The 57,671-nt window shown below is 66.7% G+C and carries 47 protein-coding genes and 2 tRNA genes (1 of these 49 running past the window's edge); 13 read left to right on the top strand and 36 right to left on the bottom strand.

Annotation, left to right across the window (positions count from 1 at the left end; all coding sequences use genetic code 11):
* Window positions 1-852 carry the end of a phosphomethylpyrimidine synthase ThiC gene (gene thiC / locus J2X98_RS18840; protein ID WP_307311221.1) on the top strand. Its footprint begins 975 nt before the window's first position, so the window shows 852 of its 1,827 coding nt (coding positions 976-1,827); the start codon falls outside the window, past its left edge; the stop codon is at window positions 850-852.
* Here thiC and J2X98_RS18835 read toward each other — a convergent pair.
* Complete coding sequence (locus J2X98_RS18835) at window positions 849-1,583, bottom strand: alpha/beta hydrolase (RefSeq protein WP_307311218.1); 735 nt, start codon at window positions 1,581-1,583, stop codon at window positions 849-851. The genes thiC and J2X98_RS18835 overlap by 4 nt on opposite strands.
* Before the next feature lie 103 nt (window positions 1,584-1,686).
* Window positions 1,687-3,267, bottom strand: a complete 1,581-nt coding sequence (gene ffh, locus J2X98_RS18830) for a signal recognition particle protein (RefSeq protein ID WP_141941909.1) — start codon at window positions 3,265-3,267, stop codon at window positions 1,687-1,689.
* An 84-nt stretch (window positions 3,268-3,351) separates the two neighbouring features.
* Between ffh and J2X98_RS18825 the strand changes: the two genes are divergently transcribed.
* Window positions 3,352-4,755, top strand: coding sequence for a glucose-6-phosphate dehydrogenase (locus J2X98_RS18825; protein ID WP_307311216.1), 1,404 nt, complete (start codon window positions 3,352-3,354; stop codon window positions 4,753-4,755).
* Between the two features lie 79 nt (window positions 4,756-4,834).
* Here J2X98_RS18825 and J2X98_RS18820 read toward each other — a convergent pair whose 3' ends face one another.
* Complete coding sequence (locus J2X98_RS18820) at window positions 4,835-5,173, bottom strand: P-II family nitrogen regulator (protein WP_043453189.1); 339 nt, start codon at window positions 5,171-5,173, stop codon at window positions 4,835-4,837.
* Window positions 5,170-6,525 (bottom strand): ammonium transporter, encoded by a 1,356-nt coding sequence (locus tag J2X98_RS18815; protein ID WP_307311213.1) that lies wholly within the window; start codon window positions 6,523-6,525, stop codon window positions 5,170-5,172. Before J2X98_RS18815 ends, J2X98_RS18820 begins: the two co-directional genes overlap by 4 nt.
* Window positions 6,526-6,749: 224 nt before the next feature.
* On the opposite strand from J2X98_RS18815, the gene J2X98_RS18810 reads away from it, so the two are divergent.
* The gene (locus J2X98_RS18810; protein ID WP_307311210.1) at window positions 6,750-7,991 is read left to right on the top strand and encodes an MFS transporter; all 1,242 of its coding nucleotides are present in this window, start codon (window positions 6,750-6,752) and stop codon (window positions 7,989-7,991) included.
* Window positions 7,992-8,000: 9 nt separating this feature from the next.
* Here the strand turns inward: J2X98_RS18810 and ftsY are convergent, their stop codons facing one another.
* Both ftsY and smc read right to left on the bottom strand, forming a co-directional pair.
* Window positions 8,001-9,203: a signal recognition particle-docking protein FtsY gene (ftsY, locus tag J2X98_RS18805; protein WP_141941921.1), complete on the bottom strand. Its 1,203-nt coding sequence runs from the start codon at window positions 9,201-9,203 to the stop codon at window positions 8,001-8,003.
* Between the two features lie 118 nt (window positions 9,204-9,321).
* On the bottom strand, window positions 9,322-12,909 hold the full coding sequence (smc, locus tag J2X98_RS18800; protein WP_307311206.1) for a chromosome segregation protein SMC: 3,588 nt from the start codon (window positions 12,907-12,909) through the stop codon (window positions 9,322-9,324).
* A 228-nt stretch (window positions 12,910-13,137) separates the two neighbouring features.
* Between smc and J2X98_RS18795 the strand changes: the two genes are divergently transcribed.
* Genes J2X98_RS18795 through J2X98_RS18785 form a run of 3 tightly spaced genes read left to right on the top strand, consistent with a single transcriptional unit; the run spans window position 13,138 to window position 17,794 of the window.
* The gene (locus J2X98_RS18795; RefSeq protein WP_141941925.1) at window positions 13,138-14,160 is read left to right on the top strand and encodes a 3-oxoacyl-ACP synthase III; all 1,023 of its coding nucleotides are present in this window, start codon (window positions 13,138-13,140) and stop codon (window positions 14,158-14,160) included.
* Window positions 14,154-16,826, top strand: a complete 2,673-nt coding sequence (locus tag J2X98_RS18790) for an alpha/beta fold hydrolase (protein ID WP_307311201.1) — start codon at window positions 14,154-14,156, stop codon at window positions 16,824-16,826. The genes J2X98_RS18795 and J2X98_RS18790 overlap by 7 nt, the downstream gene beginning before the upstream one ends.
* Entirely contained in the window at window positions 16,823-17,794 is a 972-nt protein-coding gene (locus J2X98_RS18785; RefSeq protein ID WP_141941930.1) for an NAD-dependent epimerase/dehydratase family protein, read from the top strand. The genes J2X98_RS18790 and J2X98_RS18785 overlap by 4 nt, the downstream gene beginning before the upstream one ends.
* 48 nt (window positions 17,795-17,842) lie before the next feature.
* On the opposite strand, the gene mutM is transcribed toward J2X98_RS18785, so the two are convergent.
* The 5 genes from mutM to coaD all read right to left on the bottom strand — a co-directional run bounded on the left by mutM (window position 17,843) and on the right by coaD (window position 20,955).
* The gene (mutM, locus tag J2X98_RS18780; protein ID WP_141941932.1) at window positions 17,843-18,811 is read right to left on the bottom strand and encodes a bifunctional DNA-formamidopyrimidine glycosylase/DNA-(apurinic or apyrimidinic site) lyase; all 969 of its coding nucleotides are present in this window, start codon (window positions 18,809-18,811) and stop codon (window positions 17,843-17,845) included.
* Between the two features lie 6 nt (window positions 18,812-18,817).
* Complete coding sequence (gene rnc, locus J2X98_RS18775) at window positions 18,818-19,546, bottom strand: ribonuclease III (RefSeq protein WP_141941934.1); 729 nt, start codon at window positions 19,544-19,546, stop codon at window positions 18,818-18,820.
* A gap of 21 nt (window positions 19,547-19,567) precedes the next feature.
* Window positions 19,568-19,771: a 50S ribosomal protein L32 gene (gene rpmF / locus J2X98_RS18770; RefSeq protein ID WP_009356569.1), complete on the bottom strand. Its 204-nt coding sequence runs from the start codon at window positions 19,769-19,771 to the stop codon at window positions 19,568-19,570.
* Window positions 19,772-19,807: 36 nt separating this feature from the next.
* On the bottom strand, window positions 19,808-20,290 hold the full coding sequence (locus J2X98_RS18765) for a YceD family protein (RefSeq protein ID WP_307311194.1): 483 nt from the start codon (window positions 20,288-20,290) through the stop codon (window positions 19,808-19,810).
* 164 nt (window positions 20,291-20,454) lie between these two features.
* Window positions 20,455-20,955 carry a pantetheine-phosphate adenylyltransferase gene (coaD, locus tag J2X98_RS18760; RefSeq protein ID WP_307311190.1) on the bottom strand — a complete coding sequence of 167 codons (501 nt, stop codon included), beginning with the start codon at window positions 20,953-20,955 and terminating at the stop codon, window positions 20,455-20,457.
* Window positions 20,956-20,998: 43 nt separating this feature from the next.
* Here coaD and J2X98_RS18755 point away from each other — a divergent pair, with 43 nt between their 5' ends.
* The gene (locus J2X98_RS18755; RefSeq protein WP_174237518.1) at window positions 20,999-22,228 is read left to right on the top strand and encodes an aminotransferase class I/II-fold pyridoxal phosphate-dependent enzyme; all 1,230 of its coding nucleotides are present in this window, start codon (window positions 20,999-21,001) and stop codon (window positions 22,226-22,228) included.
* Window positions 22,228-23,016: a spermidine synthase gene (locus J2X98_RS18750; RefSeq protein ID WP_174237519.1), complete on the top strand. Its 789-nt coding sequence runs from the start codon at window positions 22,228-22,230 to the stop codon at window positions 23,014-23,016. The genes J2X98_RS18755 and J2X98_RS18750 overlap by 1 nt, the downstream gene beginning before the upstream one ends.
* Here the strand turns inward: J2X98_RS18750 and rsmD are convergent.
* The 4 genes from rsmD to thiL are packed head-to-tail and all read right to left on the bottom strand — an operon-like array spanning window position 22,949 to window position 28,017.
* The gene (gene rsmD / locus J2X98_RS18745) at window positions 22,949-23,656 is read right to left on the bottom strand and encodes a 16S rRNA (guanine(966)-N(2))-methyltransferase RsmD (protein ID WP_307311186.1); all 708 of its coding nucleotides are present in this window, start codon (window positions 23,654-23,656) and stop codon (window positions 22,949-22,951) included. The genes J2X98_RS18750 and rsmD overlap by 68 nt on opposite strands.
* A 42-nt stretch (window positions 23,657-23,698) precedes the next feature.
* The gene (locus tag J2X98_RS18740) at window positions 23,699-25,972 is read right to left on the bottom strand and encodes an ATP-dependent DNA helicase RecG (RefSeq protein WP_307311184.1); all 2,274 of its coding nucleotides are present in this window, start codon (window positions 25,970-25,972) and stop codon (window positions 23,699-23,701) included.
* Window positions 25,962-26,948, bottom strand: a complete 987-nt coding sequence (locus tag J2X98_RS18735) for a DAK2 domain-containing protein (protein ID WP_141946392.1) — start codon at window positions 26,946-26,948, stop codon at window positions 25,962-25,964. Before J2X98_RS18735 ends, J2X98_RS18740 begins: the two co-directional genes overlap by 11 nt.
* Before the next feature lie 22 nt (window positions 26,949-26,970).
* The gene (thiL, locus tag J2X98_RS18730) at window positions 26,971-28,017 is read right to left on the bottom strand and encodes a thiamine-phosphate kinase (protein ID WP_307311179.1); all 1,047 of its coding nucleotides are present in this window, start codon (window positions 28,015-28,017) and stop codon (window positions 26,971-26,973) included.
* A 69-nt stretch (window positions 28,018-28,086) separates the two neighbouring features.
* Between thiL and J2X98_RS18725 the strand changes: the two genes are divergently transcribed.
* Window positions 28,087-28,593, top strand: a complete 507-nt coding sequence (locus tag J2X98_RS18725; RefSeq protein WP_307311176.1) for a DUF3515 domain-containing protein — start codon at window positions 28,087-28,089, stop codon at window positions 28,591-28,593.
* Between the two features lie 47 nt (window positions 28,594-28,640).
* On the opposite strand, the gene J2X98_RS18720 is transcribed toward J2X98_RS18725, so the two are convergent.
* From J2X98_RS18720 to leuC, 6 genes are all read right to left on the bottom strand, one after another.
* Complete coding sequence (locus J2X98_RS18720) at window positions 28,641-29,789, bottom strand: D-alanine--D-alanine ligase family protein (RefSeq protein ID WP_141941943.1); 1,149 nt, start codon at window positions 29,787-29,789, stop codon at window positions 28,641-28,643.
* Window positions 29,790-29,791: 2 nt separating this feature from the next.
* Window positions 29,792-30,841 (bottom strand): NAD(P)H-dependent glycerol-3-phosphate dehydrogenase, encoded by a 1,050-nt coding sequence (locus tag J2X98_RS18715; protein ID WP_141941944.1) that lies wholly within the window; start codon window positions 30,839-30,841, stop codon window positions 29,792-29,794.
* Window positions 30,838-31,608, bottom strand: coding sequence for a lysophospholipid acyltransferase family protein (locus tag J2X98_RS18710; protein ID WP_141941947.1), 771 nt, complete (start codon window positions 31,606-31,608; stop codon window positions 30,838-30,840). The genes J2X98_RS18715 and J2X98_RS18710 overlap by 4 nt, the downstream gene beginning before the upstream one ends.
* A gap of 9 nt (window positions 31,609-31,617) precedes the next feature.
* Complete coding sequence (gene murA, locus J2X98_RS18705) at window positions 31,618-32,943, bottom strand: UDP-N-acetylglucosamine 1-carboxyvinyltransferase (RefSeq protein WP_307311168.1); 1,326 nt, start codon at window positions 32,941-32,943, stop codon at window positions 31,618-31,620.
* Between the two features lie 146 nt (window positions 32,944-33,089).
* Entirely contained in the window at window positions 33,090-33,692 is a 603-nt protein-coding gene (gene leuD / locus J2X98_RS18700) for a 3-isopropylmalate dehydratase small subunit (protein WP_307311165.1), read from the bottom strand.
* Window positions 33,693-33,701: 9 nt separating this feature from the next.
* Window positions 33,702-35,174 carry a 3-isopropylmalate dehydratase large subunit gene (leuC, locus tag J2X98_RS18695; RefSeq protein ID WP_141941952.1) on the bottom strand — a complete coding sequence of 491 codons (1,473 nt, stop codon included), beginning with the start codon at window positions 35,172-35,174 and terminating at the stop codon, window positions 33,702-33,704.
* Window positions 35,175-35,287: 113 nt separating this feature from the next.
* Between leuC and J2X98_RS18690 the strand changes: the two genes are divergently transcribed.
* Both J2X98_RS18690 and J2X98_RS18685 read left to right on the top strand, forming a co-directional pair.
* Entirely contained in the window at window positions 35,288-36,007 is a 720-nt protein-coding gene (locus J2X98_RS18690; protein ID WP_066276894.1) for an IclR family transcriptional regulator, read from the top strand.
* A 77-nt stretch (window positions 36,008-36,084) separates the two neighbouring features.
* Window positions 36,085-36,645 (top strand): DUF1697 domain-containing protein, encoded by a 561-nt coding sequence (locus J2X98_RS18685; protein ID WP_307311159.1) that lies wholly within the window; start codon window positions 36,085-36,087, stop codon window positions 36,643-36,645.
* A gap of 586 nt (window positions 36,646-37,231) precedes the next feature.
* Here J2X98_RS18685 and J2X98_RS18680 read toward each other — a convergent pair.
* Window positions 37,232-37,307: transfer RNA gene (locus tag J2X98_RS18680), tRNA-Glu, on the bottom strand.
* A gap of 128 nt (window positions 37,308-37,435) precedes the next feature.
* Window positions 37,436-37,507, bottom strand: a tRNA-Gln gene (locus J2X98_RS18675).
* 302 nt (window positions 37,508-37,809) lie between these two features.
* Here J2X98_RS18675 and J2X98_RS18670 point away from each other — a divergent pair.
* Window positions 37,810-39,417 (top strand): hypothetical protein, encoded by a 1,608-nt coding sequence (locus J2X98_RS18670; protein WP_307311157.1) that lies wholly within the window; start codon window positions 37,810-37,812, stop codon window positions 39,415-39,417.
* A gap of 71 nt (window positions 39,418-39,488) precedes the next feature.
* On the opposite strand, the gene J2X98_RS18665 is transcribed toward J2X98_RS18670, so the two are convergent.
* From J2X98_RS18665 to J2X98_RS18650, 4 genes are read right to left on the bottom strand one after another with little or no spacing between them, the layout of a single operon-like run.
* Window positions 39,489-40,226 carry an HAD family hydrolase gene (locus J2X98_RS18665; protein WP_307311153.1) on the bottom strand — a complete coding sequence of 246 codons (738 nt, stop codon included), beginning with the start codon at window positions 40,224-40,226 and terminating at the stop codon, window positions 39,489-39,491.
* The gene (gene gltX, locus J2X98_RS18660) at window positions 40,226-41,740 is read right to left on the bottom strand and encodes a glutamate--tRNA ligase (protein ID WP_307311151.1); all 1,515 of its coding nucleotides are present in this window, start codon (window positions 41,738-41,740) and stop codon (window positions 40,226-40,228) included. The genes J2X98_RS18665 and gltX overlap by 1 nt, the downstream gene beginning before the upstream one ends.
* 58 nt (window positions 41,741-41,798) lie before the next feature.
* The gene (locus J2X98_RS18655; RefSeq protein ID WP_141941960.1) at window positions 41,799-42,575 is read right to left on the bottom strand and encodes a fumarylacetoacetate hydrolase family protein; all 777 of its coding nucleotides are present in this window, start codon (window positions 42,573-42,575) and stop codon (window positions 41,799-41,801) included.
* A gap of 5 nt (window positions 42,576-42,580) precedes the next feature.
* Complete coding sequence (locus J2X98_RS18650) at window positions 42,581-43,405, bottom strand: MBL fold metallo-hydrolase (protein WP_307311147.1); 825 nt, start codon at window positions 43,403-43,405, stop codon at window positions 42,581-42,583.
* Between the two features lie 133 nt (window positions 43,406-43,538).
* On the opposite strand from J2X98_RS18650, the gene J2X98_RS18645 reads away from it, so the two are divergent.
* Window positions 43,539-44,132 carry a hypothetical protein gene (locus tag J2X98_RS18645; RefSeq protein ID WP_141941964.1) on the top strand — a complete coding sequence of 198 codons (594 nt, stop codon included), beginning with the start codon at window positions 43,539-43,541 and terminating at the stop codon, window positions 44,130-44,132.
* 81 nt (window positions 44,133-44,213) lie between these two features.
* Here the strand turns inward: J2X98_RS18645 and J2X98_RS18640 are convergent, their stop codons facing one another.
* The 9 genes from J2X98_RS18640 to J2X98_RS18600 form a co-directional block, all read right to left on the bottom strand.
* Window positions 44,214-45,326 carry a branched-chain amino acid aminotransferase gene (locus J2X98_RS18640; RefSeq protein ID WP_307311144.1) on the bottom strand — a complete coding sequence of 371 codons (1,113 nt, stop codon included), beginning with the start codon at window positions 45,324-45,326 and terminating at the stop codon, window positions 44,214-44,216.
* A 112-nt stretch (window positions 45,327-45,438) separates the two neighbouring features.
* A complete protein-coding gene (locus J2X98_RS18635) occupies window positions 45,439-46,491 on the bottom strand; it encodes a 3-isopropylmalate dehydrogenase (RefSeq protein WP_141941967.1) in 1,053 nt (350 codons plus the stop codon).
* Window positions 46,492-46,581: 90 nt separating this feature from the next.
* Window positions 46,582-48,138, bottom strand: a complete 1,557-nt coding sequence (metG, locus tag J2X98_RS18630) for a methionine--tRNA ligase (protein ID WP_307311138.1) — start codon at window positions 48,136-48,138, stop codon at window positions 46,582-46,584.
* Between the two features lie 35 nt (window positions 48,139-48,173).
* Window positions 48,174-48,929 (bottom strand): ABC transporter ATP-binding protein, encoded by a 756-nt coding sequence (locus J2X98_RS18625; protein WP_141160114.1) that lies wholly within the window; start codon window positions 48,927-48,929, stop codon window positions 48,174-48,176.
* A complete protein-coding gene (locus J2X98_RS18620) occupies window positions 48,926-51,724 on the bottom strand; it encodes an ABC transporter permease (RefSeq protein WP_141941972.1) in 2,799 nt (932 codons plus the stop codon). The genes J2X98_RS18625 and J2X98_RS18620 overlap by 4 nt, the downstream gene beginning before the upstream one ends.
* A gap of 217 nt (window positions 51,725-51,941) precedes the next feature.
* Window positions 51,942-53,531, bottom strand: a complete 1,590-nt coding sequence (gene serA / locus J2X98_RS18615; protein WP_141941974.1) for a phosphoglycerate dehydrogenase — start codon at window positions 53,529-53,531, stop codon at window positions 51,942-51,944.
* A 123-nt stretch (window positions 53,532-53,654) separates the two neighbouring features.
* Window positions 53,655-54,680 carry a ketol-acid reductoisomerase gene (gene ilvC, locus J2X98_RS18610; RefSeq protein ID WP_141941976.1) on the bottom strand — a complete coding sequence of 342 codons (1,026 nt, stop codon included), beginning with the start codon at window positions 54,678-54,680 and terminating at the stop codon, window positions 53,655-53,657.
* A gap of 83 nt (window positions 54,681-54,763) precedes the next feature.
* Window positions 54,764-55,276: an acetolactate synthase small subunit gene (gene ilvN, locus J2X98_RS18605; RefSeq protein WP_018768340.1), complete on the bottom strand. Its 513-nt coding sequence runs from the start codon at window positions 55,274-55,276 to the stop codon at window positions 54,764-54,766.
* 2 nt (window positions 55,277-55,278) lie between these two features.
* The gene (locus tag J2X98_RS18600; protein ID WP_141941978.1) at window positions 55,279-57,186 is read right to left on the bottom strand and encodes an acetolactate synthase large subunit; all 1,908 of its coding nucleotides are present in this window, start codon (window positions 57,184-57,186) and stop codon (window positions 55,279-55,281) included.
* Between the last annotated feature and the right edge of the window lie 485 nt (window positions 57,187-57,671).

Raw genomic sequence — 57,671 nt, 5'->3', positions numbered from 1 at the left:
GCGGGCTGGTGCCTGGCCCACCACCAGGAAAACTTCCTGTACACGCACTTCGACGAACTGTGCGAAATCTTCGCCAAGTACGACGTCGCCTTCTCCCTCGGGGACGGCCTGCGCCCCGGTTCCACGGCGGACGCCAACGACGCCGCCCAGTTCGCCGAGCTGGACACGCTTGCCGAGCTCACTCAGCGCGCGTGGGAGTATGACGTACAGGTGATGGTGGAAGGCCCCGGCCACGTTCCCTTCCACCTGGTACGGGAAAACGTGGAGCGCCAGCAGGAGCTGTGCAAGGGTGCGCCCTTCTACACCCTGGGCCCGCTGGTGACCGACGTCGCCCCCGGCTACGACCACATCACCTCGGCAATCGGCGCCACCGAGATCGCCCGTTACGGCACCGCGATGCTCTGCTACGTCACCCCCAAGGAACACCTGGGCCTGCCCAACAAGGACGACGTCAAGACAGGCGTCATCACCTATAAGATCGCCGCCCACGCCGCAGACCTCGCCAAGGGGCACCCGGGGGCGCACGAACGTGATGATGCCCTGTCCAAGGCGCGGTTCGAATTCCGGTGGCGTGACCAGTTCGCCCTGTCTCTGGATCCGGTGACGGCGGAGGCCTTCCACGACGAAACCCTTCCCGCAGAACCCGCCAAGACCGCGCATTTCTGCTCCATGTGCGGGCCGAAGTTCTGCTCCATGCGGATCAGCCAGGACATCCGGGACGAATACGGGTCGGCCGACTCGCAGGCCGCCCTGGCGGAAATGGCCTCCGGCATGCGGGAGAAGAGCCAGGAATTCCTGGCGGCCGGCGGCAAGGTGTACCTGCCGGAGCTGCGGGTTCCCGCGGACAGCTAGGACGCCCGGGCCGGCTGGCTCCGGCTGACCTGGCTGATGAACTGCCGGATGGTCCGGTCCCCATCCGGGGAGTCATGGGGCCGGTGCCCTCCCGCGGCAACGCGGTGCAGGGCGCCGGTCTCCCGCAGGTAACCGGCAATTTCCTCGTACAACGGCTCCCAGCCACCGGTCAGGACGAGGGTGGGCACGCCGGGAACAATGTGCAGCGGGGCCTCCCAGGACGGCGCCTGGAGCCGAAGCCTGCGGGCGGAGCGTTTTTCCTCAGCGGTGGCTGGCTGCTGGAGGTCGGTGGCGTAGATCCGGCGGACGAATTCGCGCTGGAAGTCGTCATCGCTGAGCTGGTGGCGGACGTCGAAGAGGGGCTGCATCAGGCTGATGTGCGCTGACGTGGCCGGCAGTTCCGCAGTCAGCGACAGGCAGGCCGGCTCAACCAGCGTCAACGAGAAGACCAGGTCCGGACGTTCCACCGCGGCCATCATGGCCGGGATCGCGCCCTGGGAGTGTGCCACCACATGTCCCCCGGCGGCACCGCGGCCATCGTCGGCCAGCGACCCCAGGACGATGGCGGTATCTGCGGCAAAGGAGGACTCCAGGGGCTCCGCGACGGCGTCATAGCCATGCCGCCGGAGGAACAGGGCGTCGTAGGCCAATGCCATGCCGTGCTGGCGGGGCCATGCGGCGGCGCCAAAGGCTCCGGCGCCGTGCACGAACACTACCCTCTGCTTGAACATGTCCCAACCCTATTCCACGGTGCCGACATCCCAACGAAGAAGCGCCAGGTGTCGTCTTGAACGGTCAAGACGGCATCTGGCGCTTCCTGATTACGCGAAACTGCTACTTGCCCAGGAACTTGTCGAAGCCCTTGGGCAGGTTCAGCTGGGAGGGATCGAAATCGCCGCCCTGCCCGAAGGCGGCGCCGGTGGGCATCGCCTTGGCAGCGTTGGCCCGGCGCGCTTCTGCCTCCTTGCGCTCCTGGGCCGCCTTGGCGGGGTTGCCTGACTTGGCCTTCTTCTTGGGCGCGTTCTTGGCGTTCTTCCGGGACCCGCCGCCGGCACCGGGCAGCCCGGGCATACCCGGCATCCCCGGCATTCCGCCCTGGGCCATCTTCTTCATCATCTTCTGGGCCTGGGCGAAGCGCTCCAGCAGGCCGTTGACCTCGGAGACGTGGACGCCGGAGCCGCGGGCGATCCGGGCGCGGCGTGAGCCATTGATGATCTTGGGCGCCAGCCGCTCATGCGGCGTCATGGACCGGACGATCGCTTCGACGCGGTCGATCTCGCGCTCATCGAACTGCTCCAACTGCTGCCGGATGTTCTGCGCACCGGGCATCATCATGAGCATTTTCTTCATGGAGCCCATGTTGCGGATCTGCTGCATCTGGGCGAGGAAGTCCTCGAGGGTGAAGTCTTCCTGGTCGGCGAACTTCTTCGCCATCCGGGCAGCTTCATCCTTGTCCCAGGCCTTTTCGGCCTGTTCGATGAGCGTGAGGATGTCGCCCATGTCCAGGATGCGCGAGGCCATCCGGTCCGGGTGGAAGAGTTCAAAGTCGTCCAGGCCTTCGCCGGTGGATGCGAACATGACCGGCTTGCCGGTGACCGACGCAACGGAAAGTGCGGCACCGCCGCGCGCGTCGCCGTCGAGCTTGGAGAGCACGATGCCTGTGAAGTTCACGCCTTCATCAAAGGCGAGCGCCGTGTTGACGGCGTCCTGGCCGATCATGGAGTCGATCACGAAGAGGACTTCGTTGGGGACGATGGCCCGGCGGATCTGGCGGGCCTGTTCCATCATGTCGGCGTCCACGCCCAGGCGGCCGGCGGTATCGACGATGACGACGTCGTGCAGCTTCTGGCGTGCTTCCTCGACGCCGGCGCGGGCGACGGCGACAGGGTCACCCGCGGGCTGGTCCAGCTCCTGGGAGGTGGCTCCCGGGTGCGGTGCGAAGACCGGAACGTTGGCGCGCTGGCCCACAACCTGCAGCTGCGTGACGGCATTGGGGCGCTGGAGGTCGCAGGCAACCAGCATGGGGCTGTGGCCCTGGGCCTTCAACCACTTGGACAGTTTGCCGGCAAGGGTGGTCTTGCCCGCACCCTGGAGGCCGGCCAGCATGATGATGGTGGGACCGTTCTTGGCCAGCCGGATCCGCCGCGTTTCGCCGCCGAGGATCTCCTGGAGTTCCTCGTTGACGATCTTGACGATCTGCTGGCTGGGGTTCAGCGCTGCAGAAACCTCGGCCCCCAGCGCACGTTCGCGGACCCGCCCGGTGAATTCGCGCACCACCGGAACGGCGACGTCGGCGTCCAGAAGGGCACGGCGGATCTCGCGGACGGTGGCATCAACGTCGGCCTCCGTGAGGCGGCCCTTGCCGCGGAGATTCTTGAAGGTTGCTGTCAACCGGTCAGAGAGTGAATTGAACACGCGCCGTGAACTTCTTTCAGGAGATGATCGGGACTCGACTATCTAGGGTACCAAGTCAGGCAGGTCAGGTGGCATGCTGGCAAAATGACGAGCCAAACAACTGTGAAGACGCTGCTCATCCTCGGCGCATCGGGCGACCTCACCGGCAGGCTCCTGCTGCCGGGCCTGGCGCGGCTTGTTGCTGCCGGACGGGCGGAGGGCCTCAGCCTTGTGGGGGCCGGGTCGGATCCCTGGACTCCCGAGCAATGGCGGGAGCGGGTGGAATCGTCCTTTGCCGTGGCGGCGGACACTGCCGACGCAGCAGGGAGAGACGCACTTGCGCTGCTGGAAAAGGAGACGGTCTACCACCAGGTGGACGTCACGGCCGCGGGCGCCCTGGCGGCATTGCTGAAGACCCTGGAAGGCCCGGTGGCGGTGTATTTTGCACTTCCGCCACGGATCAGCCAGCGTGCCTGCGAAACCCTGCAGCCCCAGGAAGTCCCGGAGGGCACCCGCCTGGTCATGGAGAAGCCGTTTGGTTCCAGCGAGGAGTCGGCGCGCTCACTTAACGCGACGCTGGCCCGGTTGGTCCCGGAGGACCACATCCACCGCGTGGACCACTTCCTGGGCAAGGCCACGGTCCTGAACATCCTGGGCCTGCGGTTCGCCAACAACTTCCTCGAGCCGGTGTGGAACAGGCAGCACGTGGAGAAGGTTGAAATCTTCTTTGACGAGGACCTCGCCCTGGAAGGACGCGCCCGCTACTACGACAACGCCGGCGCTCTTCGCGACATGATCCAAAGCCACCTCCTGCAGGTCATGGCAATCATGGCCATTGAACCGCCGGCCACCATCGGCGAGCGCGACCTCCGCGACGCGGTCTCCACGGTCCTTCGCGCCAGCAGTGTGAAGGCGCCGTTTACCCGCTCGACACGCAGGGCGCGCTACACGGCCGGCACGACGGCGGGCAAGGACGTGCCCGACTACGCCAAGGAGGAGGGCGTGGACGCCGGCAGGGAAACCGAAACCCTTGCCGAAATCCAGGTGGTCATTGACAACTGGCGCTGGCGGGGCGTGCCCTTCATCCTGCGCTCCGGCAAGGCTTTGGGCGACAAGCGCAAGGAAGCGGTGGTCACCTTCCTTCCGGTGCCCCACCTGCCCAAAGGCTTCACGGGCGTGGACTCCCCCAACAAGCTGCGGATCGGTTTTGGCCCGGACACGCTGGAGTTCGACGTCGACGTCAACGGGCCCGGGAACATCTTCAGCCTGGGCCGGGTCACCCTGGAAGCGGAACTCAGCGCCTCCGACCTCCTGCCCTACGGCGAAGTGCTGGAAGGCGTGCTGACAGGCGATCCCCTGCTGTCCGTCCGGAGCGACACGGCGGAGGACTGCTGGCGGATCGTCGAGCCGGTACTGAAGGCATGGGAGGACGGCGAGGTGCCCCTTGAGGAGTACGACGCCGGCTCGGCGGGTCCGGCGTCCTGGCCCACCAACGGGCACAAAGACTGAGGGTCAAAGACAGGCAGGGCGGGCGGAAACCTTCCGGTTCCCGCCCGCCCTGTTTCAACTGCCGCTTTCGGTGGCTTCGCTAAATGGCGGCCACTCCGCGTTCGCCAGTCCGGACGCGCACTGCTTCATGGACGTCGATGGTCCAGACCTTGCCGTCCCCGGCCCTGCCGGTATTGGAGCTGGCAATGATCACGTCCAGGATGTCGTCGGCCTGCTCATCCGTGGCCAGCACTTCCACCCGGATCTTGGGCAGCAGGTCCACGTTGTATTCCGCTCCGCGGTAAACCTCGGTGTAGCCGCGCTGCCTCCCGTACCCGCTGGCTGCGCTGACGGTGAGGCCCTGGACGCCGTAGGCTTCCAGCCCTTCCCTGATGGCCTCGAGCTTCTCCGGCCTGACGATTGCAGTGATCAGTTTCATGCCCCCACGCTTTCCTTGCCTGTTGCTGACTGTGTCTTCTGTGCACCGGATGCGGATTCCCGGGCTTCCGCCTGGGTCTTGCCGGTCACCATGTCGTGCAGCGGCTGGAAGCTGCCGCCGTGGCCGCCGACGCCGAACTCGTAGGCAGTCTCGGCGTGCAGGCTGAGGTCTGCACCGGCGATTTCCTGGTGCTCGGAGATGCGGAAGCCCATGGTCTTGTGGATGGGGTAAGCGATGATCAGGGTCATCACGGCGGTGAAGACGATCGAGAACAGTGCTGCCAGAACCTGGGCCACCAGCTGGGTTGCGCCGCCGCCGTAGAACAGACCGGCAGCTCCCTGGTCGGGGGTGGCGAGGAAGCCGATGGCGACGGTTCCGATGACACCTGAGACGAGGTGGACGCCCACAACATCCAGGGAGTCGTCATAGCCGAGCTTGAACTTCAGGCCGACGGCCAGGGCCGAGGCGATACCGGCGAGGACGCCCAGGGCAATCGCACCAAGCGGGGAAACGTTGGCACAGGCCGGCGTAATGGCAACCAGGCCGGCCACGACACCGGAAGCGGCGCCCAGCGACGTGGGGTGGCCGTCCCGGATACGTTCGATTGCGAGCCAGCCCAGCATCGCGGCGGCCGGGGCTGCCAGGGTGTTGATCCAGATCAGGCCGGCCTGCTCAACCGTGGCAGCGGCGCCGGCGTTGAAGCCAAACCAACCGAACCACAGGATGGCTGCACCGAGCATGACGAACGGAATGTTGTGCGGGCGGTGGTTCGGGTCCTTGCCGAAGCCCTTCCGGTTACCAATGATCAGCACCAGGACCAGGCCGGCAACACCGGCGTTGATGTGCACCACGGTGCCACCGGCGAAGTCGATGACCGGAGCGAAGGTCTGGCCGAACCAGCCGTCCTTGGAGAACAGTCCGCCACCCCACACCATGAAGGCCAGCGGTGCGTAGACCAGCGTTGCCCAGATCGGCGTGAAGATCACCCAGGCGGAGAACTTTGCGCGGTCCGCGACCGCGCCGGAGATCAGGGCGACAGTGATGATGGCGAAGGTTGCCGCGTAGCCCACCTTCAGCAGGTCTGCCGGGTCCGTGAAGTTGTGCAGGCCGAAGTGGCTGAACGGGTTTGCAAAGATCTGGTAGAAGTTGTCCTGGTTGCTCGTGGACATCGAGGCGCCCCACAACACCCATGTGATGCCGACCGTTCCGATGGCGACGAAGCTCATCATCATCATGTTCAGTGCCGACTTGGCGCGCGTCATGCCGCCGTAAAAGAATGCCAGGCCCGGGGTCATGAACAGCACGAGTGCTGCAGCCACCAGGAGCCAAACGAGACCTGCGGTGAGTTCCATGGCCTACGTCCTCTCTTGCTTTCGGTGCGGACTTGTCCGCCTGCCAACGCCTTTTGCGTCCTGTAATGAGTGTGGCGTCGGCGTGTTTCGCCCGCGGAGGATTTAGATTGCGGGCCTGTTACAACAACCTCTAGGAAGTAAATGGTGGATATCCGCCTTGTTACGGTTATGTTTCCGCACCCGCCCGGCCACCCGGCTCCCACTCCAGCAAGGACTCCTGCACCATGACGGCACCACCCCGCTCAAGCGGCGCCACTTCGAGGTTTTTGGGCCGGCTGAGGCCGCAGAGGGAGAAACTTCCCAGGGACATCAAGGTGATGCTGGCCGCGGCGTTCCTCATTGCGCTTGGATTCGGGCTTGTTGCGCCGGTATTGCCGCAGTTCGCAACAACCTTTGGGGTGGGCAACACCGAGGCCGCGGTCATCGTGGCGATCTTCGCGTTCATGCGCCTGGCGTTTGCTCCGGCCGGCGGCGCCCTGATCGGAAAGCGCGGCGAACGGCCGGTCTACGTTGCCGGGCTCCTGATCGTGGCATTGTCCACGGCAGCGTGCGCCTTTGCCCAGGATTACTGGCAGCTGCTGTTGTTCCGGGGCCTGGGCGGGGCGGGGTCAGTGATGTTCACGGTGGCCTCGATGGCCCTGGTGATAAGGCTGGCCCCGCCCCAGAGCAGGGGCAGGGTCTCCGGGGCCTACGCGTCGGCGTTCCTGATCGGGAACGTGTGCGGGCCGATAGTGGGCGGTTTGCTGGCAGGGCTCGGCCTGCGGGTACCGTTCCTCGCCTACGCAGCCGCGCTGCTCGTTGCCGCCTTCGTGGTGCAGACCCAGCTCAGCCACCAGCGAAGGGATCAGGGCGAGACTCAGCTGCGGGCGCCTGACATGCGGTTCGGTGACGCCCTGACCGCCGGGACGTACCGGTCGGCCCTGGCCTCCAGCTTCGCCAACGGGTGGGCCACCTTTGGCGTGCGGATGGCAACGGTGCCACTGTTCGCAGCGGCCGCCTTCGGAGCAGGCCCGCAGGCGGCAGGACTGGCGTTGGCAGTCTTCGCTGCGGGCAACGCCGCCGCACTGACTTTCTCGGGGCGCCTGGCGGACTCCCTGGGGCGAAAGCCCATGATGATTTCGGGACTGCTGGTGGCGGCCCTGGCAACCGCCGGGATCGGGCTTACCTCCGACCTGCCCTGGTTCCTTGGGGCGTCGACGCTCGCCGGCGTCGGGTCGGGACTGTTCGGTCCCGCCCAGCAGGCTGCCGTGGCCGATGTCATTGGCAACGGCCGCTCCGGCGGCAAGGTCCTGGCCGTCTACCAGATGATGTCCGACGTCGGCGCTATCGTGGGGCCGGTGGTGGCAGGCCTGCTGGCGGACCGGCTGGGCTTCGGCTGGGCTTTCGGGGTGACCGGCGCCATCCTGCTCCTGGCCGCCCTCGGATGGCTGCCCACCCGCGAGTCGCTCCGCAGGGCAGGCAGCTAGCCCAACAGCTCAGTTCAGCAGGGCGTCAACAAAGCCTTCGGTGTCGAACGGAGCCAGGTCGTCCGCGCCTTCGCCCAGTCCGATGAGCTTGACGGGCACGCCCAAGGTCTTCTGGATGGCGACGACGATGCCGCCCTTGGCGGTTCCGTCCAGCTTGGTCAGGACAATGCCGGTGATGTTGACCACCTCGGAGAAGACCCTCGCCTGGTTCAGGCCGTTCTGGCCGGTGGTGGCATCCAGCACCAGCAGGACCTCGTCCACCTCGGCCAGCTTCTCCACGACGCGCTTGACCTTGCCAAGTTCGTCCATGAGGCCCACCTTGTTCTGCAGGCGCCCGGCGGTGTCGATCATGACCACATCGACTTCCTGCTCGATGCCGGCTTTTACGGCTTCATAGGCAACCGAGGCGGGGTCGGCGCCGTCGATGTCCGACTTCACGGTGGGGACCCCCACGCGCTGGCCCCACGTGGCCAGCTGCTCGGCGGCAGCGGCGCGGAAGGTGTCCGCGGCGCCCAGCAGCACGTCCTTGTCCTCGGCCACGAGCACGCGGGCCAGCTTGCCCACGGTGGTGGTCTTGCCCACCCCGTTCACTCCCACCACCATCATCACGGCGGGCTTGTCGGCATGCCGCTGCACGTTGAGGCTGCGGTCCATGGTGGGGTCCACGAGCTTGATGAGTTCTTCGCGCAGCATGGCCTTGACGTGTTCGGGGGTCCGGGTTCCCAGCACCTTGACCCGCTCCCGGAGGGCGTCCACCAGCTGCATGGTGGGTTCGGTACCCAGGTCGGCGAGCAGGAGCGTTTCCTCCACCTCGTCCCAGACGCTCTCATCGATGCGGTCGCTGGAGAGCAGCGCCAGCAGGCCCTTTCCCATGATGTTGTTGGAGCGGACCAGGCGCTCCCGCAGCCGGGTAAGGCGCCCCGCGACGGGGAGCGGGGTTTCCACGGGGATGGTTTCCAGCCCCGCCGCAGTGTCCGGGACCGTGGTGTCCAGCCCTTCGAGGTCCACACCCTCCGGCGCCTTGCGTTCGATGGTCCCGTCGCGGTCCGCCACTGCCGTGCTGCCGCCGGAGCGGATCTCGGGGTCGTTGGCGTCCCGGGTTCCGGGGTAGCGGGTGATGTTCCTCCGTGTCTTGAGCAGGACCGGAATCAGGCCGCCGATGACCACCAGCGCAGCAAGAATGGACAGGACAATGGGAAGGATGTCATTCACTCCCCTAGCTTCTCACAAACGGTGCGCCCGGATCCGGCGGCCGGCACGCACCTGACCTGCCCGTTTGCGCCGCCTGCCGCCTGGGTACCGGCGCTGCCAGTGTCCCTGCAGGCCTCCGCTATACCTCGGCACCGAGGCGTTGGCTGATGACGGTTGAGACGCCGTCGCCGCGCATGGTGACGCCGTACAGCGCATCCGCCACTTCCATGGTCCGCTTCTGGTGGGTGATGACGATGAGCTGGCTGGATTCCCGGAGTTCCTCGAAGATGGTGATCAGGCGGCCGAGGTTGGTATCGTCCAGGGCAGCCTCCACCTCGTCCATGACGTAGAACGGCGACGGCCGCGCCTTGAAGATGGCCACCAGCAGCGCCACGGCCGTCAGGGACCGCTCACCGCCGGAGAGCAGGGACAGCCGTTTGATCTTCTTCCCGGCCGGACGTGCCTCCACCTCGATCCCGGTAGTCAGCATGTCATCGGGATCCGTCAGGACCAGGCGGCCCTCGCCGCCCGGGAAGAGCCGCTCGAAGACCCGCACGAACTGGGCCTGGGTGTCCTGGAACGCTTCGGCGAAGACGCGCTGGACCCGGTCGTCCACTTCCTTGATGATGTCCAGCAGATCGCGGCGGCTGGCCTTCAGGTCCTCAAGCTGGGTGCTGAGGAACTGGTGCCGCTCCTCCAGCGCCGCGAATTCCTCCAGCGCCAGGGGGTTCACCTTGCCCAGGCTGGCGAGGTCGCGCTCAGCCTTCCGCAGCCGTTTCTCCTGTTCCTGCCGGACGTAGGGTTTGCCGGCCCTGATCTCTTCGCCGTTGCCGTCCACAGGGGCGCGCAGGGCCGCCCACTTGTCGCCCGATTCCTCCGCGGGCACAGGGACCGGCACGTGGGGGCCGAATTCCGCCACCAATGCCTCCGGGGTGATGCCCAGTTCGTCCACGGACCGGGTTTCCACAGCTTCTATCCTGGCCCGCTGCTGCGCCCGCGCCAGCTCGTCCCGGTGAACGTTGTCTGTGAGGTCTGCCAGTTCCCGGGCCAGGGTTTCATTGGCGTCCCGGATGTCCCGCAGGGCACGGTCACGCAGTTCACGGGTCTCCTCGGCAAGGTCGCGTTCATGCCGGGCCAGGTCCACCGAGACGTCCACGTAGCGCAGCGCCAGGTCCACACCTGCGGACACGGCGGCCGCGCGTTTCGCCTGGACGCGGCGCCGCCGGGCGCGCTGTGCGGCTTCTTCCCGGGCACGGCGTTCCGTGGCGGCAGCACGTTCCAGGGAGGACACCCTGTTGCGGGTGGCCACCAGCTGTTCCTCGGCGCTGCGCAGGGACAGCCGCGCTTCCACTTCCGCCGCGCGGGCGGCTGATGCGGCCTGTGCCAGGGCGTCCCGCTGTTCGGTGGAAGGCTCCTCTTCAACGGGCGCTTCCTGGGCCGCGGCCAGCCGGGCGGTGATGGCGGCGAGCGCTTCTTCTTCGGCAGCAACATTGTCCCCGGCCCTGGCCAGGGAGGCCGCCAACCGGTCGCTTTCGCCCACGGCGCTGCGCAGCACCGAGTTCAGGTGGCCCAGGCGCTCTGCCACGGCGGCCAACCGGGCATCCGATTCGTGCAGCCGGTCCAGGGCCGCGTCCGCCTCCTCCTGCGCTCCGGCGCGGCGGGCCTCGGCGGCGGCCAGGGCAAACCTGTTCCGCTCCAGGTCCGCGGTGACCGCGGACAGGCCGCGGCCGGCGTCGTCCACTGCTGCCTGTACCTCAAGGAGTGACGGGGCCTTGGCCGAGCCGCCGGCAGCCGAGACGGCGGTGAAGACGTCACCCTCGCCGGTGACGGCCGTGATGCCCGGCAGCGATGCGACGAGCGCGGCCGCGGCGTCGATGCCGGTCACGACGGCGGTTCCGCTGAGCAGGTGCCGGACCAGGGCAAGGTGGCCGGCAGGTCCGTCCACCAGGTCGGCGGCCCACACCGCTCCGCCCGGCAACGCCACGTTGTCCTTGTCCTCCCCGTGCTTGGCGGCGGCGGAGGCGAGGAGCAGCGACGCCCTGCCGGCGTCGTCGTCCTTGAGCCGCTGGATTACTCCGGCCGCCGTGGCCCCATCCTGGACGAGGACTGCCTCGGACGCCTCGCCCAGGGCTGCGGCTACAGCTGCTTCGTACCCGCTCCGGACCGTGATCGCCGCTGCAAGGCTCCCCTGCACTCCCGCCAGCCCTGATTCCAGCACGTGCCGGGCGCCGTCCTTGCGGTCAAGGCCAAGCTTCAGGGCATCGAGCCGCGCCGCCAGGGCGTCCCGCTTGCGCACCCCCTCGTTGACAGCGGCCTTGAGATCCGCGATTTCCTGGAGCACCGCGTCCAAAACCCCGCTGGCGGCCTCATAGTCGGCGTCCAGGGACTCCTCTCCTTCCTCCACCCCGGCCACCTGGTTTTCCAGCTCGGTGAACTCCGCCTGGGCCCGGGCGCGGCGCTCGGTCCCCGCGGCAAGCGAGTCGCGGAGCCGCCCCAGTTCCGCCTGTGCCGACTCCACACGGGACCGGGCGGCAGCAACCTGTCCGGCCAGGCGGGCCAGGCCCTCCCTCCGGTCAGCCGCGGCGCGGAGCTGCGCCGTGAGCCGCTGGTCCTCGGCGCGGGCCGCCTCTTCCGCTTCCGCCTTAGCCGTGCTGGCCGCCTCCAGGGCACTTCGCCGTGCTTCGATGTCCTGTTCGAGTTCGGCCACCTCCTGCCGCACGCGCGCCGCCTGGCGCTCAAGCTGGTCGGGGTCGCGGCCGGAGGGCGGGGCGGCATCATCGGAGCCCAACAGGCGGCTGCGCTCGGTGGCAAGCGAGCCGAGCGACCGCAGCCGTTCACGTGCGGTGGACAGCCGGTACCAGGTGTCCCGGGCCGCATTCAACCGGGGCGTGGCCTCCGCTGCCAGTTGTTCCAGCCCGGCCTGCTGCCTGCGTCCGGCCTCAAGTTCCTGCTCGACAGCGGTGCGCCGGGCTTTCAGCGCGGCCTCATCCGCCACGTCCTGCTCCAGGGCGAGCTGCAGCTGGACGAGGTCGTCGGCCAGCAGGCGGGCACGCGCATCCCGGACGTCGAACTGCACCCGCTGGGCCCGGCGTGCCACCTCCGCCTGCTTGCCCAGGGGCGTGAGCTGGCGGCGGATCTCCCCGGTGAGGTCCGTGAGCCGCTGGAGGTTGGCCTGCATGGCCTCCAGCTTGCGGACCGTCCTTTCCTTGCGGCGCCGGTGCTTGAGGATCCCTGCCGCTTCCTCGATGAATCCGCGGCGGTCCTCCGGAGTGGCGTGGAGTACCCGGTCCAGCTGCCCCTGGCCGACGATGACGTGCATTTCCCGGCCGAGCCCGGAATCGGAGAGCAGTTCCTGGATATCCAGCAGCCGGCAGCCGGCACCATTGATGGCGTACTCGGACCCGCCAGTGCGGAACAGTGTCCGGGAAATGGTTACTTCGCTGTATTCGATGGGCAGTGCGCCGTCGGCGTTGTCTATGGTCAGGGAAACGTGGGCACGGCCCAGTGGGGGCCGCCCGGACGTTCCGGCAAAAATGACGTCCTCCATCTTGCCGCCGCGGAGGGTTTTCGCCCCCTGCTCGCCCATGACCCAGGCCAGGGCATCCACCACGTTGGACTTGCCGGACCCGTTGGGACCCACGACGGCGGTGACGCCGGGTTCGAAGTCGAACGTGGTGGCAGACGCAAAGGACTTGAACCCCCGGACGGTGAGGCTTTTGAGGTGCAAGGCTTTTCTGGTCTCCTGGAGCGGGTAGGGCAGATTGCTGGAAAAGGCTCACTACAATCTACTGCGCAGGACGGACATTTCCCCGCAGCAGCGCCCGGGAGCCGGCGCCCGCGCCACCGCGAATATGCAGGTTCCGGCGTGGCAAAGGCATAGTTAAGCTCTTGAGCCTGCGTTTATGTGGGTACAGTCACCGCATGAACGCGGGACGGAAACGAAGAGGGGCTTGAATTGGCAGGTAATGCAACCTTCCGCCACAGCAACACCGCGCTGCTCTCGGTCAGCAGCGTTGAAGCTCCCAGGATTGTGAGCTCCACCGACTTTGACCGCCGGCTGGCCTCAACCCTGAAGCGGTTGAAGTTCCCGCCACGGCTGCTGGAGCGCGTTGCGGGCATCACGCACCGCCGGTGGTGGGCTCCCGGAACATCCTTCGACGATGCTGCGGTGGAGGCCGGCGCAAAGGCGCTGGCGGAGGCTGGCATTGAAGCCTCGGAGGTCGGCCTGCTGATCAATACCTCGGTGACCCGGCGCAACCTGGAACCGTCCGTGGCGGTGAAGATCCACCATGGCCTTGGCCTGCCGTCGTCGGCCATGAACTTCGACCTTGCCAATGCCTGCCTCGGTTTCGTCAACGCCCTGACCCTGGCGGCGAACATGATTGATTCCGGGCAGATCAGGTACGCCGTTGTGGTCAACGGCGAGGACGCCCAGCTGACCCAGGAGGCCACGCTGGCCAGGCTTCAGCGGCCCGAAACCACCCGTGACGACTTCAACCGCGAATTTGCCACGCTGACGCTTGGCTCGGGAGCGGCAGCGGCCGTCCTGGGACCTGCGGACCAGCACCCGGGGGCGCACCGGGTGCTGGGCGGCGTGATGCGGGCCGGCACGGAGCACCACGAATTGTGCGTGGGCGGCATCGACGGCATGCACACGGACACGAAGGGTTTGCTCGACGGCGGCCTCCAGCTCGTGGTCGACGCCTGGCACGAGGCACAGCCCGAGTGGGACTGGGCGGCGATGGACCGTTACGTCACGCACCAGGTGAGCAACGCCTACACACAGGCCATCATCGACGCGATCGACCTGGATCCGGACAAGGTGCCCATCACCTTCCCGCACTGGGGCAACGTGGGTCCCGCATCCCTTCCCATGACGCTTGCCGCCGAGTCGCAGTCCCTGGGTGCCGGGGACCGCGTTTTGTGCATGGGCGTGGGTTCGGGCCTGAACACCGCCATGCTGGAAATCGTTTGGTGACCGTTGAGTGGCCGGGCGTCGACGCCCAGTGGTCGCGCGAAATCGATGTCCCCTCCACGTCAAGCGCTGATGCGCCGGGCACGGTACGCCGCTGGCACCTGCTGGACAACGGCGCAGAGCTTTCCGGCCGCGGCCTGGCTCCGAAGGGCACTCTGCTGTGTGTCCACGGCAACCCCACCTGGTCCTACCTGTGGCGGAGGCTGCTGGCGGCCGGCTGCGACCCCGCGCACCCGTGGCGCGTAGTGGCCGTGGACCAGCTCGACATGGGGTTCTCGGAACGCACGGGAACTTTCCGGCGCCTTGCCGACAGGATCAATGACCTGGGCGACCTCACCGCCGCGCTGGCACTGAAAGGTCCTGTGGTCTCAGTAGGCCACGACTGGGGCGGGGTGATCAGCCTCGGCTGGGCACTGGCGCACCAGGACCAGCTCGCGGGCGTGGTGCTGACCAACACTGCCGTCCACCAGCCGGCCGGCTCACCCATCCCGGCAGCACTGCGCCTGGCCCTGCATCCGGCCGTGCACCAATGGGGAACCACCACCACCGACGCTTTCCTGCGGGTGACGCATTCGCTTGCCAGCCCGCCGCTGCCCACGTCGGTGCGGAACGCCTTCATGGCCCCCTACCGTGGCGCATCCCGCCGCGCCGGGGTGGGAAACTTCGTGGCGGACATCCCCGTTGATGCCTCCCACCCGAGCTTCGCCGCGCTCAACAATGTGGCTGAAGGTGTTCGCCGGCTGGAGGTCCCGGCGCTGATGCTGTGGGGTCCCCGGGACCCAATCTTCTCCGACCGGTATCTGAAGGACCTCCTTGGCCGGCTCCCGCATGCGGACGTCCACCGCTACGAAGGCGCCGGACACCTGGTGGCCGAGGACCGGGACATCACACCTGCGGTTTTTGACTGGCTTGCCGCGCGCTTTGAGGCGGACGGGGACAGTGTTGCCAAAGCTGCCACTCCGGCTGGGCGCCCCGGTTCCGTTCCCCTCTGGGCGCCCCTGGCGGAACTCGCGGCAGGGCCCTCAGCAGGCGGACGCGCCGTCGTCGAAATGGCAGCGGACGGCAGTGTGGCCCGTTCACTCACCTGGAAGCAGTTGGAAGACAGCGTTGGGCATCTCGCCGCCGGCCTGCGGCAGGCGGGCGTTGGCCCGGGCAGCCGGGTGAGCCTGATGGTTCCGCCCGGAGTGGACCTCACGGTGGCCCTTTACGCGTGCCTGCGTCTGGGAGCCGTGGTGGTGGTTGCCGATGCCGGACTGGGCGTCAAGGGATTGAGCCGGGCGGTGAAGGGCGCCACCCCGGACGTGTTGATCGGGATCGACAGGGCCCTGGCGGCGGCCCGTGCCCTGGGGTGGGCCGCCAGGCGCGTCAGCGTACAGGACCTCCCGCCGGGGCGCCGCAAGCTCCTGGGGGTTGAAACCTCCCTCGCCGCACTGGCCAGGGCGGGAGCCGCCCGCCCCACTGTGGCTGCCGGGGACCCCCCGGCAGCCATCCCTGCCCCGGACTCGCCCGCCGCCGTGCTTTTTACCTCCGGATCCACCGGACCGGCCAAGGGCGTGCTGTACTCCCACCGGCAGCTTGCCGCCATGCGCGACACCGTGGCCGGAACGTTCGGAATCCGTCCCGGCCAGGGGCTGGTGGCTGGGTTCGCTCCGTTCGCCTTACTGGGGCCGGCCCTGGGAGCCGTGTCGGTGACGCCGGCCATGGACGTCACCGCGCCGCGAACCCTGACGGCACGCGCCCTCTCCGACGCCGTGGCGGCCATCGACGCCACGGTTGTCTTCGCGTCGCCGGCTGCCCTGCGGAACGTTGTTGCCACCCGCGGCGGCCTCACTGAGGAAGCCAGGGCAGCGCTCGGAAGGGTTGGCCTGCTCCTCTCCGCCGGGGCTCCAGTTCCGGAACCGCTCCTGGCGGAGGTCCAGGCACTCCTTCCGGCCGCGTCGCTGCACACCCCCTACGGGATGACCGAGGCGCTCGCTGTCACGGACATCACCTTCGAACAAATCCAGGTGGCTGCGGCAGACGCTGCTGACGGAACGACGCCGGGCGCCGGCAACGGCGTCTGCGTAGGGCGGCCCGTCCATGGCGCCCGCGTGGCAGTCATCCCCCTGGCGCCTGACGGCACCGCTCCCGGAAACACGGCGGTCACCACCGCCGGGACAACGGGCGAGATCCTGGTCAGTGCCCCGCATGTCAAGGAAGCCTACGACCGCCTCTGGCTGACCCAGCAGGTAAGCGCAGACCTGCCGGGCTGGCACCGGACTGGCGACGTGGGCCACCTGGACGCCCAGGGACGGCTGTGGGTGGAAGGCCGGCTGGCCCATGTCGTGACAGCCCCCGGCGGTGCGGTGACCCCAGTGGGCGCCGAACAGGCGCTGGAGCGCTTGGATGCGGTGCGGATGGCCGCCGTCGTGGGCGTCGGACCGGCCGGGACCCAGGCCGTGGCGGCCGTCCTCGAGACGGTCCCGCCGGCCCGCAAAGCAGGCCTTGCCGGAACGGCACTTGCCGGGCAGGTGCGGGAAGCGGCTCGGACTGCGGGCGTATCCGTGGCTGCGGTCCTGGTTGTCCCCGCGCAGCCTACCGATATCCGCCACAACGCCAAGATCGACAGGACCCGCGTGGCCCGCTGGGCTGCATCCGTGCTGGCCGGCGGCCGCCCGGGAACGCCATGAGGGTCCTCGTCACCGGAGCGAGCGGACTGCTGGGCAGGGCGGTTGCGGGACTCCTGGTGCACAGGGGCCATGCCGTGACCACCTTCCAGCGGCGTCCTTCAGGGGTCGACGGCGCCACGGACCAGTGCGGGTCACTCACCGACAATGCGGCGGTCGGCGTTGCCGTCAGGGGTGCTGAAGCAGTGGTCCACCTGGCAGCCAAAGTCTCCTTCACCGGCCGCGCCGACGAGTTTGACGAGGTGAACGTCGAGGGAACGCGGCGGCTGCTGCTGGCTGCGCGTGAAGCCGGGGTCGGCGACTTCGTTTTTGTGTCCTCCCCGTCTGTGGCCAATTCGGGCGCCGCCATCGCAGGACTGGGTGCCGGGCCGGCTGATCCGGTGCGTGCCCACGGTGATTACTCCCGCACCAAGGCGCAGGCAGAATTGCTCGCCTTGGCCGCGGATTCAGCGGGGTTCCGCGTCGCCGCCGTACGGCCCCACGTGGTGTGGGGCCCCGGGGACACCCAACTGGTGGAACGTGTACTGGCCCGCGCGGCCCGGAACCGGTTGCCCCTGCTGGACGGCGGCGCTGCGCTGATCGACACGACGTACGTGGACAACGCAGCCGCGGCGATTGTTGCGGCATTGGAGCGGATAGGGCACATCCATGGCCGGGCATTGGTGGTCAGCAACGGCGAGCCCCGCCCCGTAGGCGAACTGATTGCCGGCATCTGCGCTGCCGGCGGCGTGCCTGCGCCGTCCTGGTCCCTGCCCGGAGGGCTGGCGCGCGTGGCGGGTTCGGTGGTGGAAAGGGCGTGGCTCAGGCTTGGAAAGCGGGACGAGCCGCCCATGACCAAGTTCCTGGCCGAACAGCTGTCCACAGCCCATTGGTTCGACCAGCGCGCCACCAGGGAACTCCTGGACTGGACGCCGGCCGTATCACTCGATGAAGGACTGGAGCGGCTGGCGGAGTACTACGGCCCCCGTTGACCCTGCGCGGGTTCCTGCGTCCCTGCGGGGTGGGCCGGACGGCGGCCGCTACCAGCGGCCGTTGCGGGGCCGCGGCTGGCACACCGGACAGGTGTGCGATGAGCGGTTCATGAACTGTTCCCTGCGGATGATCGAGTGGATGCCGGCTGCGGCGCAGCGCTTGCAGGGTTCGCCTGTACGGCCGTACGCGTTGAGTGACCTGTCGAAGTAGCCCGAGGCCCCGTTGACGTTGACGTAGAGGGAATCGAAGCTGGTGCCGCCTGCATCCAGCGCGTCGAGCATGACATCCCGCGCGCTGTCGAGGACGCGCCGGGCCTCGCTCCGGCGGAGGGTGTCAGTGGGCCGGGCGTAGTGCAGCCGGGCGCGCCACAGGGCTTCGTCGGCGTAGATGTTGCCGATCCCGGACACCAGGCCCTGGTCCAGCAGCGCACGCTTGAGCCCGGTCCTGCGCTTTCGCAGGCGCTGGTAAAACAGGTCGAAAGAGAAGGCCGGGTCCAGGGGGTCGCGGGCAATATGCGCCGCTTCCTCCGCAATCAGCGGCAGGGGTGATTCTGCGAGGCCACCGGGGCCGCCGTCGTCCGTGGGGACCAGGCTGGTGACAAAAAGGCCACCGAAGATCCGCTGGTCCACGAACCGCAACTGCCCGGGCATGCCTTCGCGGTGGCTGAGCCGGAACCTGACCTTGAGGTGCTTCTCGTCGGGGACGGACGGGTCCTGCATCAGCAGCTGCCCGCTCATGCCCAGGTGCGCCATCAGTGCCGCCTTGGGCGCGGGGGCAGTGCCGGGATCCTCGGCCGCGGCCGCGGTGCTGTCCGCCAGGGGCATCCACAGGAATTTGCCGCGCCGAACGACGTCGGACACCACCGCACCCTCAAGGTTTCCGATGAAGTCGGCAGCTCCCAGCGCGTGCCGGCGGATGGAGCGTGGATCCAGCACCTCCACGGCATCGATGGTCCTGCCGCGGACCCAGTTCACCAGGCCACGGCGGACAACCTCCACCTCGGGCAGTTCAGGCACGGATGGCTACTTGGCGGCCACGGAACCAGTGGAGGTTCCGGCCGCCGCCTGGGACCCGTTGCCTGACAGCACCCGCCATGCGTCGGCTGCCGCTTCCTGTTCGGCTTCCTTCTTGGAGTGCCCGGAACCCTTGCCGTAGGCCGTGCCACCGATGTTTAGGACGGCGGTGAAGGTGCGGGCATGGTCCGGGCCGGAGCCGTCCACCGCGTAATGGATGGTGCCCAGCTGCCGGCTGGCCGCGAGTTCCTGGATGCTGGTCTTCCAGTCCGTTCCCGCACCCAGTACGGCCGCGTCCTTCAGCAGCGGACCGATGAGCCGCATGACCAGCTGGCGGGCAGTCTCGATGTCATTGGAGACGTAGGTTGCCCCGATCAGGGCTTCCATGGTGTCCGCAAGGATGGAGGCCTTGTTCTTGCCGTGGGTGAGCTTTTCGCCCTGGCCCAGGTAGATGTAATCGCCAATGCCCAGGCTGCGCCCGATGCCGGCGAGGGCACGCGTGCTGACGACGGCGGACCGGCGCTTGGCGAGCTCGCCTTCGGGCAGGTCCGGATTGTCCCGGTAGAGGGCGTCGGTGACGGAAAAGCCCAGGATGGAGTCACCGAGGAACTCGAGACGCTCGTTGGTGGGTATGCCGCCATTCTCGTACGCGTACGAGCGGTGGGTAAGCGCAAGACGAAGCGTCCCGGCGTCAATAGAGACACCGAGACGCTTCAGAAGCTCTTCAGTTGAAGACATCGTTCAGCCTGTTGGGGCCGATTAGACGTCAGCGACCTTGCGGCCCTTGTACTCAAGGAACAGCGCGGTGCCGGCAGAGTCGGTAACGACCTTTGCCTGGTGCGGCAGGCTGTAGGTGACCTGGCCGTTTTCAACGGTCTTCACCAGGTGGGGGGCGGTCGCCTTCCACTGCGAGCGGCGGGCGCGGGTATTCGAGCGAGACATTTTCCGCTTGGGAACAGCCACGGCTAACTCATTTCTCTCTAGACAAACACGTACAAATCAATTTTGCCGGTCAGGCTTAGCCATATCAGCTAGGGCAGCCCAGCGAGGATCCAGGACCTCGTGGTGGTGCCCCGGCTCGTCTTCCAGGCGAACTCCGCATTCGGAGCAAAGGCCCTGGCAGTCTTCCCGGCACACCGGCTGGAACGGCAGATTGGTGACAACCGCGTCCCGCAACACCGGTTCAAGATCGATTACATCGTGCTCGACTCGACGTTGCTCTTCATCTTCTTCTCCATCCGAGAGCTCAGCGCCCTCGTAGAAGAAAAGTTCTTGCACATTGACCTCAAGGTCATACGCAAGGGGATCCAGGCATCGGCCGCATTCACCGGTTACTTCGGCGACAACGGTTCCTGATACCAGAATTCCTTCGTGTACGGCCTCAAGCCTCAGGTCGAGCCCGACATCCGAGCCTTCCTGAACACCAATGAGCGCCACACCAAGATCACCCGGTGCGGGTACATGTTCCTTCAGCGTCCGCATGCTTCCCGGGCTGCGCCCGAGGTCCTTGACGTCGAACGCCAGGGGCGAACCAGCATCTCTGTTAATGAGAACTCCTGTTGAACATATGACCGACGTACCATCTTAGCCTGAAGAGCCATGGCGACTCAAACCGGCAGGAGGAAGCGCCGAAGTACCGATCCAGCCTACCGTCTTGGCTGCTGATCCGACGAAGGCTCGCCGGAAACCAGGCGCCGGTGCACCGACCGTGGCACGTAGTCTGACACGCTGCCGCCCAGGCTTGCCACCTCTTTGATGAGGGTGGAGGAGAGGTGCACGTAGCTCGCCTCAGCCGGAAGGAACACCGTCTCCACGCCGCTCAGCTGGCGGTTCATGGTGGCCATGGGCAGCTCGTAGTCGAAGTCTGATGAAGACCGGAGGCCCTTGACAATGGCGGACACGCCACGGTGGCGGCAGTACTCCGCCAGGAGGCCTGCCCCCACCGGCTCCACCACAATGCCCTTGAGCGAAGCCAAAGTTTCGCGCGCCATCTCCAGCCGCTCCTCCAGGCTGAACATGTACTTCTTCGCATAGTTGGTGGAGATGGCCACAATGACCTCGTCGAAGAGGCCGGCAGCCCGTGCAATGACTTCGAGATGGCCGTTGTGGATGGGGTCGAAGGATCCAGGGCACACAGCGCGTCGCATGGTCCGAACCTACCCCATGGGAAGCCCGGGATACCATGACTGGATGCATCCACCACGGGAACTTTCCGCCCCCTTGGCACCTGCTCCCTGGCAGCGGGCCGCGCTCGGAGCCAACCTCCTGGCGCCTGGTGGCGGGCTGGGCGTCACCATTTTCGAGGAGATGACCACCCTGGCCGTCCAGACCGGCGCCATCAACCTGGGGCAGGGCTTCCCTGATGAGGATGGGCCGGCCGAAATCCGGGAGGCAGCCCGGGCAGCCATCGCAGCAGGCGCCAACCAGTACGCGCCGGGCAAGGGACTGCCCGAACTCCGCGAGGCCGTGGCGGCGCATCAGGAACGCTTCTATGGGCTGGCCCCGGATCCCGCGACCGAGGTCATCATCACCACTGGGGCCACCGAAGGCATCGCGGCGGCCCTCCTCGCTTTCGCCGGTCCGGGCGACGAGGTACTGACCTTTGAGCCGTTCTACGACTCCTACGGCGCCATCATCGGACTCTCCGGCGCCACCCACGCCACCGTACCGCTGGCCGCCCCCGACTTCATGCCCGACCTGGCGGCGCTGGAAGCGGCCTTTAACGAGCGGACACGGGTGGTCCTGCTGAACAACCCGCACAATCCCACGGGTGCCGTCTTTCCACCAACGGTCCTGCAGCGCGTGGTGGAGCTTGCGGAGAAGCACGACGCCATCATCATCACCGACGAGGTCTATGAACACCTCACTTTCGGCGTCACGCATACCCCCGTGGCCACCCTGCCGGGTGCTCCAAACCGCACCATCACCATTTCATCGGCCGGAAAGACGTTTTCCCTGACCGGCTGGAAAATCGGCTGGCTGAGCGGTCCAGAGGACCTGGTCTCAGCGGTGCGCACGGTGAAACAATTCCTCACCTACAGTTCCGGGACGCCCTTCCAGGCAGCGATCGCCGCAGGCCTGGCGCTGCCGGATGCGTTTTACCAGGGCATCGCCTCGGCATTGGGACGGAAGCGGGACATCCTCAGTGCCGGGCTCCGCGCCGCCGGCTTTGACGTCTTCACGCCCAGGGGAACGTACTTCGTCAACGTGGACACTGCGCCGCTTGGCATCACGGACGCCCTGGACCTCGCCCGGCGCCTGCCGTCGCTGGTTGGCGTGGCCGCCATCCCCGTTCCGGTCTTCTGCCACCCGGAAGGAGCCGAACGGACGAGGAGCCTGCTTCGCTTTGCCTTCTGCAAGAGGGTGGAAGTCCTGGAGGAGGCCGCCACGCGGCTGGCAACCCTGCGCGACCGGCTGTGATGGCCGGGGGAAGTGGCCGGACAGCCAACAGGTTCCTGCGGATGACGGGCCAGCATGCCACGATCGAACCTGATGCTTTCACCGACGGCGGTTTTGTGCTCAGCATCGGTGGAGCGGAACAGTCACACGTGAACCTGGACCGGCCGCAGGAGATCTTTTACGAATACCTCCGCAGGATCGGGCATGTGGTGGACCTGGCAGCCCCGCAAGGTCAGCCCCTCAGGGCGCTTCACCTCGGAGCAGGTGCCCTAACCTTGGCCCGGTACGTCCAGGCAACCCGCCCGGGCTCCGTGCAGTACGCAGTGGAACTCGAACGCGAACTGCTCGACTTTGTCCTCCGGCACCTTCCCATGCCTGAAGGAACCGACCTCACCACCATCATCGGCGACGCACGCGGGGCCCTCGGCGCACTTCCTCACGGCCTGACGTTCGACGTCGTCATCCTGGACATCTTTTCCGGCCCCGAAGCGCCGGCCCACATCGCCACCAGTGGTTTTTACCGGGAAGCCCGGGAACGCCTGAGCCGGGACGGGCTGCTGCTGGTCAACGTGGGCGATGAACCGGCACTCACCCTGGTCCGGAGCCAGGTGGCGGCAATGCGGGAAGCGATGGGCGGCGTGGCCGCGTTCGGCGAGGCCGGGATGTTCGAACGACGGTATCCGGGCAACATCATCCTCGTGGGGACCCAGGGGCCATGGCCGGAACCCTGGACAGCCGAACTTACTGCCCGCGGTCCCCACCCTGCACGCGTCCTGGCGGGAGTGGACCTGGACCCCTTCTCGGGCTGAACCCCTGAGCGCCGGATTCTTCAGCATCAACAGCAGCGGCGTCAGCAAGGTCATCGGGGGTGATGGCATCGGGCACGAATGGTTCGGCGAACCACAACCGGGTTTCCCCGTACTTCTTTTCCGCAAACCTCGTCAGCCCGTCCGGCCATCCAGGTTCCGGGGAGCGGGAGGACCGTTCCACCACCACCACAGCGCCCGGAGCCAGGTGTTCAGCCAGCTTCCCCAGCACCGCGGACAGTCCCGCTTCCTCCAGCGGGTAGGGCGGATCCAGGAACACCAGGTCCCAGGCTGCGGCTTCCCCGGCGCGGTCCAGGAATGGCTCAACCCTGGAGCGGTGGACGGTCACGGCTTTGCGGCCCAACACCCCGTTGATGAGGTCCGCGTTGCGCTGGCATACGCCGCTGGCCTTGGCATCGGACTCCACCAGGTCCACTGCATGCGCTCCCCTGCTTCCGCTTTCCACGCCCAGGGCCCCCGATCCGGCATAAAGGTCCAGCACCCGGGACCCCGCAATGACGTCGAAGGCATCCAGGCGGGAGAACAGCGCTTCCTTGACGCGGTCCGTGGTGGGCCTGGTCAGTGATCCCGGGACGGCCGTGAGCGGCGTGCCGCCGGCGGCGCCCGCAATGATCCGGGTCACGGCGCGCACCGCGATGCGCCCGGGCCCGCTGCCCTTTCGTTGCTAACCGCGTTCAAGGAACGCCTCCTTCTCGGGGTTGAGGTACTTCTCGATGGCATCGGCCAGTTCAGGGTGGCCGGCCAGCAGCGGATCGGCGCCGACAATCGCCTGGGCGTCTTCCCTCGCCCTTGCGATCACGTCCTCATGGTCAAGGACCCTGAGAAGCTTCAGTGTTGACCGTCCGCCCGACTGGGAAGCGCCCAGGATGTCTCCCTCGCGCCGGAGCTTAAGGTCCTCCTGGGAAAGGACGAACCCATCCGTGGTGGCTGCCACGGCTTCCAGCCGCCGGCGGCTCGGATGGCCGGGTTCCAGGGCGGTCACGAGCAGGCACGTCCCGGGCAGGCCGCCGCGGCCCACCCGGCCTCGGAGCTGGTGCAGCTGGGACATGCCAAACCGGTCGGCGTCCAGGATGACCATCAGGGTGGCGTTGTGCACGTCCACCCCCACTTCGATCACGGTGGTGGAGACCAGCAGCTTGATGCGGTTGGCCGTGAACCCGGCCATGGTTTCCGTCTTCAGGTCCGGGTCCTGGCGCCCGTGGAGGGGGGCAAGCGGAACTCCGGCCAGCGACGGCTCGGCCTGGAGGTGCTCAACGACGGCTGTCACCGAGGCCAGTTCCCGCTGGCTTTCCTCGGCGTCAAGGCCCGGCGGTTCGGCTTCGCCCGGACTGAAGTCGCCGTCGTCGTCCGCCCCAATCTTGGGGCAGACGACATACACCTGGTGGCCCGCATTGATCTCTTCCCGGGCGCGTGCCCAGATCCGGGCGACCCATCCCGGGTTTTCCGCCAGGCCAACCAGATGAGTGGTGATGGGGGCCCGGCCCTTGGGCAGTTCCTCCAGGGTGGAGGTTTCGAGGTCGCCGAACACGGTCATGGCAACGGTGCGCGGAATCGGGGTGGCGGTCATGACCAGCAGGTGCGGCGGCTTCCTGGCCTTGGCGCGCAGTGCGTCGCGCTGTTCGACGCCGAAGCGGTGCTGTTCGTCAACCACAATCAAGCCCAGGTCGTAAAAGGACACGGTGTCGCTGAGCAGCGCATGGGTGCCGATGACGATTCCTGCCGTACCGGACGCGGCGTCCAGCATGGCCTGCTTCCGCGCCGCAGTGGGCATGGAACCGGTCAGCAGCGTGACCTGGACGGACGGGCCGCTGCCCGCGGCGAGGCCGCCCAGCAGACCGTCGCCGGACAGCGGCCCCAGGGTGCGCCGGATGGAGTCGTAGTGCTGGGCAGCGAGGACTTCGGTGGGCGCCAGGAGCGCGGCCTGCCCCCCGGCGTCGACCACCTGCAGCATGGCGCGCAGAGCCACGACTGTCTTGCCGGACCCCACTTCGCCCTGCAGCAGCCGGTTCATGGGGGTGTCCTGCGCCAGTTCGCCGGCGAGGGTGCTGCCGACGGCTGTCTGGCCCCCTGTAAGGGTGAAGGGCAGGTTCTGGTCGAACGCGGCAAGGATACCGTCGCTGAGCGGGCGCCGTGCCGTGGCCTCCTCTGCGGCGAGCTGGGCCCGCCGCCGCGCGAGGGCGGACTGCAGCACGAGTGCTTCCTGGAAGCGGAAACGCTCGCGGGCCCGTTGCCAGTCGGCTGCCGTCTCCGGCGCATGGATCAGCCGGTACGCGTCCGCAACGGGCAGGAATGCCTCTCGCGTGGCAACTGCCTCCGGGACAGGATCGGCGAGCGAACCGAGATCGGTGGTTTCCAGCAGGGTGGCGATTACCTTCTGGATCTTCCAGCTGGGGAGCTTGGCCGTGGCCGGATATACGGGGATGGGCATGGCCGCGAGCCTTCCGGCGTCGGCGTCCCCCTGCACGAAGGGGTCGTCGTCCAGGATGAGGAAGTCCGGGTTGGTGAGGCCCAGCTGCCCTTTGAAGCTGGTCACTTTTCCCGAGAACAGCGCACGCCGCCCCTGCAGGAGTTCGGTTTTGGCCTTGTAGCCGTTGAAGAAGCTGATCTTGAGGGTGCCGGGCACCTTGCCGCGGAAGTCGCGGCCCCCCACCAGGCGCAGCCCTTGCTGGCCGTCGTCGTCGGAGACGATCACATCGGTGATGGTCCCCCGGCGGGCCTGCATGTGCCGGGTACTGCTGGAGAGCACCCGTGCGATCAGGGTGACCTCCTCGTCGAGCGGAAGCTCGCTGATGGGGGTCAGCTCCCCGCGGGTGAGGTACCGGCGGGGAAAATAGGTCAGGAGGCCTTCGACCGTGGTGATGCCAAGATGTTTCTCGATGACCGCAGCGGAGCGCTTCCCGATCCTCCGCTCCAGGGCCAGGTCCAGCTCAGCGTTCATGCCCGCCGGTGTTCACTGCATTAACATCCGGGTCCCTGGGAAGGGCAAGTTCGCTGATGCTGATCTGGGACGGTTCACCGAGGGACCGGATGACGGCCACGGCGGGCTCGGGCTCCGGGACGTGCACGTGTATCCGCCACCGGTAGTTGCCTTCAGTGTCCGGGCCGCTTCCCACCTGGCTCATAATCACGGATTCGCCGATTTCATCCAGCCGCTGGCGGAGGGTGGCGGCGTTCAAAGGCGAAAGGCTGATGGTGCACATGACCTCCACACCGTCGTCGTCCGGCATGGAAGCGTGGATGTGGGGATCGGAGACGTCGTACCCGTGCAGGCCGTCGAGGAGCTCGTCCTGCAGTTCCTCGCCCAGGATTGCGGACCGCAGGCAGTCCAGGATGAGGAGCATACCCACCCCTCCCGCGTCCACCACGTGGGCAGACTGCAGTGCGTCGAGCTGCTCTTCGGTGTGGACGACGGCAGCCAGCGCGCCCTCCACGGCCGCATCCAGGGCGAGGCCGAGGGCGTGGTTGCTGTCATCGCCGTCCTGTCCGGCGTCCACTGCGGCGGCCGCGCGGGCGGCAGCCTCCATCACGGAAAGCATGGTTCCCGGGACAGGATCGCTCAATGCGGACCAGGCGCGGATCTGCGCCCGGTTCAGGGCAGCGGACAGAAGGGTGGATGTCATCCGGGTGTGTCCGGCCAGCGGCTCCGCAGCAGCACAAAGGAACACCGAAAAAAGGGTGCCCGAGTTGCCCCGCGCCTCCTCCATGGCCGCCTGGCCCGCCATTGCAAGGACTTCCCCGACGTCCACCGGTGCCGGCTGGTCCTCTGCGAGGACCAGCGAACGGGCGGCGGCGCGGACGGTGAGGTAGAGGTTGGTGCCGGTATCGCCGTCTGCCACCGGAAAGATGTTGATGGCGTTGAGCCGGTCGCTGTGGTTTCCCAAGGCAGTTTCAGCCTTGCCCAGCCACCTCTTCATCGCCAGCGCGTTGGCGGCAACCTTAGTGTGCAAAGTGATCCCATCCCCCGGTGTCCCCGGGCCGGCGCGCTGTCAGGACACCCGGGCCTTCGTCGGTACCGAGTGCATGTATCGAGCCTATCGCAGTGAATCCGGGTGGCAGCTGAACGCCGGCAGGGAATGTGGCCAGCAGGCCGTGGTCCTCACCGCCCCCCAGCACCCAGGCTTCGGCATCGGCCCCCAGCAGTTCGGCTGCGGGCGCCAGCAGGCCCGCCAAGCGGGCCAGGGCCGCGGGATCGAGGGCGACGCCGGCATTGCTGGCGGCGGCAAGCCTCCCTCCGTCACGCAGCAGTCCGTCCGAAATGTCGAGCATTGCGGTGGCACCTGCGGCCCGGGCCGCGGGCCCGGCGTCGAGGGGCGGGCGGGGCCGGCTCTGCAGGTCGACGAAGACACGCTCCGCCGGTGCAAGCGTGTCCACGGCCACGTCCGATTCAAGCAGGGCCAAACCGGCAGCGGCATGTCCCACTGTTCCTGCCAGCGCCAGGATATCCCCAGGCTGCGCGCCGGACCTGAGGACCGGCCGGCCGCCGTCGAGCGTTCCCAGGACCGCTACCGTCACCGAAATTTCGCGCCCACGGCCCAGGTCGCCGCCCGCCACTGAACACTGCGTTGCGCCCAGCTCCCGGATGCCCGCCGTCAGCCCGTCCGCCAGGTCCTCCACCCAGCTGACGGGCGTGTCTACGGGAAGGGTGAGACTGACCACCATGGACGTGGCGCGGGCCCCCATTGCGTTGATGTCGCTGAGATTCTGTGCCGCTGCCTTCCACCCGACGTCGAACCCGGTGGTGCGGTAGCCGTTGGGCCAGAGGAGCCGGAAGTCCTGGTCCTCGACCTGGGTGTCGATGCTGATGACGGTCTTCCCGTCCGGCGCTGCGACGATTGCCGCGTCATCCCCGGGCCCCAGCACGGTGTTGATGGTGTGGGAGTCCTCCATGCGAAGGCGCGGAAAGATCCGGGCCAGCAGGTCTGCTTCGGAAAGTCCGGCGACGGTGGGCTGGCGGTCAACGCGGTTGCGGAGGTCTTCAGGCACGCCACTACGCTACCGCGCCCGGCCGACATCGTGTCCTGACGGGGCGTTCGGCGGCGATAGGCTGGAGGCATGCACCATCCCCAGTTGCCCCTGTCCGCCCGCGCCGCCGCCAGGATGGCGATGGTCGGGGCAATCGCCATCCTGGCGTTGACAGCCTGCTCCCCCGACGTTGACGTCACCGCCGCTAAAGACGCTGCCAATCCCGCATGCGCACCCATGATGGTGGCGCTCCCGGATACCATCGGCGATTCGACGCTGCGCAAGACCAACAGCCAGGCAACCGCGGCCTGGGGTGATCCCTCGCTGGTGATCCTTCGCTGTGGCGTTAACGTGCCGGGGCCGACGACGGACCGGTGCGTCACCGTCAACGGAGTCGACTGGGTCATCAAGGAAGGGGACCCCGTGTGGACGCTGACCACCTACGGCCGGGAACCTGCCACGGAAATCCTCCTGGACCCGGACAAGATAAGTTCTGCCACCGTCCTGGCTGACCTTGCCGCAGCGGCGGCAAAAGTCCCCTCAGTGCGGAACTGCGTGGGCCAGGAGGACCTGCAGAACCTGCCGAAAAGCCAGTAGGTTTCGACAGGCCCAGCCACCGGACACAGCGGTGGCTGGACCCGCCGCTAGCGGAGGCCGGTCCTGCGGTTCAGGGCCAGGTAAATGAGTTCGTCGATCAGGTCCGCGTAGTCCAGGCCCGAGGCAGCCCACATTTGCGGGTACATGCTCTTGGGCGTAAAGCCGGGCATCGTGTTGATCTCGTTGATGATCAGCTCGCCGTCGGGCGTATAGAAGAAGTCCACGCGGCTGAGGCCTTCGGCACCCACCGCGTCGAACGCAGTGGCAGCCAGTTCGCGGACCCGGGAGATGGCCTCCGCCGGGATGTCGGCCGGGCAGCTGAGGGCTGCGGCGTCATCCTCGACGTACTTGGCATTGAAGTCGTAGAACTCGTGGGTCCCGCCGGCTACGGAAATTTCACCGGGCATCGAGGTACGGGGCGCATCGGTCCCCCTGCCCTCCAGGACCGCGCATTCGATCTCGCGCCCAACGATTCCGGCTTCGATCACGAGTTTAAGGTCGTGGCGGCGCGCTTCTTCGATGGCGGCGTCCAGGTCCTCGAGCGCGTCCACCTTGGAGATGCCCATGGACGAACCTGCCCGGGCCGGTTTGACGAACACAGGGAACCCCAGCCGGTCAACCTGTTTCCGGACGGATTCGGGGTCCCGGCGCCACTGCCTGTCAGTGACGGTGACGTACGGGCCAACACGGAGTCCGGCGGCTTCAAAGACCACCTTCATGTAGTGCTTGTCCATGCCGACGGCCGATGCCAGCACTCCTGCGCCCACATAGCGGGTGTCCGAAAGCTCAAGGAGTCCCTGGATGGTGCCGTCCTCGCCGAAGGGGCCGTGCAGCAGCGGGAAGACCACGTCAACGGCGCCAAGTTCCTGCGGCACCTGGTTGGGTGAGGCAACGATCAGTTGATGTTCACCGCCGATCTCGGCGAGGGTGACGGTTTCTGCGGAGGGCACAACCTCCGGGAGGGCCGACGCTGAGAGGGACCACTGTGCTGTTTCTGAGGGGGCCAGAACCCACTGGCCGGTCTTGGCGATCCCGATGGGGATCACCTCGTACTTGTCCTTGTTGATCGCGCCAAGCACGCCTGCTGCGGTGACGCAGCTGACGGAGTGCTCGCTGGAGCGGCCGCCGAACAGCACGGCGACGCGCGGTTTCCTGGTGGTGCGCGTTTCTCCGGTGGCAGGTGTGTCTTGGGACATGGTCAGTAATCGCCTTCAGGTTTCAATTCCCGGGACAGCAGAACCGGCCCCAGTTGGTCAACGGACAGCTTGCCCGCCAGCACCGCTACAACGGCGGCAGTGATGGGCATTTCGACGCCGAGCTTGCCGGCAAGTTCATGGACAGCCTGCCCGGACTTGATGCCCTCGGCGGTCTGGGTCATCTTGCGGCCCACCTCTTCCAATGTCAGGCCCTCGCCCAGTAGCCGTCCTGCGGTGTGGTTCCGTGACAGCGCCGATGAACAGGTAGCGACGAGGTCGCCGAGCCCGGCGAGTCCGGCCATGGTCTTGGCCTCCCCGCCCAGCGCCAGCGCAAGCCGCGACGTCTCCGCGAGGCCCCGGGTAATCACGGAAGCTTTGGTGTTGTCACCCATCTGCTTGCCTTCACAGATGCCGACGGCCAGTGCGATCACGTTCTTGACGATGCCGCCAATTTCGACGCCGACGACGTCGGCCGTGGTGTAGGGACGGAAGTAGGGGGCAGTGCAGCTCCTGGCCAGCCAGCCGGCAGTGGCGGAATCGCTGCAGGCCACTACCGATGCCGTGGGCTCCTCGCGCGCGATTTCCATGGCGAGGTTGGGTCCGGAGACCACCGCGATGCGTTCGCGCGGCAGGTTCAGTTCCTGGCTGATGACCTCGCTCATCCGCGCGTCGGTCCCGAGCTCCAGGCCCTTCATCAGGGAGACCACAACTGCTCCGGGCGCGATCATGTCCTTCCATTCCCGCAGCTGCGGGCGCAGGGACTGGGCGGGCACGGCCAGCACTACAAGCTCGGCTCCTGACAGTACGTCCCGGACGTCGGTGGAGGCAGTGATGTTCTCCGGCAGGACGATGTCCTTGAGGTAGTCACTGTTGCGGTGCTTGCTGTTGATCTCTTCGACCACTTCGGCGCGCCGGCCCCACAGCTTGATGGCACGCGGCGTTCCAGTGGCGATGGCGGCATCTGCGAGGATCTTCGCGAAGGTGGTCCCCCAGGACCCTGCGCCGAGGACGGCCACGGTGCGGGCTGCTCCAGGCTTGGCCTCAGCGGTCACGAAGGGTCCGTTCCTGCGTTGGGCTGTCGCCCGCGTTCAACGAACCGGCCATGCTTCGACTGCTGCTGCTTGGCCGGATCCCAGCGTTTCGCCGGCGGCTGCTCGCCGCGCAGTCCTGCCAGCAGCCCGGTGATGGCATCCATGATCACGTCGGTGGCTTCGGTCAACGTGGCCTTGTCAAGGGGGCGGCCGGCAAAGGCGCTGAGGTCCACGGGGTCTCCCACCACCACCCGCGAACGCTTGCGGGGAAAGACGTGGAAGGTCTTGCCGTACCGGGGAAAGACCTCATGCGCGCCCCAGTGGGCGATGGGGACCACAGGGATTCCGCCTTCGAGGGCGAGCCTCGCGGCGCCGGTGTGTCCCTTCATCGGCCACAAATCGGGATCGCGGGTCAGCGTTCCCTCCGGGTAGATGATGATGGCACCACCCTCAGCCACGATCTCCTGGGCCACCTGGAGCGACCGGTTCGCGCCCGCCGTCGAACGTTCCACCGGCACCTGCTTGGTGGCGCGCAGGAGCGTGCCCAGGGCAGGAACCTTGAACAGCGCAGCCTTGGCCAGGAAGTGCGGCGCCCGCTTCTGGTTGTACAGCATGTGGCCCACGACCAGGGGGTCGATTTCGGTGCAGTGGTTGGGAGCAGCAATGAAACCGCCGGCGGGCAGTTTTTCCGTGCCCTCCCACGACTTGGCCATCATGAGGTTCAGCAGCGGCCTGGCAATGCCCGCGATGAACGCAAACGTGGCCCTGCTCTTGGCAGATTCCTTCACAATCCCGCTCTACTTCGTGGTGGTGATGTCGAAATCGGCACCGAGGCCGGCCAGCTTCTCGGTGAAGCGCTCGTAGCCCCGGTTAATGATGTCGATGCCGGTGACCCGCGACGTTCCCGTGGCGGCCAATGCGGCGATCAGGTGGCTGAATCCGCCGCGCAGGTCCGGAACGTCAATATCGGTTCCCTTGAGCTGGGTGGGGCCGGAAATCACCGCAGAGTGAAGGAAGTTGCGCTGGCCGAACCGGCAGGGAACGCTCCCCAGGCACTCGCGGTGGACCTGGATGCTGGCGCCCATGCGGATCAGGGCGTCAGTGAAGCCAAAGCGGTTCTCATATACCGTCTCGTGGACGATGGACACGCCCTCGGCCTGGGTCAGGGCCACCACCAGCGGCTGCTGCCAGTCGGTCATGAAGCCCGGGTGGACGTCCGTCTCAAGGACCAGCGGGTTCAGCTTTCCGCCCTTGTGGTAGAACCGGATGCCGTCCTCGCCGATGTCCATTCCGCCCCCCACCTTGCGGTAGGTGTTCAGGAACGTCATCATGTCGCGCTGGGACGCACCCTCAACGAAGATGTCACCGCGGGTCACCAGCGCGGCCGACGCCCAGGACGCCGATTCGTTGCGGTCCGAGAGCGCCCGGTGGTTGTAGCCGCCCAGGTCCCGGACGCCCTCAATGCGGATGGTGCGGTCAGTCTGGACGCTGATGATGGCGCCCATCTTCTGCAGCACGGCAATCAGGTCAATGACTTCAGGCTCTGTGGCGGCACCGGAAAGTTCCGTAATGCCTTCTGCGCGGGTGGCACTCAGCAGGACCTGCTCCGTGGCTCCGACGGACGGGTACGGCAGCGAGATCTTGGCTCCCTGCAGGCCCTTGGGAGCGGAAATGTGGATGCCACCGGGGCGTTTCTCGACGACGGCACCGAACTGGCGCAGCACGTCCAGGTGGTAGTCGATGGGCCGGTCGCCGATCTTGCATCCACCCAGGTCCGGGATGAAGGCTTCGCCGATGGCGTGGATCAACGGCCCGCACAGCAGGATGGGAATCCGCGAGTCGCCGGCATGGGCGTCGATGGCGGTACTCGGCGCCGTCTTGGCCGCCTTGGGGTCGAGCGTGAGGTCCCCGTTAACGGGATCTTTCTCCACTGTCACGCCGTGCAGCTGCAGGAGGGAGGTGACCACCTCCACGTCCTTGATCTCCGGCACGTTCCGCAACACCGAGGGTTCGTTGCCCAGCAGCGCCGCCACCATTGCCTTGGGAACAAGGTTCTTTGCCCCACGGACGCTGACGCGGCCTGTAAGCGGGACACCGCCGCGGATTGTCAGAACACTACTCATATACCGGTTTCCTCACGATCACTAGCCCCCAAACACCTTGCAAAGGCTCCAACCAAGCATAGGAGGTCGCGTTACCGAACCGAAATAAGGGGGTGCCGGCGGCGGGGCGTGGCGGACGCGCTCCCGCCGCCGGACAAGCCTGGTGCCTAGGAAACCCTGGCCGGCAGTGTTTTCGGTTTGAACGCCGGGCGGGTTTCCTCGTAGGCGGTGATATCGGCTTCGTGCTGGAGGGTGAGCCCGATGTCGTCCAGGCCTTCGAGGAGGCGCCAGCGGGTGTAGTCATCGATGTCGAACGGCGCCACGATATTGCCGCACACCACGGTCTTGGACTCGAGGTCCACGGTGACCTGGGTGCCTGGGGCGTTTTCGAGTTCCTTCCAGATGAGCTCGATGTCATCCTGCGCCACCTGCGCGGCCAGCAGTCCCTGCTTGCCGGAGTTGCCGCGGAAGATGTCCGCGAAGCGCGAGGACAGGACGGCCTTGAAACCGTAGTCCTTCAGCGCCCAGACGGCGTGCTCACGCGAGGAGCCGGTGCCGAAATCCGGGCCGGCCACCAGGACCGAGCCGGCATTGTAGGGCTCCTGGTTCAGGATGAAGGAAGGGTCCTTGCGCCAGGCGGAGAACAGGGCGTCCTCGAAGCCGGTGCGGGTGATGCGCTTGAGGTACACCGCGGGGATGATCTGGTCGGTGTCGACGTTGCTCTGGCGCAGCGGGACGCCGACGCCGGTGTGCTTGGTGAACTTTTCCATGGTGTTGTCCTAGGCTGCGTGGCTTGCGGATGGGGTTTCGACAGGCTCAACCACCGGTTCGGGTGCCGGTTCAAGGTCCGACGGCGAGCTGAGCGTTCCGCGCACAGCCGTGGCCGCTGCCACCACCGGGGAGACCAGGTGGGTGCGGCCGCCCTTGCCCTGCCGGCCTTCGAAGTTGCGGTTGGAGGTGGAGGCGCACCGCTCCCCCGGTTCCAGCTGGTCCGGGTTCATGCCCAGGCACATGGAGCAGCCGGCGAACCGCCATTCGGCCCCGAAATCCTTGAACACGCGGTCCAGGCCCTCAGCCTCGGCTTCGAGCCGGACGCGGGCCGATCCGGGGACCACGAGCATCCGCACCTTCGGGTCCTTTTCGCGGCCGCGGATGATGTCCGCAGCGGCCCGCAGGTCCTCGATGCGCGAGTTGGTGCACGAACCCAGGAAGACCGTGTCCACCCGGATCTCCTTCATGGGTGTACCGGCTTCGAGCCCCATGTACTGCAGCGCACGTTCCGCCGCGGCCTTGGCATTTTCGTCGCCGAAGTCTGAGGGATTCGGCACGGCCTCTGACAGGGACACCCCCTGCCCGGGATTGGTGCCCCAGGTGACGAACGGCTCCAGCGTGTTGGCGTCCAGGTCCACCTGTACGTCGAAGGTGGCGTCGTCATCGGTCCGCAGCGTGTTCCAGTACTCGACGGCGGCGTCCCAGTCCGCGCCTTCAGGCGCGTGGGGACGGCCCTTCATGTACTCGTAGGTGGTCTGGTCCGGCGCCACCATGCCGGCCCGGGCGCCGGCCTCGATGGACATGTTGCAGATGGTCATCCGTGCTTCCATGGAGAGCGCCCGGATGGCGGAGCCGCGGTATTCCAGGACGTAGCCCTGCCCGCCTCCGGTGCCGATCTTGGCAATCACGGCGAGGATAATGTCCTTGGCGGTCACGCCCGGGCGCAGGGTGCCTTCGACGTTGATGGCCATGGTCTTGAACGGCTTGAGCGACAGGGTCTGGGTGGCCATGACGTGCTCCACCTCGGACGTGCCGATGCCCATGGCCAGGGCACCGAAGGCGCCGTGCGTGGAGGTGTGCGAGTCGCCGCAGACAACCGTCATGCCCGGCTGGGTGAGCCCCAGCTGCGGACCAACGACGTGGACAATGCCCTGCTCGGCGTCGCCCAGGCTGTGCAGCCGGACACCGAACTCGGCGCAGTTGTTGCGCAGGGTCTGGATCTGGGTACGGCTGGTGAGGTCGGCAATCGGCTTGTCGATGTCCAGTGTGGGGGTGTTGTGGTCCTCCGTCGCAATAGTCAGGTCCGGCCGGCGCAGCTTGCGGCCGGCCAGGCGCAGGCCTTCGAACGCCTGCGGGGACGTGACTTCGTGGACCAGGTGGAGGTCGATGTAGAGAAGGTCGGGCTGGGCGTTGGCACCGTCACCGTCACCTTTGCGCACCACATGTGCGTCCCAGACTTTCTCGGCCAATGTTTTTGCCATGGCCATCTCCCTTCACTGCTGTTTGGCTGAATAGTCCAACTGAATCAGGACGGCTCCGCAGTGCGCCAGCCGAAAGATTTGCATCTCAGATATTGAGACGGCAATATCATTACATGGACAATTCTAGTGGAGTCGGTGTCATTGATAAAGCGGCCCAGGTGCTCGATGCACTCGAGGCCGGACCCACCACGCTGGCACAGCTGGTGGCCGCTACCGGCCTGGCCCGGCCCACCGTCCACCGCCTGGCTTTGGCGCTGGTCCACCACCGCCTGGTAAGCCGCGACATCCAGGGCCGCTTCGTGCTCGGCAGCCGCCTCGTTGAACTCGCTTCCGCCGCCGGTGAGGACCGCCTCATCGCCTCTGCTGGCCCCGTGCTCATGCAACTGCGCGACGCCACGGGCGAAAGCGCCCAGATCTTCCGGCGCCAGGGCGACTGGCGTGTCTGCGTTGCCTCCGCCGAGCGCCCCATTGGTTTGCGCGACACCATTCCGGTGGGCACGCAGCTGTCCATGAAGGCAGGTTCGGCGGCCCAGGTCCTGCTGGCCTGGGAGGACCATGACCGGCTCCTTGAGGGCCTGCAGTCGGCCCGCTTTACTCCCACCGTTCTGGCGGGCGTACGACGGCGGGGCTGGGGACAGAGCCTTGGCGAACGCGAGCCTGGGGTCGCCTCTGTTTCGGCACCGGTGAGGGGCCCGTCGGGCAGGGTGATTGCAGCTGTCTCCATCTCCGGCCCCATTGAGCGCCTGACCCGCCAGCCGGGCCGCCTGCACGCGGAAGTTGTCTGCAACGCCGGACGCCTCCTTACTGAGGCTCTGCGCAAGAACAACGACTGACCCGCGGGCAACGACAGAACAGGAACAACGCCCGACGCCGGGTCCGCCCCAGGCCATCCTGGCGCTAGGCTGGGCCCATGGGCAGCTATGCGGTGTTCCTCCGCGGCATCAACGTTGGCGGAATCAATATCAAAATGGCGGCTCTGAGGGACGCATTGAAAGGCTCCGGTTTCCCGGACGCAGCCACACTGCTGGCCAGCGGTAACGTGGTGCTCTCCAGCAGCCTGGACGCAGCCGCCGTCAAGCAGGAATGCGAAAAGTGCCTCCGCTCAGCATTCGGCTACGAGGCATGGGTGGTGGTGCTGGACGCCCGCAGGGTGGCCCAACTGGTGGCGGCCTGCCCCTATCCTGACGACGACGGGTCCACCCACTCGTACATCACCCTGTCATCGGACACCGCAGTCCTCGATGAACTGGAGGCCGCGGGAGCCGCCCTGGACAGTCACGAGCAACAACGGCTGGGACCGGAAGCGCTTGCCTGGCTGGCACCGGTGGGAGGAACCCTGGAAAGCCCCTTCAGCAAAATCAGCGCCAAAGCCAAATTCAAGGCCTCGACCACAACCCGCAACCTTCGGACGCTCATCAAGGTCCGTGACGCCGCCGCGGCTCTTCCGGCCAGCGGGGCAACCGGCAAATAAGCGGCCTACCTTCTCGAACGCCTTATTGAAAGCGGCGAGTTGGGCAATCTGCCGTTCCACCGGGACCACCACCAGCTCCCGTCCCGCGGCCGTCACGGCGTTGGTGAGCCGTCGCCGCGCCTTGCCCCCGGCAGGGCCAACGGCAGCGTGACTTCGCCCAGGCCATCGCGGATCTCCTCCCAGGAGCCCCACGGCTGCCGGGACATGGGCCGGTTGGGTGGGGCCCGGGCGACCGTGCCCGTCGTGGGAGGTCACAGCATCACCATGCCAGCCGAACAGGAGGAGTCAGCGGCCCCGGCGCGCCGCCCGCCGGCAGTACCCCGCAACGCCCCATCACCTGCCGCACCTTTCCTGCCAACGCGCCATCACTTTAAACAACAAATCGATGGTCTGCTTCCGCCCCAGGCCGGGGGAAACGTGAGGCTTCGCACACTCGCTGCGGGAAGTAATAGGTCGTTTCCAAGAAATGGCGGGATCTGATGGGGCGTTGCCCGGATTGCCGCAGGAGGTGATGGCGCGTCCTGGCCAGCACGCGATGGTTGGGGAAACAAAAATGGTCCCGGGCCGTTGCCCGGGACCATTTCGGTGGTGACCCCAGCGGGATTCGAACCCGCGTTACCGCCGTGAGAGGGCGGCGTACTAGGCCGCTATACGATGGGGCCGAGTACTTTCGACAGCGTTTCCGCTGCTCAAGCTCAGTGAGTATTTCACACACTTTGCTGTGGTTTCAAATCGACGGACCGGCCTGAAACCTTCTGTTCCGAGGCTGAAATCAGCCTTCAAACCAGAGCTGGGATACCAGGACTCGAACCTAGAATGACGGTACCAGAAACCGTAGTGTTGCCAATTACACCATATCCCAATGGCACTTTCGGGCCGGTTTTCAGGGCTTTTTCCCTGCTCCGTGCGCCTCAGCACGAGAAATTACTTTACCCGAGACTTTCGGCTCGCACAAATCGAGGCTCGCCGCCACACAGGCGCGCCCTGCGGAGCAATCCAGCCAAACCCTTGCCCAGGGCAGGTCGATGTGGTTACTCTCGAGTAAGTTACCGATCGGTAACAACCTCCCAGCCCTGTTGCTCCGGGCACCCACGAGGACACGGGAACGCCATACCAACCACGGTTCACACCACCGGGCAGCGCCGTCCGGCGGAAAGTTAGGAAGTGTCAGCGTTGACAACCCGCACTGCAGCCATCGCATCAGCCAGGCCCGGACTTCGGTCCCAATCCACAGCAATCGTCGCCCTGTCCCTGCTATTGGTCCTCTTCCTTGCCTTTTACACCTACCTGACCGGTCAAATCTCCAACGGAGCTGCCCAGCTGATGGACGGGGCAGAGCAGGCAGCCGCCGGAGCAGCGCAGCTTAAGGACGGTTCGGGGCAGCTGGCCACGGGCGCCGGGGCCGCGGACAAGGGCTCGGTACAGGTAAAGGACGGCGCCCGCAAGGTCAAAGATGGCAGTACCGAATTGAACGCGGGGGCCCAGGCCCTGCAGTCCGGCGCCGGGAAAGTCTTTTCGGGGGTGCGGGACCAGCTGGCGCCGGGTGTGGACAAACTCCATGCCGGTACCACCAAGCTGCAGAATGACGTCCTGAATAAACTCGTCCCGGGCGTATACCAGGTGGACGACGGCGCCCGGAAGCTGCAGGCTGGCGCCGTCGCCCTTTCCGCGGCACTGACTCCCACGGCTGCCGGAAACGCACCGGACAATCTGGCCGATGGTGCGGGGCAGCTCGCGGCGGGTACGGGCCAGCTCCTGGCCGGTACCGGGCAGCTTGACGCCGGCGCCGCCAGCCTCAGCGCCGGGACGGCAGCACTGAAGAACGGCACTGGCCAGCTTGCAGCCGGGGCGGGCCAGCTGAAGGGGTACCCGGGCGCCGGCAATGATCCCACCAAGGGGGACGGACTTGCGGCACTCAGCCAGGGACTGGACCAGCTCGAAGCCGCAGCCAACGGACCCCAGGGCCTGGTGCCCCTGGCGGTGCTCAAGGACCAGATCGCCAAACTGGCGGACGGCGGCCGGAGGGCCTACGCCGGCGCAGCCCAGCTCGATGCCGGCGCAGCAAAAGTGGATGACGGTGCCGGTGCACTGAACGACGGCGCCGGCCAGCTGAAGGCGGGAACTGACAAGGTGAACTCCGGGGCCGGCCAGTTGAACGACGGCGCGGGCCGGCTGAAGGCAGGGTTCGGCATCCTGGCGCAAAAGCTCAACGCCACCGACCCGCAGAACCCCGGCATGGTGCTGGGGACCACCATGCTGGCTGACGGCACCGCCAAAATCAGGGTCGGCATGGACGGCGTTCCCGGCGACCCGGACAGTCCTGGCCTGATCTACGCCGCCAACAACCTGCAGGACGGCACCACAAAACTCAGCGCCGGGGTCAGCGGCGACGGCGATCCTGCCAATCCGGGCCTGCTGGCCGGAACCCAGGCACTCTCCGACGGCACCGCCACCCTGAGCCAGGGCACGGGGCAGCTTCAATCAGGTTCCACGCAGCTGGCTGACGGCACGGGCCAGCTCGCGGAGGGCAACGGCAAGCTCGACGACGGTTCAGGCAAACTCGCCGAAGGCGCCGGCAAGCTGGCCGACGGCAACTCGAAAATCGCGGCCGGAACGCAGGAGCTGCACTCAAAAGTCGCAGCTGTTTCGCCGTCGTCGTGGCTGGACAACCCTGTAATCGCCCTGATGCTGGTGGTACTCCTGGTGGGCGCCGCCGTCGCAGCCTACTTCCTTCTTCGCAGGCGCGCCCTGCGGACCGGAACGGCAGGCTGAAAACAGGCACAAACCGTTGGCAGTGGCCGCGGTCCTGCACTGACAGGACCGCGGCCGTGACGGTCTGATCGCTACTTCAAAAGCTGATCGAGGGACGCGACCATGCCGTCGTCGAAGTCCTCCACGATTTCCCCCACCCGGTTGAGCCAGACGCCCACGAGCCCGGCCGCCGTCGAGCCTTCCGCGTCAAGCAGGCGGTTGTCCCCCACATACAGCGTTTCTCCCGGGGCCGTGCCGAGCAGCCGGACGCCTTCGAGGTACATTGCCGGGTTGGGCTTGGCCACACCCAGGGTGTCGGTCCCCACCAGATGGGTGATCCGCTCCAACCCCGCGCCGTCCAGCTTGGCCCGCTGGTAGTCGTGGACGTTGTTGCTCACGGCTCCGTAAGGGACGCCCGCACCGTCCAGGGCGTCCAGCAGGGGCAGCACGTCGGGAAACGGCTTGACGTATGCAGGCTGCTTTTCCATGTACGCCGTCAGCCACCGGTGCGATTCCTCACCGTCGGCCAGTTCCACCCCGAAATGCCCAAGCGCGGCCCGCCCACGCAGGAGCCGCTGTTCGTTGAAGGTCAGCTCCCCGGCCAGGTAGCGGTCGTAGAAGTGCGTCGTCTCATGGGTGAAGATGCGGCCGAACCGCTCCCACCCGGCCTGGTCCAGGCCGGGCAGGAGGTGCTCACTGACCTCCCGCAGGGCGGTGGTCATTGAGTACTCCAGGTCCACCAGGGTGTCGTCGATGTCGAACAGTACGCCCCTGACCACCCCGAACGGCGTGGTCAGGACACCGGCACGCGCCCGGCTTGGGGCACTCATCAGCCGCGGAAGGCGCGGAGCCGGCGCAGGGAGGACTCTTTGCCCAGGATCACCATGGACTCGAACAGGGGCGGCGAGACGCGGCGGCCGGAAACAGCCGTGCGGACGGGCCCGAACGCAAGCCGCGGCTTGATCCCCATGTCCTCCACCAGGGCCTGCTTCAGGGCGGCCTGGATGTCTTCCGCCGTCCAGTCCTCCACCGACTCCAGTGCGGCGATGGCGGCGTCCAGCACCTCGGAAAGGTTGTCGGGAAGGCCCTTCCGGGCGTCATCGGCGATGTCGATGGCGTCGTCGGCCTTGAACAGGAAACCCAGCATCTCCGGTGCTTCGCCCAGCAGCGTGATGCGCTCCTGGATCAGGGGTGCGGCTTCGGTGACAATCTCTTCCTCGCGGTCCGTCAGGATCTCCCCCACCAGTCCGGCTTCGCGCAGGTAATGGGCCACCCGGTCACGGAACGCCTTGGGCTCGAGCATCCGGACGTGCGTGCCGTTGATGGCCTCGGCTTTTTTGAGGTCGAAGCGGGCAGGGTTGCCCAGGACGTCGTGGATGTTGAAGTGCTGAACGAGCTGCTCCACCGTGAAGATGTCCTCGTCAGCGCTGAGGGACCAGCCCAGCAGGGACAGGTAGTTCAGGAGCCCTTCGGGGATGAAGCCCCTCTCGCGGTGCAGGAAGAGGCTGGACTCGGGATCGCGCTTGGAAAGCTTCTTGTTGCCCTGACCCATCACGTAGGGCAGGTGGCCGAACTCCGGCATGTACTCGGCGACGCCAATCGCGTAAAGCGCCCTGTACAGCGCAACCTGTCGCGGGGTGGAGCTGAGCAGGTCCTCGCCGCGCAGCACATGGGTGATGCCCATCAGGGCGTCATCCACGGGGTTGACCAGGGTGTACAGCGGTGCACCGTTGGCACGGACCACGGCGAAGTCGGGCACGGATCCGGCCTTGAACGTGATCTCACCGCGGACCAGGTCGTTGAACGTGATGTCCTCATCCGGCATGCGGAGGCGGAGGACGGCCTGGCGGCCCTCTGACCGGTACTGCGCCAGCTGCTCCTCCGTCAGGTGCCGGTCAAAGCCGTCATAGCCCAGCTTGGGGTCCCGGCCGGCGGCGCGGTGGCGTGCCTCGATCTCCTCCGGGGTGGAGAAGGACTCGTAAATGAAACCGCCGTCGTGCAGCCGCTTGATGACGTCCTGGTAGATGTCGCCGCGCTGGGACTGCCGGTACGGCTCGTGGGGGCCGCCCACTTCCACGCCCTCATCCCAGTCGATGCCCAGCCACTTCAGCGCGTCCAGCAGCTGGTGGTAGCTTTCTTCGCTGTCGCGCGCGGCATCCGTGTCCTCGATCCGGAAGACCAGCGTGCCCTTGGTGTGGCGCGCGTAGGCCCAGTTGAACAGGGCCGTCCGGATCAGCCCCACGTGCGGGGTGCCCGTGGGTGACGGGCAGAAACGGACCCTGACGGGCGTCTCGGCGGTGACGGGCGGGATGGAGGCGGCGGGTGACGAAGAAGCGATACTCATAGTGGCTTCAACTTTACCCGCCTGCCCGGGTGCAGCCCTCCCGTCCCGCAGGACCCGGCTAGCGGCGGACGATCGGGTTGGAGAGGCGGCCGATGCCCTCGATCTCCACCTCGAAACGGTCGCCTTCCTTGACCAGGCCAACACCCGCGGGGGTGCCGGTCATGATCACGTCGCCCGGCAGCAAGGTGAAGGCCTGGGATACCACGGACACCAGTTCACGCACGCCGCGGATCATCTGGCTGGTGCTGCCGTCCTGGCGCACTTCCCCGTTGAGCCTGCCGGTGATCTGGAGGTCTTCGGTGTCCAGGTCGGTTTCGATCCAGGGCCCCAGCGGGGCGGAGGTGTCGAAGCCCTTGGCGCGGGTCCACTGCAGGTCCGTCTTCTGCACGTCGCGCGCGGTGAGGTCATTGCCGCAGGTGTAGCCGAAAATGACGTCATCCACGCGCTCCTCGGGGACGTCCTTGCAGATCCGGCCGATAACCACGCACAGTTCGGCTTCGAAGGACACCTCCTCCGAGAATTCCGGCAGCACCACGGGATCGTTGGGACCAACGACGGCGGTGTTGGGCTTCAGGAACAACAGCGGCTGGGCCGGGACCTCGTTGCCCAGTTCCTTCGCGTGCTCAACGAAGTTCCGGCCGACGCCGATCACCTTGCTGCGGGGGATGATGGGCGCCAGCAGCCGGACGTCCTCCAGCTTGTGGCGCACGGACGTCCGCTCCACTCCATTGAAGAAGGGATCGCCGTGGATGACAGTGATTTCCTCACTGCCCGGTTCACCTTCAACAACGCCGTACAGGGGATCGGAATCGACTACAAACCTGGCAATACGCATGGCTCCTACCCTACCGTCCCGCCGGCGCCGGGTTGCCCTTCGGCGCCACCGCGCAGGTAGGACAGCTGCGCGGCCACGGACAGTTCGGCAGCCCGCCGGACGGAAGGTCCGACGTCGGCATAGACGGCGTCGGCCACCTCACCCACGGATGCATCCCGGCCCAGCAGGCCCAGCGCGGCGCGGACCTGCGCCAGCCGGTCCTCCCGGTGCGCCCGGTAATCCCTGGCGATCGCCTCAAGGGACGGCAGCACGGGGCCGTGGGCGGGAAGGACCGTGGCGGGCCCCAGGGCTTCCAGCCGGTCCAGGGATGCGAGGTACTCGCCAAGGGTGCCGTCCGGATAGTCCAGCACGGTAGTGCCCCGGCCAAGGACGGTGTCCCCCGTGAGCACCGATCCGCATTGACCGTCCGCCGGCAGGTGGAAGCAGACGGAGTCCGAGGTATGGCCCGGGGTGGCCAGCACGGTGATGTCCACTCCTGCCGCATGGATGGCTTCGCCGTTGGCCAGGGGCTTTCCCCCGCCATGGCAGTGGGCCGGGTCCGCGGCACGGACCGGCGCACCCGTCAGTTCATGCAGGCGTGCGGATCCTGCCGTGTGGTCTGGGTGCCGGTGCGTCACCAGGACAAGTTCGACGTCGCCCGCCCCGGCCAGCGCGCACAGGTGCGTTTCATCCAGGGGGCCCGGGTCCACCACCACCAGGGCGGAGTGCCCCGGGGCAGCAACAAGGAAGGAGTTGGTGCCGTCCAGGCTCATGGGGCCGGGATTGGGGGCCAGGATGAAACGGGTCAGCGGGGAGCTGCGCTGCAGGGCGGGGCCGGGATGGGAGGTCACTGAACCATCCTTGCATCCGGCGCCGCCCCTCCCCAGTCCGTCTCCACCACAGGATGGCGGAATAGAACTGCGGGCGCCCCGGGTTGGCACCCGATGACAGCACCACGTTCCCCACAGGAAGCCTGGATCTCCCATGAGCACCGCAACACTCGCAGACCTTCTCGCCCAAGCCGACGCAGACGGCCACGACCACTCGGCTACCGAAAAGGCCACCGGCCTGCTGCACGTCCACAATCACGCCACAGGCAGCATCGTGTGGTTCCCCACCTGGAAGAAGTTCCGCGAGACGGCCGACTGGACCGAAGCCGTCGCCGCGATCACTGCGGAAGTGGACGCTGCATCCGCACCGGCGGACCAGGCCGGCGCCGCAATCCTGGCCGCAGACCTGGAAACCCTGCTGGACCAGGCATCCCGTTCCAGCGACGCCAACGTGTTCGTGCAGGAAAACCTCACCCGCCACCTGACCCGCACCTGGGCTCTGGGCGACGCCGTGGCCAAGGCTGGCAACAAAGACCTGTTCACCGGCGGCGCCACGCCCTCCGTCTTCGCCGGCTACCCGTACGATGTCTACGCCCAGGATGGCGGTGTCTTCGCCACCACGCTGTGGAACGACATCGTCGACGCCCGACGCAACCGGGCCCTGTCGGAGGAAGCAGCCCGCAAGGCACTCAAGCCGGTGTCGCGCAAAGCCATGAAGAACGCCGCACGGAAGGCAGCGCGGCGCTGAATCACCGCCGTAGGCCGTAACGCAGAACAGCGCCTGCCGGACCAAAGTCCGGCAGGCGCCGTCGTACTTTGCAGCCCGGAACTATGCCAGGCGGGTGAGCCAGCCGTGTGTGTCCGGCTCGACGCCGGTCTGGATGCCCAGGAGCTTTTCGCGGATGGCCATGGTTACCTCGCCGGCTTTGGCGTCCTCGGAGCCGATGAATTCGGTGGCGTCCTTCAGGACTCCAATGGGGGTGATGACCGCTGCGGTGCCGCAGGCGAAGACCTCAGTGATCTCCCCGGAGGCCACGCCGTCGCGCCACTCGTCGAGGGTAATCTTGCGTTCGGCCACCTCGCGGCCCATGTCCTTGGCCACCTGGATAACGGACATGCGGGTGACGCCTTCCAGGATGGTGCCGGTCAGCGCGGGGGTTGCCAGCGAGCCGTCCTTCATGACGAAGAACACGTTCATGCCGCCCAGCTCTTCGACAGCATTGTCGTTGGCCTGGTCAAGGAACAGCACCTGCTTGCAGCCGTTGGCTTCGGCTTCCTGCTGTGCGATCAGGGAGGCAGCGTAGTTGCCGCCACACTTGGCGTCGCCGGTGCCGCCGCGGCCTGCACGGGCGTACTGGCGCGAGATCCAGATGGACACCGGCTTGAGTTCGCCGCCGAAGTAGTTGCCGGCAGGTGATGCGATCACCCGGAAAGACACTTCACGCGCAGCGCGGACACCCAGGAAAGCCTCCGTGGCGATCATGAAGGGCCGCAGGTACAGGGCCTCGCCGTCGCCGGAAGGAACCCACTCCTTGTCAACGGCCACCAGTTCACGGATCGCGCCAAGGAAGTATTCGGCCGGCAGCTCTGGCAGGGCAAGCCGGCGGGCGGACTTGTTCAGGCGTGCCGCGTTGGCTTCGGGGCGGAAGGTCCAGACGGAGCCGTCCGCGTGCCGGTAGGCCTTGAGCCCCTCGAAAATTTCCTGGCCGTAGTGGAACACGGCTGCGGAGGGGTCCAGGACAATCGGACCGTAGGGTTCGATGCGCGCGTCGTGCCAGCCGCCGTTGCCGTCCGCGTCAACGCTGTAGTCGACGATGGCGGTGTGGTCGGTGAAGTAGTTGCCGAATCCCGGGTTTGCCAGGATGGCTGCACGCTCTTCGGCGGACTTCGGGTTCTCCGAGGGCTGCCGGGTGAATTCGACGCCATGGGCGGTCTGAGTCATGGTTCCTCCACGATCGGCCGCCCCGGGTTCAGCGCTGAACTGCAAGGCGGCATTTGGTGATTCGAGACAAGCTTACGCCCGAAGCCGCCGGCAACCTGCCGGGGCAGTACAGCTAGAGGCCGGCGGCGATGGCGTCGCCGACGGCGCTGGTGCTGCGTGCCGTGCCGTCGCGCTTTTCGACGTCCGCAACAACGGCCGCTTCGATCCGGCGGGCGGCGTCGGCGTAGCCCAGGTGGTCCAGCAGGAGGGCTGCGGAAAGGATGGCCGCGGTGGGGTCTGCCTTGCCCTGCCCGGCGATGTCCGGCGCGGAGCCGTGGACCGGCTCGAACATGGAGGGTGCAGTCCGGTCCATGTTGATGTTGCCGGACGCTGCCAGGCCGATGCCGCCCGTGATGGCAGCGGCGAGGTCGGTGATGATGTCGCCGAACAGGTTGTCGGTCACGATCACGTCGAAACGGGACGGATCGGTGACCATGAAGATGGTGGCGGCGTCCACGTGCAGGTAGTCGTGGGTGACACCGGGGAATTCCTGGGCGACAGCTTCAACCGTGCGCTTCCACAAGTGCCCGGCGAAGACCAGGACATTGTGCTTGTGCACCAGGGTGACGTGCTTGCGTTCCCGGAGGCTGGCGCGGCGGAAGGCATCGCGGACCACGCGCTCCACGCCGTGGGCCGTGTTCAGGGACACTTCCGTGGCTACCTCGTGCGGGGTTCCCGCCCGCAGCGAACCGCCGTTGCCGACATACGGGCCCTCGGTTCCCTCGCGCACCACGATGAAGTCGATGGTTCCCGGGTTGGCCAGCGGGCTGCCCACCGTGCCGTAGAGCCGGGAAGGCCGCAGGTTGACGTAGTGGTCCAGGCTGAAGCGGAGCTTGAGGAGCAGCTCACGCTCGATGATTCCCGAAGGGATGCGCGTGTCGCCGGGAGCGGCGCCCACGGCACCAAAGAGGATGGCATCCCGGGTCTTCAGGTCTTCCAGGACGTGGTCCGGGAGGGTCTCCCCCGTGGCGAGCCAGTGCTCGGCACCGAGCTGGTAGTGCGTTTGCTTGAGCTCGGCACCCTCCGCGGCGACGGCCTTTTCCAGGACTTTGAGGGCCTCGGCAATAACTTCGGGGCCGATGCCGTCGCCGGGAATAACTGCAAGATCGATGGAGGATGCGCTCATGTTTTCAGGGTAGCCAAGACATCCATATGCTGGTCAAGCTGTCTCAGCTTTTGGACAGGAGCGCATCCGCCCTAGTTGGCAGGGGGTGGCTTACTCCGCCGGTTCCTCGAACTTGGGGAACACCGGAGCGGGCGCAGGCAAGGTTGTGCCGGCCACGATCGGCGTGGCGATGGCAGCAAACTGCCGGGCGTTGCCTTCCGGCTGGCCCAGGGCCTCCAGAAGCCTGGCCGTGGCGTTGGGCATGACGGGCTGGGCCAGGATGGCCACGATGCGCAGCACTTCAAGCGTCACGTACAGGACGGTATTCATGCGTTCGACGTCGGTCTTCCGCAGGACCCAGGGCGCCTGCTCCGCGAAGTAGGCGTTGGTATGGTGCAGCACGCCCCAGAGGGACTCCAGGGCCCGGCTGAATTCCTGCTTGTCGAAGGCGGCGCGGGCAGCATCCAGCAGCCCGTTGGCCTGGGCAAGAATGGCAGAGTCCGCCTCGGTGAAAGCACCTGGTACCGGCACCGCCCCTGCGCAGTTCTTGGCCACCATGGACAGGGAGCGCTGAGCCAGGTTGCCGAAGTTGTTCGCCAGGTCCGAGTTCATCCGGCCCACGATGGCCTCATGGTTGTAGCTGCCGTCCGCCCCGAACGGCACCTCGCGCAGGAAGAAGAAGCGCACCTGGTCCAGGCCGTACTGCGCAACGAAGTCCGCCGGCGCCACCACGTTGCCCAGGGACTTGGACATCTTGACCCCGTTGTTGTGCAGGAAGCCGTGGATCATTACCCGCTTGGGCAGCTCCAGTCCCGCGCTCATCAGGAAAGCCGGCCAATAGATGGCGTGGAAGCGGGAGATGTCCTTGCCGATGATGTGGAGGTCGGCAGGCCAGTACTTCCGGAACTTCTCCGACTCCGTGTCCGGATAGCCCACGCCGGTGAGGTAGTTGGTCAGCGCGTCCACCCACACGTACATGACGTGCTTGTCGTTGCCCGGGACCGGAACACCCCAGTCGAACGTGGTCCGGCTGATGGACAGGTCCTCCAGGCCGCGCTTGACGAAGCTGATGACCTCGTTGAACCTGTACTGCGGGGCGCCGAACTCCGGGTGGGATTCGTAGAGGGCCAGCAGCTTGTCCTGGTAGGCGGACAGCCGGAAGAAGTAGCTCTCCTCCGCCGTCCACGTCACCTCGGTGTCCGTCTCTTTCGAGTAGCGCACGCCGTCGTCCTTCACCACGGTCTCATCCTCGGCGTAGAACGCCTCGTCTCGCACGGAGTACCAGCCCTCGTATTTGTCGAGGTAGATATCGCCGTTGGCCTCCATTTTCTTCCAGATGGCCTGCGAGGCGGCGTAGTGGTCTGCGTCCGTGGTGCGGATGAACCGGTCGTAGCTGATGCCCAGGGCGGAGTGGGCCTCCTTGTAGACCGCGACGTTCCGGTCCACCAGTTCCTTGGGGGTGATGCCTTCCTTCTCCGCCGTCTGGGCGATCTTCATGCCGTGCTCGTCCGTGCCGGTCAGGAACATCACGTCATAGCCGTCCAGCCGCTTGAAGCGGGCCATGGCGTCGGTGGCAATGTACTCATAGGCATGCCCGATGTGCGGCACGCCGTTGGGGTAGGTGATGGCCGTGGTGATGTAGAACGGCGTTTTCTCTGAAGCAGTCACGGTGCGGACGGTTACCTTCGGTGCGATGGAGTGGGCTAGATCAGTTCTGTCAGGGTATCGCTCAGGCGGACCAGCTCGTGGTCGTGCGAGGCCACCAGGACGGCGATGCCGTCGGACGTGGTGTCCTTCAGGATGCTGATGATGCGGTTGGCGGAGGCACGGTCCAGGGAGGCGGTGGGCTCATCCACCACCAGCACCCTGGTGCCCAGGATCAGAGCGCGGGCGATTGCCACACGCTGGCGTTCGCCGCCGGACAGCTGTGCGGGACGGTGCCGCATGCGCCGGCCCAGGCCCACCAGGTCCAGCAGGTCCTTGGCCATGTCGCGCCGCTGGTCCACCTCGCCGTCGGGGACGGCGGGCAGGAGGACGTTTTCGAGGGCGCTCATGCCGTCAATCAGGGCACCGCCCTGGTCCACGTAGCCGATGAGGGCACGACGGCGGTCGGCGATTTCGTCGTCGCCCATGCTTTCGAGGGAATCACCTTCCCAGAAAACGCGGCCGGACGTCGGCAGGGTGAGTCCCGCGCCGACAGTCAAAATGCTGGTCTTTCCGGAGCCGCTTCGGCCGGCGACGCAGTGCATCTCGCCTGCGTGCAGGGTCAGGTCGAAGCCTTCCACCACGCTGACGGCCTCGGCCCCGCCTTTACCGCCGCCGTAACGGATGGTGATGTCGCGCATTTCCAGCGGGGTGGCGTGGTCGGCCGACTTGACGATGGTGTTGGCCCGGGTCTGCAGGGGGACCTCGTTGGAGCCGCTCCTGCGGCTGCGCTGGACGTTCGTCGGGTTTGTCATTGGACCACTTTCGTTGCAATCGGTATCCAGCAAATTACAGCCACCAGCCCCGCGGCGGCAGCCCAGATGGCTGCGTAGGGTGCCAGCAGCAGGCCGATGCCCAGGGCGCCCAGCACGCCCAGCGGCAGGGCCACGGCTCCCACCAGTGCGTTTTCGAAGAACCGCACCTGGCGGAGCATGTCGGGGTTCCAGCCCATGGCCTGGAGGATGCCCAGGTACTGTCGCTTGGCGTTGAGTTCGAAGCGGCCGGTCACCAGCGTGAGCACCAGTCCCACGGTCACCCCGGCAAGCGCCAGCAGGATGCTGGGCAGCGTTACGCTGGCCGCGGCCAGGCCGCTCAGGGCACTGGCGCCGGCTGCCCGCGGGATGTCGATGAGGAGGGCGATCAGCCCGCCCACGGCGGCACCGAAGACGCCGACGGCGACGGCCAGCGACAGCGTGTTGAACTTGTTGGTGCTCAGCTGGCGGTTGGCGAAGGTGAGCGGGGAATCGACCTGGATGAGCCGTTCGTCATGCTGCGGTTCCTGGTCGATCTCGTCGCGGTGGCGCAGCTGACGGGCGGCGAACAGGGCCGCGCCGCAGTACAGGACCAGGACCGCAACGCACACCAGGGCCGTGGCAATGCTCCAGCTCAGCAGGCTCAGCACCAGGCCTGCGGCAGCGAGCAGCACCGCACCGACGCCGAATTCCTCAAGCACCCAGCTGCGGATCCGCCGCTGGGTCCAGCCCATGGCGCGAAGGGTGCCTGCCTCCCTGCGGCGCTTGCGGATATAGCTCACCGTCGAGGCACCCGTCAGGAGGGCCGCTCCGCACAGCGTCAGGAAGAGCAGGGTGATGTTGGTTCCGGACAGCGCTCCGGTGACTGCTTCCGCGGCGTTTTGGCGCACCCAGGACTGCTGGACCGTGCCCAGCGGCGATTCCTTGCCGGCGTCGTCCTTGGAGTAGCCGGGCACGAAAATACTGGTGTCCTCGCGGGCTGAGCCGGCCACCACGGTGGCGTCCAGGCCCATGTCCCGGATCTCTGCGGCGAGCTTCTCCACCTCGGGCTGGGCGTCCTTCCAGCTGCCGGGGGCCTTGGCGCGGACACGGATGGCGTCGATGACCGCAGCGTTCTGCTTGTAGCCGCGGGCGGCGGCGAGTCCGTAGTAGTCGGTGATGGCACCGGCGGACTGGCTGGCCAGTCCCGTGGCGCTGAGCGACGGCTTAAGCTGTGCGGACGGAACGTCCTTGCCGGACGCGTCCTTGACCAGGGTGAAGGGCGTGGGATCGTAGCCACCCAGCGGGAGCTTGTTGACGTCGCCCGAGGCTGCCGCGACGGCAGCGGGGTCGAAGGTGCCGTAGACCATGGGCAGCGGCTGCGCGGCCTGCTGCTGGCCGGTGGAAAGGTTGTCCCGGTAGGACCGCTCGTCCACGGGATCGCGCTGGGTCTGGTCGACGGGAGCACCGTTGGCGGCCTTGTCCGGCAGGCGGTTGACGGTGACCCAGTCGCCGGGCACTGCGGTCTTGTCCACGGCGCCGTTGGCGGCGGTTCCGCCATCCGTGTACTTGGGGGCGCCGGCAAAGTCAGTGCTCCATTTGGCGGGCGTGTAAAGGCCCGGGTTGAAGTTTCCGTTGCTGCCCAGCAGGGACGAGTGGTCCGTTGAACCGGGCCACGACAATACGAAGGGATCCTTGGAAACGAAAGGCAGGTAATCCTTGCCCAGCGACTTGGAGACGGTGCCGACGTCCTTGACCACCTTGCCGGCGTCGTCAATTTCCTCGATCTTGACGTTGTACTTCAGGTCCAGCGAGGTGCCGGAGCGCACGATCAGCGGAACGGCCTGCGAGCCGCTGGTCAGCTGGCCGCTGCTCTTGGCCTGCTGGTACTGGGTCATCAGGGGCGCCCAGTACTTGAGCTTGACGCCCAGAAAGTCGGGTCCTTCCTTCAGCTGGTCCATGCTGATGCCGCTGCTGAACAGCCCCTGCAGGTAGCGGCCCACGGCGCCGGCGTCGCGCGCGTCGGCGGGGGGTGCCTTCTCCAGCGGAGCCAGGAAGTCACCCGCCGAGCCCAACAGGGCACGTTCTGCCGCGGGGTCTACGGCCACGACCGACTCGGTGACCTCAGGTGCGAGCGGCAGTGCGACGGAAAGGTTGAAGAGGTTGTGCTCGGAGCCGCCGGCGGGGGCGGGGAACTTGATGCCGGTCTCCCCCGCAGGCGGGGCGATGCGGATGCTGGTGCCACCCTGCGTCTTTTCCTCCACGAGCCGGGCTTTACCGAGGGTGCCCTCAGCGGTGGTCTTGAACAGGGTCTGCTCCGACTTCCCGTCCGAGCTGACGGCACTGGCAGTGAGCCGGTACTTCTTGGCGGTGTCCGTCAGCACGGATTCGGGCGCGGGCCACTTGTCCGGCGCCGTGGCACCGGCGGCCTGGTCCGCCGTGGAGGCGCCGGCCAGCCCTGCGTTGTAGCCGAGGTAGTCCATGGCGTCCAGCCGGGGTGTTTCCAGGTTCTGGGTGACGCGGGAGACCAGGCTGATAGGGGCGGCGACGGAGGTCCCTGAAAGCTTCCGGATGGAGTCCAGCTGGTCGAAGCCGATGCCGCCGGCCCCGTTGGCGATCTCCGGCTGCAGGAGCGCCCCGGAGGGCGCCTTGGCCTGGACCAGGATGTCGTAGAGCCCCCTCGAATTCTCATCAACCGTCCGGTTGAGCGCAGCCTGCGACTGGCTTTGGACGAGGACCGACAAGCACATGGCTGCGATCAAGATGGCCGCGGTCAACAGCAGCACCCTGCTTCTGATGAACCTCTGGACGGCGTTCATGGAACTCCCTGAAACCTGGATTGCGTGCGCGCACCTCCATCCGCCCGGGCAGACGTGGAGCATGGCGGACGGATGTGCAAAGGGTATTGGCCGGCCTGCCGGCTACGGTCCTGAATCAGGACCAAGCCATTGTAAGCAGACCGGCCAATCATACGTGGCTCCGCCCGGAGATGCCCCGGCGAAGGTGCGGTTTCGGCGTTTCGGCCGGTGTGTCGCGTTAGTCTTCCAGGTCCACTTCGCGGACCATTTCGGCGCCGATGCCGGCCTTGATGGCATCCAGCACCTGCTGCGGAACGGAGCTGTCGATGGTCAGCAGGGCGAGCACCTGGCCGCCTTCGTTGGAGCGGGCAACCTGCATTCCGGCGATGTTGATGTTGTTCATGCCGAGGATGTGTCCGATGGTTCCGATGACGCCGGGCCGGTCCGTGTAGGCAACCACCACGAGGTGCTCGCTGATGGGAATTTCAACTTCGAACCCGTTGATGCCCACGAGCTTTTCGATCTGCTTGGGGCCGGTCAGGGTGCCGGACACCGAGATCTGGCTGCCGTCGCTGAGGGCGCCGCGCAGGGTCAGGACGTTGCGGTAGGACTCAGTCTCAGGGGTGGTGATGAGGCGGACGTTGATCCCGCGCTGCTCGGCAATGACCGGGGCGTTGACGTAGGAGACCTGCTCGGTGACGACGTCGGCGAAAATTCCCTTGAGAGCTGCAAGTTCGAGCACCTTGACGTCGAGGGAGGAGATTTCGCCGGCCACTTCCACATCGAACTGGGTCAGGGATGCGTGGGTCAGCGCGGTGAAGATGCGGCCCAGCTTTTCGATCAGCGGGATGCCCGGCCGGACGTCTGGGGCAATGACGCCGCCGGCAACGTTGACGGCGTCCGGCACCAGTTCGCCGGCGAGGGCCAGGCGGACCGACTTGGCAACGGAAACACCGGCCTTCTCCTGGGCTTCATCCGTGGAGGCACCCAGGTGCGGGGTGACCACCACGTTGTCGAGCTTGAAGAACGGCAGGTCGGTGCTGGGTTCCTTGGCGAAGACGTCCACGCCGGCGCCGGCGATTTCGCCGTCCTGCAGGGCCGTGAAGAGCGCTTCTTCGTCAACGAGGCCGCCGCGGGCCACGTTGACCACGTAGGCGGTGTTCTTCATCTTCCGGAAGGCGTCCGCGCCAAGCATGCCCACGGTCTCGGGGGTCTTGGGCATGTGGATGGTGATGAAGTCGGACTGGGCCAGGAGCTCGTCCAGGGTGACCAGCTGCACGCCCAGCTGGGCGGCGCGGGCGGAGGTGATGTAGGGATCGTAGGCCAGGATCTTGGTGTCGAAGCCCTTGAGGCGGGCGGCAACCAGGGCGCCGATGCGGCCCAGGCCGATGATGCCGATCTTCTTTTCGAACAGTTCGATGCCGGTGTACTTGGAGCGCTTCCATTCGCCGTCCTTGAGGGCGGCGCTGGCCTGCGGGATGTGGCGGGCCAGGCTGAGGATGTGGCCCACGGTGAGTTCCGCGGCGGACACGATGTTGGACGTGGGGGCGTTGACCACCATCACGCCGGCCTGGGTGGCGGCCTTGATGTCAACGTTGTCCAGGCCAACGCCGGCGCGGGCTATGACCTTCAGGTTCTTGGCCGCGGCGATCGCTTCGGCGTCCACCTGGGTGGCGGAGCGGACCAGGATGGCATCCACGTCGCTGATCGCCGAGAGCAGCTGGGAACGGTCGGCGCCGTCGGTCTGGCGGATTTCGAAGTCCGGGCCAAGGGCCTCGACGGTGGCGGGGGAGAGTTCTTCGGCGAGCAGTACTACGGGTTTTGACACGGCTGATCCTCTGCGTTGCAGTCCTGGGGATGAAACAAGTCTAGGCCGACGGAAAGGCCGGGCTCACATTGTTAAGTGTGAACCCGGCCTCACCGTTGGGTCTGAATGGTGGCGAAGGCAGCCTTAGCGGGCTGCGGAGCCTTCCACGTAGTCCACGTCCTGCTGCTGCCAGGAGAACAGGGCGCGCAGCTCGCGGCCAACAGCCTCGATGGGGTGCTGCTCTGCCTTGGCGCGCAGTTCCTTGAACTCCACGCCGCCGTTGTCCTGGTCCTCGATGAAGCGCTTGGCGAATGCACCGGACTGGATGTCGGCCAGGACGGCCTTCATGTTTTCCTTCACCTCGGGGGTGATGACGCGCGGACCGGAGACGTAGTCGCCGTACTCGGCGGTGTCGGAAACGCTCCAGCGCTGCTTGGCGATGCCGCCCTCCCACATGAGGTCGACGATGAGCTTGAGCTCGTGCAGCACCTCGAAGTAGGCGATCTGCGGCTGGTAGCCGGCCTCGGTCAGGGTCTCGAAGCCGTACTGGATCAGCTGGGAGACGCCGCCGCAAAGGACTGCCTGCTCGCCGAAGAGGTCCGTTTCGGTCTCTTCGGTGAAGGTGGTCTTGATGACGCCGGCGCGGGTGCCGCCGATGGCCTTGGCGTAGGACTTGGCCAGCTCCCACGCGTTGCCGGAGGCGTCCTGCTCGACCGCAATGATGTCCGGGATGCCGCGGCCGGCTTCGAACTCGCGGCGAACGGTGTGGCCCGGCGCCTTCGGGGCCACCAGGATGACGTCAACGCCCTCCGGTGCCTGGATGTAGCCGAAGCGGATGTTGAAGCCGTGCGCGAAGGCAAGGGCCTTGCCCGGGGTCAGCTTGTCCTTGATGGAGTCGTTGTAGATCGCGCGCTGGTGCTGGTCCGGTGCCAGGATCATGATGACATCGGCCCATTCGGCGGCGTCGGCAACGTTCTTGACCGTGAAGCCTGCATCCTGTGCCTTGGCGGCCGACTTGGAGCCGTCCTTCAGGGCGATGACGACCTCGACGCCGGAATCGCGCAGGTTGAGTGCGTGGGCGTGGCCCTGGGACCCGTAGCCAACGATGGCAACCTTGCGGCCCTGGATGATCGACAGGTCGGCGTCGTCGTCGTAGAACATTTCAGTCACTTGCGTAACTCCTCTTGAGTGTTGTGTAGGTAGTGGTCTTGCGGTGCTGCGGTTACGGGCGCGGTGCCGCCATGGCGTGACGCCTAGGCGGAGCGGAGCGCCCGGTCACTCATGGAGCGGGATCCCCGTCCAACGGCCAGGGTGCCGGACTGCACAATTTCGCGGATGCCGAAGGGCTCCAGCACTGAGAGCAGTGCCGTGAGCTTTTCCGGGTGGCCGGTGGCCTCAATGACGACGGAGTCGGTGGACACGTCAACCACTGAGGCGCGGAACAGGTCTGCGGCCTGGGTTACCTGCAGGCGTGTTGCGGCATCCGCACGTACCTTGACCAGGATGTGGTCGCGCTGTACGGAAGATTCTGGGGTGAGCTCAACGATCTTGATCACGTTGATCAGCTTGTTGAGCTGCTTGGTGACCTGCTCGATGAGGTCGCCGTCGGCGTCGACCACCACCGTCATGCGGGACACGCCCGGCACTTCGGTGGGGCCAACGGCCAGGGAGTTGATGTTGAAGGCGCGGCGGGCGAAGAGGCTGGCCACGCGGGTCAGGACGCCGGGCTTGTCCTCTACCAGGACAGAGAGTGTGTGGCGGCTCATGCTCAGTCTTCCTCTTCCCATTCCGGGGTCATGTTGCGGGCAACCTGGATCTGGTCGTTGCTCACGCCGGCGGGCACCATCGGCCACACCATGGAGTTGGGGCTCACCACGAAGTCGATGACCACGGGGCGGTCGTTGATCTCGAGGGCCTTCTGGATGGTGGCGTCGATGTCCTCCTCGCGTTCTACGCGGAAGGACGCGCAGCCGTAGGCCTCCCCCAGCTTAACGAAGTCCGGGATGCGGACGGTGTCATGGCCGGTGTTGAGGTCGGTGTTGGAGTAGCGGCCCTCGTAGAAGAGGGTCTGCCACTGCCGCACCATGCCCAGGGAGGAGTTGTTGATGACAGCAACCTTGATGGGGATGTTGTTGATGGCGCAGGTGGCCAGTTCCTGGTTGGTCATCTGGAAGCAGCCGTCACCGTCGATGGCCCAGACAACACGGTCCGGCTCCCCTACCTTGGCACCCATGGCGGCCGGGACGGCATAGCCCATGGTGCCGGCGCCGCCGGAGTTCAGCCACGCGTGGGGGCGCTCGTACTTGATGAACTGGGCGGCCCACATCTGGTGCTGGCCGACGCCGGCCACGTACACGCCTTCGGGTCCGGTCAGTTCACCAATCCGCTTGATGACCTTCTGGGGGGCGATCAGGCCATCGTCCGGCTCCGTCCAGCCCAACGGGTAGGTTTCCTTGAGGTTGTTCAGGAACGCCCACCAGGTGGTCAGGTCCGGGGCTCCGGTGGCCTCGAACTGGCTGCGCACGGCCTCGGTCAACTCAGGGATGATCTCCTTGACGGACCCGACGATGGGTACGTCGGCGGTGCGGTTCTTGGAAATTTCGGCGGGATCGATATCGGCGTGGATCACCTTGGCGTTTGGCGCGAAGGTCTTCAGCACACCGGTGACGCGGTCGTCGAAACGGGCGCCGAGAGTGATCAGCAGATCAGACTGCTGCAGGGCCGTGACGGCGGAAACGCTGCCGTGCATGCCGGGCATGCCCACGTGCTGCGGATGCGAGTCGGGGAACGCGCCCTTGGCCATCAGGGTGGTCACCACAGGGGCTCCGGTTGCCTCGGCGAGGGCAAACAGTTCGGCCGAGGCGTGGGCCTTGACCACACCGCCGCCCACGTACAGCACGGGTTTGGTGGAGGCGGCAATGAGCTTGGCGGCCTCCCGCACCTGCTTGTTGTGTCCGCGCGTGACCGGCCGGTAGCCGGGCAGGTCGATCTTCGGCGGCCAGGAGAAGGTCATCTGTCCCACCTGGGCGTCCTTGGCCACGTCCACCAGCACGGGACCGGGGCGCCCCGTGGAAGCCAGGTGGAAGGCCTCGGCCATGACGTGCGGGATGTCGTTGGGATCGGTCACCAGGAAGGAATGCTTGGTGATGGGCATCGTGATGCCCACGATGTCGGCTTCCTGGAAGGCGTCGGTGCCGATCACGCCGCTGGATACCTGGCCGGTGATGGCCACCAGGGGCACGGAGTCCATGTGGGCATCCATGATGGCGGTAACGAGGTTGGTGGCGCCGGGGCCCGAGGTGGCGATGCAGACGCCCACCCGGCCGGTGACCATGGCGTAGCCTTGCGCGGCGTGGCCGGCTCCCTGTTCGTGACGGACCAGCACGTGGTTCATGGTGGAGGCCATCAAGGGGTCGTAGGTGGGCAGGATCGCGCCACCAGGCAAACCGAAAATATCGTCGACGCCGAGTTCTTCGAGCGAGCGGACGATTGCTTGCGAGCCGGTCATCACCGTCGGGGGTACGACGTTGTTCGGCCCAAGGACAGGAGAGACGGCGGCAAGGTCGGCGACGACGGCGGCATGGTCAGCCGTCCGGTCGGCGCGTTCCGGAGCCTTGGCGGCTCCAGCGGACTTGGTGGCCATCAGCGAGGGGCTGATGGGCGATCCTTTGCTCATCGGACTCTTCCTTGTGGATCTTCTCTGGTTTTGGAACTGGTTTGGAACGGTGGGAATAAAAAAACCCCTCGGCCTGGCGGCTGGTGAGGGGTTTGCGCGTGACGGTTCGTTACCAGGGGGCTAATGTGCCACGCGCTTGGTAAGGACGACGACTACGGTGCCGGCGGTAACGAAGGTCATGCGTTCAGTTTTCCCTCTTGGCAAGATGGGTGTCAACGAGCAACAACCCTATCTCACCATGTGGACCCCATTGTCCACCAACTGATCCCATCACCATGGGATCTTTTCCTCAGCAGCCCACCCTGGCCCGGAAGGGCTTAATAAGGCTGACGCCGAGAGGCCCCTTTCGTGGGGGGGGCCGCGCCCCCCCCCAGGGGGGGGGGGGGCCCCAGTTTTTTGGGGTTGGTTGACCCCCCTTACAGCGCCGGCGCCGGGCGGACCACCCCGGGCCGGGGTGGGGGGGATGGCAGGGGCGGGTCATACTG

The organism is Pseudarthrobacter enclensis (assembly GCF_030811655.1).
In the GTDB taxonomy this organism is placed as follows: domain Bacteria; phylum Actinomycetota; class Actinomycetes; order Actinomycetales; family Micrococcaceae; genus Arthrobacter; species Arthrobacter enclensis_A.
This window is presented reverse-complemented; position numbering and strand designations above follow the sequence as displayed.

Coding starts and splice junctions, on each gene's coding strand:
- J2X98_RS18835 (WP_307311218.1), bottom strand. CDS start 1,583: ATGTTCAAGCAGAGGGTAGTGTTCGTGCACGGCGCCGGAGCCTTTGGC.
- J2X98_RS18825 (WP_307311216.1), top strand. CDS start 3,352: ATGACGAGCCAAACAACTGTGAAGACGCTGCTCATCCTCGGCGCATCG.
- J2X98_RS18820 (WP_043453189.1), bottom strand. CDS start 5,173: ATGAAACTGATCACTGCAATCGTCAGGCCGGAGAAGCTCGAGGCCATC.
- J2X98_RS18815 (WP_307311213.1), bottom strand. CDS start 6,525: ATGGAACTCACCGCAGGTCTCGTTTGGCTCCTGGTGGCTGCAGCACTC.
- J2X98_RS18810 (WP_307311210.1), top strand. CDS start 6,750: ATGACGGCACCACCCCGCTCAAGCGGCGCCACTTCGAGGTTTTTGGGC.
- J2X98_RS18785 (WP_141941930.1), top strand. CDS start 16,823: ATGAGGGTCCTCGTCACCGGAGCGAGCGGACTGCTGGGCAGGGCGGTT.
- rnc (WP_141941934.1), bottom strand. CDS start 19,546: ATGTCTTCAACTGAAGAGCTTCTGAAGCGTCTCGGTGTCTCTATTGAC.
- J2X98_RS18765 (WP_307311194.1), bottom strand. CDS start 20,290: ATGCGGACGCTGAAGGAACATGTACCCGCACCGGGTGATCTTGGTGTG.
- coaD (WP_307311190.1), bottom strand. CDS start 20,955: ATGCGACGCGCTGTGTGCCCTGGATCCTTCGACCCCATCCACAACGGC.
- J2X98_RS18755 (WP_174237518.1), top strand. CDS start 20,999: ATGCATCCACCACGGGAACTTTCCGCCCCCTTGGCACCTGCTCCCTGG.
- J2X98_RS18750 (WP_174237519.1), top strand. CDS start 22,228: ATGGCCGGGGGAAGTGGCCGGACAGCCAACAGGTTCCTGCGGATGACG.
- J2X98_RS18740 (WP_307311184.1), bottom strand. CDS start 25,972: ATGAACGCTGAGCTGGACCTGGCCCTGGAGCGGAGGATCGGGAAGCGC.
- J2X98_RS18735 (WP_141946392.1), bottom strand. CDS start 26,948: ATGAAGAGGTGGCTGGGCAAGGCTGAAACTGCCTTGGGAAACCACAGC.
- J2X98_RS18725 (WP_307311176.1), top strand. CDS start 28,087: ATGCACCATCCCCAGTTGCCCCTGTCCGCCCGCGCCGCCGCCAGGATG.
- J2X98_RS18720 (WP_141941943.1), bottom strand. CDS start 29,789: ATGTCCCAAGACACACCTGCCACCGGAGAAACGCGCACCACCAGGAAA.
- murA (WP_307311168.1), bottom strand. CDS start 32,943: ATGAGTAGTGTTCTGACAATCCGCGGCGGTGTCCCGCTTACAGGCCGC.
- leuD (WP_307311165.1), bottom strand. CDS start 33,692: ATGGAAAAGTTCACCAAGCACACCGGCGTCGGCGTCCCGCTGCGCCAG.
- leuC (WP_141941952.1), bottom strand. CDS start 35,174: ATGGCAAAAACATTGGCCGAGAAAGTCTGGGACGCACATGTGGTGCGC.
- J2X98_RS18690 (WP_066276894.1), top strand. CDS start 35,288: ATGGACAATTCTAGTGGAGTCGGTGTCATTGATAAAGCGGCCCAGGTG.
- J2X98_RS18685 (WP_307311159.1), top strand. CDS start 36,085: ATGGGCAGCTATGCGGTGTTCCTCCGCGGCATCAACGTTGGCGGAATC.
- J2X98_RS18665 (WP_307311153.1), bottom strand. CDS start 40,226: ATGAGTGCCCCAAGCCGGGCGCGTGCCGGTGTCCTGACCACGCCGTTC.
- gltX (WP_307311151.1), bottom strand. CDS start 41,740: ATGAGTATCGCTTCTTCGTCACCCGCCGCCTCCATCCCGCCCGTCACC.
- J2X98_RS18655 (WP_141941960.1), bottom strand. CDS start 42,575: ATGCGTATTGCCAGGTTTGTAGTCGATTCCGATCCCCTGTACGGCGTT.
- J2X98_RS18645 (WP_141941964.1), top strand. CDS start 43,539: ATGAGCACCGCAACACTCGCAGACCTTCTCGCCCAAGCCGACGCAGAC.
- J2X98_RS18640 (WP_307311144.1), bottom strand. CDS start 45,326: ATGACTCAGACCGCCCATGGCGTCGAATTCACCCGGCAGCCCTCGGAG.
- J2X98_RS18635 (WP_141941967.1), bottom strand. CDS start 46,491: ATGAGCGCATCCTCCATCGATCTTGCAGTTATTCCCGGCGACGGCATC.
- J2X98_RS18625 (WP_141160114.1), bottom strand. CDS start 48,929: ATGACAAACCCGACGAACGTCCAGCGCAGCCGCAGGAGCGGCTCCAAC.
- J2X98_RS18620 (WP_141941972.1), bottom strand. CDS start 51,724: ATGAACGCCGTCCAGAGGTTCATCAGAAGCAGGGTGCTGCTGTTGACC.
- ilvN (WP_018768340.1), bottom strand. CDS start 55,276: ATGAGCCGCCACACACTCTCTGTCCTGGTAGAGGACAAGCCCGGCGTC.
- J2X98_RS18600 (WP_141941978.1), bottom strand. CDS start 57,186: ATGAGCAAAGGATCGCCCATCAGCCCCTCGCTGATGGCCACCAAGTCC.